This window comes from Candidatus Magasanikbacteria bacterium RIFOXYB2_FULL_38_10 (assembly GCA_001783145.1).
Lineage (GTDB): Bacteria > Patescibacteriota > Patescibacteriia > Magasanikbacterales > UBA10003 > GWC2-40-17.
Genome location: MFQT01000016.1, coordinates 1 through 57,671, shown reverse-complemented (window position 1 = coordinate 57,671; position 57,671 = coordinate 1). Strand labels below are relative to the sequence as shown.

The window sequence follows — 57,671 nt, the reverse complement described above, 5'->3', positions numbered from 1 at the left end:
ACCAGTCAATTGTTTGAGTTCTTCCCAAACACTCATTCAGAACCCCTTACAAGAGTTTATTGATTTTAATTATGCCAAATTATATTTTATAAGTCAAGAAGAGCAATTTGCTGTCAAACGGAAGTTAATTTGTCCCATTAAGAAACATAATTCGGGTTTTTATTTTACTAATCGTTATTTTGGTGATAAAATTGATTTGGTTTTAATTTATTGCAGAGGATTTCTAAAAGAGGATTTTTATAATTTATTCCAAGTGACAGTGTTAGTTATTGGTTTGTTAATATTAAAAGTCGATACTAATCAATAACTTCCCTCCGTCGCTTGAGGCGGTAGTTTGGTTCTTGCAAGAGCCGGTTTTTCCGCATAATTTTTATTTTTATGTCTAAATATATTTTTACATCCGAATCTGTGACAGAAGGGCACCCTGACAAAATTTGCGACCAAGTTTCTGATGCCATTTTGGATTCTTATCTGGAACAAGATCCTAATTCCCGAGTGGCGGTGGAAACTTTTACCACTACCGGTCTGGTAATAATTGCAGGTGAAGTGACCTCCAAGGGTTATGTTGATACCCAAAAAATTACTCGCCAAGTTTTAAATGAAATCGGCTATACGGATTCTAATTATGGGATTGATGCCGAACATGCCGGTGTTTTGTCCGCCATTCATGAACAATCGCCGGATATTGCGCAGGGCGTCACACAAACTATGGCGGAAGATCAGGGAGCAGGGGATCAAGGTTTGATGTTTGGTTATGCCGTTAAGGAAACAGAAGAATTGATGCCTCTACCCATAATTTTGGCGCAAAAATTAGCTCAGCGTTTGACTGAAGTGAGGAAAAAAGGAATTTTAAAATATTTGCGTCCGGACGGTAAGTCGCAAGTGGCGGTGGAATATGTGGATGATAAGCCGATGCGTTTAAGAAATGTGGTGATTGCCGCCCAACATAATGATGACGTTACAACCGAACAATTGCGTCAAGATATTTTAGAACAGGTAATCAAACCGATTTGCGAAAAATATTTGGATGCGGAGACGGAATATTTTATTAATATGACCGGTCGGTTTGTAGTGGGCGGACCCCACGGTGACACCGGACTTACTGGTAGAAAAATAATCGTGGATACTTATGGCGGCATGGGACGGCATGGAGGCGGATGTTTTTCCGGCAAGGATCCTAGTAAGGTGGACCGCTCCGGCGCCTATATGGCGCGTTATACGGCTAAAAATATTGTAGCTGCCGATTTGGCTGATAAGTGCGAAGTGCAGGTTTCTTATGTTATCGGACGCGCTGAACCAACCAGCATTCGCGTGCAAACTTTTGGTACCGGAAAGTTTGGTGATGAAGAATTAGAAAAAGCAGTTGCCAAAGTTTTTGATTTTCGTCCGGGAAAAATTATTGAACATTTGGATTTGCGCCGTCCAATCTATCGCGCCACTTCCGCTTATGGCCACTTTGGCCGCCCGGAATTTCCTTGGGAAAAAATAGACAAAGTGGATGAATTGCAAAAGGCAATTATTCAGTAATTAGCATTTCAAACATCACCCTGTCAGAGAACGGGGTGATGTTTTGTTTAAGTTAAAAATGATTGACATGTACCCTTAAACTTGCTAAGTTTAAAAGGTACTTTGACAACTAAAACAGGAGAAAAAATGTCCAGTCAAACGCCTTTGATTAGGGTCACTGATGTCATGCCCGGGTGCAAAATTTCTCACACTTCGGCTTTTGAAGCCTTGCTTGGTTGTCCTTCGGAAATTGTGAAGGTTTTGGAAATTAAGGGCCTGCAGTTGCCCGACAAGATTTTTTTGCCGGCTCTAATGTATCAATACGGCATTGTGCAAGCCGCCTTGGAATTCCCTATCTTTAAGATGTTGTTTTTCAAGCAGTATTATTTCCAGGGTAAGCGCCCGACTGTTTTTGGCACTGCCGAACAGATTGAACGCCTGCGTAAAATTTTGCGTTTGACTTTGCTTGGCCCTTCGTATGAGGATATGGACAAGTGGGGCATTGATAAAGCCACGCAAGTGGAATTCCGCACAATGTCTGATGCCTTGGCCATCCACAAGAAGGGTACTGACGAAGTAGCGGGCATTGATGACTTGGTGGAATTTGTTTGTTTTGCTGCGGACGGGACACTGGAATACCAGGGCGTGAAGGTTAAAATTCTGGCGCCCAATATTTTTGAGTTCACGAATGGTGAAGAAACTTGGACAGTAGACATTACCATCAACGAACCGCAGAGGCCTCCTTTGCCTATTGTTATGCCGGAATTATTTGCTGATAGGTCTACTTTTGGTGCGATTGCCTTGAGCAAATGCACCACTGGTTTTGATCCTACCGGCTACACCTCGGGCGTGCTGCTCTCGCTCAACGGTATGTTTGCTTTGGTGGATAGTTCGGCTTGGACCAAAGAACACTTGCGTCACCTCGGTATTAACTCACATGAAGTCTTCGTATTCATTGATACCCATATTCACGAGGACCATTGCAACATTTTTGGATTGGTAGTTAATGGCAAGGTTTCCTATGCCATGTCAGATGATCTTGGTTACTGGTGTATTGTTACTAAAATTGCTCTGACTTTGGATCGGCCGGTTGAAGAGGTGAAACATTACATCAGGCAGGTACGAATTGAATTGGGAAAGCCCTTTGATTGGTACGGCGCCAGGTTTGAATTTTGGCGCGCGGTGCACACTGTGCCCACGCTGGGGTTCAGAGTAACCTTGAATGGCCGCTCCATCATTTATAGTGGTGATACGCTTTGGGGTAAAAAACTGACTGCGCTTTTGGAAAAGGGCGCTATTTCCCATGAACTTCACGATTTTATCCAGCACATTCCGGAGATGGGATCGGATTTGACTTTTTTTGACGCCGGTGGCGGACTCATTCACCCTGACATTGAAGAATTGGCCGCTCTGCCACCGCAACTGCGTCGGGTGATTGTACCCACGCACCTTTCCAAAGTACCCCCTAATCTCCAGCACCTGTTCCAAAGTTTAACGCCGGGACAGAGCTGGACTTTTGTAGAAGCCAAAAGCTGGGATGTCAATGCCTTTAGGCAGGTGCAGAACGCTCCAATTTTGGCTGGTCTTTCGCCCATGTGGCTCAATGTTATTTTGCATCAAGGAAGAGTAAGGGAATATCCCATCAATCACAACTTGTTGGAATTGGGCAAAGAAGGCAAGAATTTTTACATCGTTATAGCCGGGACTCTTTCCGTCTTGCAGAAAGATGAAGTAATAGCCCAGCTTTCCACCGGAGACTTTTTTGGTGAAATGTCTATTATGTTTGGCGTCCCTTGCAACGCCTCTGTCAGAACTAACACGCCGGTGCGGTTGTTGGAGATTGGCAAGGAAATCTTTAATCTGCTGATTAAGGATACCAGGATTATGGAAATGCTGATGAAGATTCACCAGTTCCGTCCCATCTTCATGCAGTTCCACCAGTTTAGAGAACTTTCGGTTAGTACACAGAATAAGATTTTTGTTCGTGCTAAGAAGATAATTATTCCAGTTGGAACAAGGATTATTGCCCAAGGGACAGACGCGGATAATATGTATGGCATTATTGAGGGAGAAGCTGAAGTGCTGCATGACGATGGAAGAGGCAACATTCGGCATGTGGCTACTCTTGGTACTAATCAGCTGTTTGGCGAAATCGCCCTGGTTAAGGGCCAAAAAAGAATAGCTGATGTGGTGGCCAAAACCGATCTGGTAGTTTTTTCTTTGGCTAAGGATGATTTTGATCGTTTGCGCGAAGAAGCGCCGATTTTCAGTATGATGCTGATGGTGCTGGCGGAAAGTCGCCTGAAAGAATAAATTTAGTTTTTAACAAAATAAACCGCCCGGTGTAATGCTGGGCGGTGTTTTATTTGGGTGACGTGTCCGTGGAAACTGCTTAATGTTTAAATTGGACTAATAAATTTTAGCGACAGGCTTTAAAAAAAATGTTATAATCATTTTATGACCAGGATTAAAAAAGGATTTACTTTAATTGAAATTTTAGTTTCTATTGCCATTTTTGCCGTTATTCTATCCGGAGTTTATGCGGTGATTATTTATGTTTTTAAAGTCACCTACATTTCTCGCGTGCAAGTTTTGGAAACACAAGTAGCTAATGAAGTTATAGAAACTCTACGTAATTTGCCCTATGAAAGTACCGGAACCATTGGTGGGGTGCCTAATGGGGTGTGGCCGCAAACCACTACCACCTTGCGTAATGGAGCGTCTTTTTTAGTACAAACAACCATCCGTAATATAGATGATCCTTTTGACGGTTTGGCCGGAGGTTCTCCCAATGATACCTCTCCGGCCGACTTTAAATTGGCCGAGGTCCGTGTTTTTTGTTCGTCTTGCACCGGCGGACAGGTAAGGCCTACAATTTTAACCGCTCGAATCTCTCCTAAAAATACGGAAGCCGATTCCCAAAACGGTTCTCTTTTTATTAAAGTTTTTGATGCTTCCGGCCTGCTGGTGCCTGGGGCCACAGTTCATATTACCAATACTTTAGTTAATCCCAATGTTGATCTTACCGATACCACTAACACTAATGGGGAATTAAAAATAATTGACATAGCCACTTCTACCGAGGGGTATTCTGTTGTTGTTTCTAAAAATGGCTACACAACCGATTACACTATTCCCGAAACTGTCAATAATCCTAATCCAGTCAAACCCTTGGCTACCGTGGCTTCACAAACCGTCACTAATCTTTCTTTTTCCATTGATAAAATTTCTACCATCAATTTTTCTGCTATCAATCCGCAATGCAGTGGCCTTTCCAACATTTCTTTCTCCGTCAGTGGCTCCAAGGTGATTGGTGAAAACCCTAATGTTTACCGTTATGATCAAACCGTTTCCACCAATAGTGAGGGAACAAAAGTTTTAGATAATTTGGAATGGGACACTTATAGTTTTAATTTGTCTAACGGAAGTTACGATGTGGCCGGAACCATTCCCACCTTGCCGGTTTTTTTAGTTCCCGATGCTACTCAAAACTTATCTGTAATCTTGCATTCACACACAACCAACTCTTTGCTTTTAACAATTAAAGATAGCGCCACCAAACTTCCTTTAACTAACGCCGCGGTTTCTATTGATAAAGGGACATTTAGCGATTCCTTGGTTACCGGACGCGGTTATTTAAGACAAACAGATTGGTCGGGCGGTTCGGGACAAGAAAACTTTATAGACGAAACAGGCTATTTTTTACAAGATGGAGGAGTGGAAACAAATAGCCCCGCCGGTGATTTGTATTTAAAAAAAATCGGCAATAAATATCAATGGAGCGGCGAATTAATCTCCTCCACCATTGACTTTGGAACAGCCAGCAATTTTACCAATATCATTTGGGAACCCTTAAGTCAGCCAGCTCAAACCGGAGTTGATTCTATTAAATTTCAAATTGCTACGGCCAGTTCCTCGGCGCCAAGTTCTTGGAATTTTTTAGGTCCGGACGGAACCGGAGAAACTTATTATACTGTCAGTGATAGCAATATTTCCGCAGTGCATAATGGTGACAGATTTTTGCGTTATAAAATAAGTTTATCAACCGCTAATCAAAATTTTTCTCCGCAATTATCAGAAGTGTCCATTAGTTATACCTCGGGTTGCACGCCCCCGGGCCAATCTTTTTTTTACGGTTTAGATTCGGGAACTTACAATTTAACGGTAACTCTCCCTGGTTATCAAAACGTAATCACCACGGCCGATGTCAGTGGCCGCTCTCAGGTGGAAGTATTAATGAGCCCGTAATTTTTTATGCTTTTAATTTTTAAAAAATTTTCCGGTTTTACTTTAATAGAAGTTTTGGTTTCTTTAGGCATTTTTATTTTGTTTATTACCGTGGCCGCTTTATTCATTAGCACCATTTTTTCTTCTAATAATATTATTTATAATCAACTGACGGCTCAAAAGGAAGCCAGACGCGTAGCCGCGGATTTTGTTAAAGAATTACGTAACGCCTCAGCCTCCAGCATTGGTTCTTATATGGTGGCCGAAGCCACTCCCACTTCTTTTGCTTTCTATAGTGATATTGATTCTGATAGCTACGCGGAAAAAGTAAGATATTTTGTTTCGGGGTCGCTTTTTAAAAAAGGAGTCATCAAACCCTCGGGCAATCCCTTATCTTATAATGATTCAACAGAAGTAATCACCGGTGTGGTTCATGACTTAACAGCCGACCAGCAACCTTTTTCTTATTTTAATAAAAATTATACCGGTCTTGGTTCCGCTTTATCTTTTCCAATTAATGTTTTAGACGTGCGTATGGTACAAATGAGTCTGGTGATAGATCAAAAGCCCGGACTTTCTCCTTTGCCCATTACTATTAATGCCAAGGCCGAGATAAGAAATTTAAAATATGCCGAGTAAAAAAAAGGGAAATATTTTGCTGATTGCGCTGGTTTTTGGAGCCATGGCCGTCACTGCCATTTTTAATGGTGTGGCTGTTTTCGGAGTGATGGAAAACAGAGCGGCTCATTTTAATCAAAATAATGAGCAGGCCTTTCAAATTGCCGAAGCTGGTGCTGAATATTACCGCTGGCATTTGGCGCACAGTGGTACTGATTATCAGGACGGCACAGGCGGCCCCGGACCCTATGTTCATGATTATCTGGATAAAGATGGCAATATTATTGGCAGATTTAGTTTGGAAATAACCCCGCCGACCACTGGCTCTTCTGTTGTCACTATTGTTTCCACCGGTTATACGTTGGATCAACCTAATACTAAAAGAAAAGTTCAAATCAGAATGGGTCTTCCTTCTTTGGCTGATTTTGCTTTTTTAACCAATTCGGATGTTTGGATTGGTGATAATGAAATTATTCACGGAAAATTACATGCCAACGGTGGTATTAGGTTTGATGGTACGGCTGATGCGCCGATTACCTCGGCTAAACCAACTTATGTTTGTAAACCCATTTTTGGTTCGGGATGCAATAATACCACCAAGCCGGGTATTTGGGGCGCCGGAGGCCCAACTAATTTTTGGCAATTTCCCATACCGGCTTTTGATTTTGATGGCATTACTATAGATTTATCCAATGTCAGGACCGGAGCGCAGAGCGACGGCTTTTATCGTTCTTCTTCCGGAGCCTATGGTTATCATATAAAATTTAAGAGCAACAGTACCTTTGATCTTTATAAAGTGACATCTTTAAAACCAGTTCCTTCTCCAGGTTATGGCAAAGATGTGAATGGTGTGAAACATTATGAATCCTATGATGTTAAAAATGAAACTTTACAAGGTAACTTTGCTAATCCTGCTAACGGTTTAATTTTTATTGAGGATAAGGTTTGGGTGGAGGGGACAGTTAAAGGTCATTTGACTGTGGGTTCAGGCAAGTTTCCCGTTAATCCTAACACTTACACTACTATTGTTATTCCTAATAATATTGTTTATACGGCTAAGGACGGCTCTGATTCCTTAGGTTTAATTGCTCAAAAAGATATTTTAATTCCGCGTTATTCTCCAAATGATTTAGAAATTGATGCCGCAGTAGTGGCACAAAACGGCAGTGCCCAAAGATTTTATTATTCCGGTAATATTCTGAATGATTTAACTATTTACGGCAGTGTTATTTCTAAAGGTATTTGGACTTGGAGTTGGGTGACGCAAGGAGGTTCTGTGGTTTCAGGTTATCGCAATACTTTTACCAATTACGATGCTAATTTAACTTATTCTCCTCCCCCGTCCTTTTTTGTGGGAACCGAATATCATTTAATTTCTTGGAGAGAAATTAAATAGGTTAAGTTGTGTCAATTGCTTTAAAATGATACAATTTAGACACAAGTTTTTGAACAAAATATTCAGTCTTACAAGTAAAATATGAAAAATCATAGAAAAATAACTAAAGCTATTATTCCTGCCGCCGGTTTTGGCACCAGATTTTTACCCGCTACCAAATCCATGCCTAAAGAAATGATGCCAATTGTGGATAAACCGGTGATTCAATATGTGGTAGAAGAAGCCGTGGCCGCCGGCATTAAAGATATTATTATTGTCACGGGTTGGCATAAAAGGGCCATAGAAGATTATTTTGATCATTCTTTTGAATTGGAGAAACGTTTGGAGGAGGCCGGTAAACTAAAAGAGTTAGCAGAAGTGCGTCATATTGCCGAAATGGCTAATTTTGTTTATGTTCGCCAAAAAGGGCCCTATGGCAACGCCACCCCCGTTTATTGTTGTCGCCATTTAATAGATGATGATGAGAATTTTGCCGTAATGTGGGGTGATGAATTTATTTATGCCAATCCGCCGCGTTTAAAACAGATGGTAGATGTTTATGAAAAAAAAGGCGGAGCCATAATTTCTGCGGTGCGGGTGGAGGAAGAAAATTTAAGCCGTTATGGTATTGCCGATGTGGAACCGGTAGAAGACAATATTTTTAAAATAAAAAAGATAGTGGAGAAGCCCAAAGCAGGGGAAGCGCCATCTAATTTGGCCACCCACGGCGCTTATATTTTGCCCGGAGAAATTTTTCCTATTTTACAAGATTTAAAGCCGGGCAAGGGAGGAGAATTGTGGCTCGCCGATGCCATAGAGAAATTGATTCAAAAAGAATTTCCCGTTTATGCTTGTGAGATAAAAAATAGTTACTATTATGATACAGGCAATAAGTTGGAGTATTTAAAGGCTAATTTAGATTTTGCTTTGCGTCGTCCGGAACTGGCCGAAGGAATTAAAGAATATATTAAAAAGATAAAATAATTTTATCTATGAAAAAATTTTTGCCCTTTGCTTTAATCTTTTCTTTTTTAATCACCTCCGGTTTGGGTTGTAAACAAGGTTTAACCGCAGAACAGCAAAATGCCATCAAACCCATTACTTTAAATTATTGGCGTGTTTTGGATGATTCTGATTCTTTTGGTGAAATTATTACTGCTTATCAGGCTTTGCATCCTAATATCGTCATTAATTATCGTAAATTAAGAATAGAAGACTTTGAACAGGAATTGCTTAATGCTTTGGCTGAAGATCGAGGTCCGGATATGTTCTCCATTCAAAATGATTGGCTTAGAAAATATCAAAGCAAAATTTTACCAATGCCCTCTACGGTCAAAGAGGCTTTTCAAAGCATGCAGGGAACACTTAAAAAAGAATTAGTAGTGGATATTAAAACTGTCACCACTCCTTCGGCTAAAAATATTCAAGATAGATATATTGGCGCAGTAGCCGATAATATAATTATTCCCACTTTTGATCCTGCGACTGGCCAAACCAGCAAATTGATTTACGGTCTGCCTTTGTCGGTAGACACTTTAGCTTTGTTTTATAATAAAGAAATGTTAGATCAAGCGGGTATTGCCGAAGCTCCCAAAACTTGGACTGATTTTCAAAAAGATGTCATTGCGATTACTAAGATTGACCAACAGAATAATATCTTAAGAGCCGGAGCGGCTCTGGGCACTAGTCAAAACGTAGACAGAGCGGGGGATATTTTGTCTGTTTTGATGATGCAAAACGGAGTACCAATGACTAGCGACAACGGTTATCCCACTTTTAATCAAACGCCATCCGGTTGGAGCGGATCCGTGCCGCCGGCAGATCAGGCCTTGCAGTTTTATACCGATTTTGCCCAGCCCACTAAGCAGGTTTATACTTGGAACAGCAAGATGCCTAATTCTTTGGATTCTTTTACTCGTGGGCAGGCCGCTTTTTATATAGGTTATGGTTATAATCAAGCTTTTATTAAGGCTCGCGCGCCAAAATTAAATTATAATGTAGTGTCCTTGCCGCAAATCAATCCAGAACGACCGGTTAATTTTGGTTTGTTTTGGGCAGAAACAGTTTCCAAAAAGACTCAAAATGCCAATGAAGCCTGGGATTTTTTACTTTTTGCCAGTGATCCTAAAAATGTGGTAAAATATCTTAATAAAACCGGAAAGATTACCGCTTTGCGTGAACTTATTCCAACTCAAATGCAAAATCCGGATCTAGCGGTTTTTGCGGGTCAACTTTTAACGGCTAAAACTTGGTATAAAGGAAAAGATGCGGCTGTTGCAGATAAATATTTTATTAAAATGATTGATAATATTTTGGATAAAGAGTTTTTAAATGATCCAGCCGCTTACCGCAAAGCCGTGGAGAATGCCGTGGCCGGGGTTAATCAAACAATGTAAATATGGAGGGCAAAATATATAAGGGAATACTGGTTGCTTTTTTAGGGGTAATTATTTTAGCTTTACCTTTTAAGGCTTTGGCACAAACAGGAACCGAGCCGATTGTTTGTGATTTAAAACAATTAAAAGACGATAAGGGAATTCCCCTGTACTCATCCGGCAACCCTTCTTGGTTCTTTCCCGATTGCGTTTATTTTGAGGGAACTTCTAAAGAAAAAACCTGCGGTTGCCGCAATATTAATGTTTTTTTACAGCTTTTGGTTAATGTAGTTAATGTTGCTTTTGAAGTAGTGGGCGGTGTGGCTTTATTATTTTTTATTTATGGCGGGTTTGTAATTTTAACCGCGGCCGGTGGGGAAAGAGTTAAAAAAGGTAAGGAAACCTTGGTGGCGGCGGCTATTGGTTTAGTTATAATTTTTTCTGCCCAGCTTTTGTTAAGTTTTATTTTAGACACCGTAATTAAAGCCGGAGGAAGCACCTCGGTTAGTTTACCTACCGGCAGTATTAACGTGGAAATAAAATAGTAAAATTATGCGGAGATTTTTGGTAAAGGGAATTAAAGTCAATTTAGTTTTGTTTCTTTTGGCCTTAATTTTTAATTTAAGTTTTGTTTCTTTGGCCAAATCCGCAGAAAAAGATTGTTCCGAAAAAGCTCAAGAAGCTAATACGGCTTGTTTAGATAAAGTTTATTCTCAGGCAGCCTCTATTGAAGGTGGCTATCCAGCACAGACAGAAGAAAACAGAAGGAATTGTGAAACTCAATTTATTGAGGCTTTGGGTAATTGTAAAACCGCGGCCGCCTATTCCCCAAGTAATATTGGAACCATTGTCAATCCCTTGTATGGCTTAACTGTACAGGGCCTTATTAGCAATATTATTATGGCCGTGATGGGTTTTTTGGGTACTATTGCCTTTATTCTTTTTGTTTACGCCGGTTTTCTTTGGCTTACTTCTGCGGGGAAATCAGAACAAATTAAAAAAGCCACCCAAACAATGCTTTGGGCCGGCATAGGTTTGATTGTTATTTTTAGCAGTTATTTTATTTTGAATTTTGTTTTTACCGCCTTATCCTCATAAAATATGAAACAGCAGAAAAAAATTAAAAAAATAATTTTGGTCTTGTCCTTAATTTTTATTTTGGGTTTCTCGGCTCAAGTTTGGGCACAGCAAGGCCTTCCTAACCCTTTGGGTCAGCAAGAAATTACCAAACAGAGCGTTTTGACTTTTGCCGGCAAGGTGGCTAAAGGAGCCATTGCCGTTAGTGGTTCCATTGCCCTTTTACTTTTTATTTATGGCGGTTTTTTGTGGTTGACCTCGCAGGGTGAACCTGCTAAAATTAAGAAAGGTAGGGATGTTTTTTTATGGTCGGTAGTGGGTTTAGCTATAATTTTTAGCAGTTATTTTTTAGTGGATTTTTTAATCAGGGGATTGACAACGGGCACCCCCGGTCCTAAATGTTGTGTGATTCAGGATCCTGTTTATCAGTGTTCACAGCTTACCACTACGGCTGATATTAAAGATACTTCCGCTTCCTGCCCAAGAGGTGTTCTGGTTCCGGGACTTTGTAAAGACTTGTCTATTTGTCCGGTAGAATAACTTATAGATAAATAATCAAAATCAAATTTTTAAGAAGGGAGGTGAATCAAATGAACGCAAATAAAATTGTTTCTTTCGGACTCAGCCTGTTTGTTATGGCGCTCTTGGTTTTGCCAGTGGCCGCTTCAGCTCAAGGGCTTATTAATGCCAATGATTTGGGTATTTCTTATGGCACCTATACCGGACTTGGCACCAAAGATGTTCGTCAGACAGTAGCTACAATTATCAAAACAGCCATGGGGCTTCTTGGTATCGTAGCCGTGGTTATTATCTTAATTGGCGGCTTTGAATGGATGACTGCCGGAGGCAATGAAAAAGCTACAGACGAAGCCAAAAAGAGAATTATGTATGGTGTAATTGGTTTGGCTATTATTTTAGCGGCTTACGCTATTGCCAGCTTCGTGGTGAACAGTTTGGTTAATGCAACCACCACTCCATAGTATTTTGAAAATGTTTGAGGGACGGGAAAAAGATTTGGAAATAGGTTTCTAAGGCCTAAGGCTTAAGCGGAAACTTAAGTCTAGATCTTTGGGCTTTTTTAAAGCACCCGTCCCTTAAGAGATTAGAAATTTTGGAAATTGATTGTTGTGAGTTTATCGTTAGGCGTTTCATTGCCAGCTTTTTACACGTTATCTTGAGCCGCAGGCAAAGAATCTGTGTCATATTTAAAACAATTATTTTCCAAAATTTCCAATTATCTCCGAATAAATTATGAAAAAAATTTTTTCTTGGTTAGCGGTAATTTTTTCCTCTTTTGCTTTGGCTCCTTATTGTTTGGCACAATATGGCCTGCAAGAAACGGCTAAGGGAGCCGGTGTTCCTATGGAGGGCACTATTCAGACCAGGGTAGGGCAAATTTTGGGAGCCGGCTTGTCTTTAATAGGCGTGATCTTTTTTGCTTTAATGATTTACGGCGGTTTTTTGTGGATGACTGCCAGAGGCGACACCAAACAAACCGGAGAAGCTAAGGATATCATTATCAATTCTATTATTGGTATTATTATTGTGGCCGCCTCATACGTAATTACTAAATATGTCTTTGCTGTGGCTCAATAAAAGTATGTTTAAAAAAATATTTGTTTTTTCTTTGTCAATTTTATTTTGTTTAACTATCCTAACACCGGCTGTGGCGCAACTTGGTAATTTTAAAAATGCTTTGGAAATTACTAATCAATCGGCTCAAAAAACCGGCTTAAATACGTCTGAAAATTCAACTGTAGAAGCTTATGTCACGCGTTTAACCGGCTACGCCCTGTCTTTAATTGGCATAATCTTTTTTGTTTTAATGATTTACGGCGGTTTTAAGTGGATGCTGGCCAAAGGAGACACTAAAGATGTGGAAACGGCTAAAGATACCATTACTATGGCTATTATTGGTATAATAGTGGTTATTTTAGCTTACGCCATTTCTCAATTTTTAATAACCAGGATTGTAGCCGCTGTAACAACATAATTTTATGTTTAAAAAAGTTTTGTTTTATAGTTTTTTCCTTATTATTTCCGGTTTTTTTATTTTTAGTCAGTTGCAAGCTTTGGCGCAAGATAACCCTACTATAAAAAATGCCGGAACAGAACTTGGAAAACTGGCACCAGCTTACGGCGGAGAACCTAAACAATTAGAAGCTGTTGTGGGGGGTATAATTGAGGCGGCTTTAGTTTTGTTGGGGGTGATATTTTTGATTTTAATGATTTACGGCGGTTTTAAGTGGATGTTAGCCAGGGGTGAATCTAAAGAAGTGGATGAAGCACAGGATATAATTAAAAGATCTATCGTTGGTTTAATAATTGTGGTAGCCGCTTACGCTATTACTTATTTTGTAGTTTTTTATTTAACCGGTGCCAGCGGTATTGAATTTGGGGGGGGGGGGGACAACTCCTGAATAATTTTATGTTTAAATTTTTTAATTTTAAAAATATTAGTTGGGGGGTTTTAATTTTTAGTTTGGTAGCCAACCTATTTTTTTCTTGGAGCAGTTTTTGCTCTGCAGTGGATGGTCCTGGTACTTTATTGCAAAATGTGCAAAGAGAAAGTGGTTATGGACAGGCTAATGAAATGACCTTGTCTGAGATTATAGGATTTGTTATTTATGCGGTTCTGGGTCTTTTGGGTGTAGTTTTTTTAGGTTTGGTGGTTTTTGCCGGATATTTATGGATGACAGCCGGTGGAGAGCCTAAGAAAGTGGAGGATGCCCAAAAATATTTAAAAAATGGAATTATCGGCTTAATTATTGTTTTAGCCGCTGCGGGTATTACCCGTTTTGTTCTGGTCAGAGTTTTGGCAATTTTTTATTTGAATCCCGTTTAATTACAAAATTATGAGAAAAATATTTTTTTTATTTTTTCCTCTTTTTTTAGCCTTAAGCTTTTTTATAAATACTTTTTTTGTAAAAAATGTTTCAGCCGACGAATCAGGAGGGAGCGATAAAGTAATCAATATTATTAATCAACAATTTAGCGCGGCAACCAATGTGGCTGGTTTGAGCACCCAAGACCCGCGACAAACAGTCGCTAATCTGATTAAAGTTTTTTTGGGAATCGTGGGTATAATTTTCTTGGGCTTGATTGTTTACGCCGGTTTTTTATGGATGACCTCTGCCGGAGAGTCTAAAAAAGTAGAAGAGGCTCAGAAATATTTAAAAAACGGCGTCATCGGACTTGTTATTGTCCTCGCCGCTTATGGTATTGTTTTATTAATTACTCTTTTTCTTTTACGCAGTACAACCTATGCTCCGGAAACAGCAGCGTCTGATATTCTTCCTGCGGAAACCCAATCATTTTATAAATAGCGGATTTTAAACAGTGACAGAAAATTTTTAAAACCCACCTTTAAAATTCCCACTTTGCTTTTTCTTTTTTGATCAGGAGTCTCGGTCCAAATGACCGGGATTTCTTTTATTTTAAATCCCGCTCGTTTGGCCCAAAAAAGCATTTCTGTGTCCCAAAACCAAGCCCTGTCTTTTATCTTGGGCAGTATTTTTTCTTTAATTTCGTTGTTTACTCCCTTAAAACCGCAGGCTAAATCGCTTAACTTAAGGTTAAGCATTAAATTAGCTATTTTTAAATAAGTTAAAGAAACAAGATCGCGTAATACGGATCTTTCTACTTGGGAAAGGGGCAAGCGGCGTGAACCAATTATTGCAGGGGCTCCTTTTTTTAATTCCTCTATCATTTTTGGCAAGGCCTCCAAATCTGTGGCTAAATCAGCATCCATAAAAATGTAATAGTCAGCGGAAAAACTTTGCCAACCTTCCTGAATGGCCAAGCCCTTGCCTTTTTGAGGCAGATTAAGGCATTTAATGCGGGTATTGTTTTGAGATATTCTTTTACAAATTAAAGCTGTGGCATCCGTTGAATTGTTATTAACCACCACCATAAACCAGTCGTCTTTTAAACTTTTAGCGCAAAAGTCAGATAATTTTTTAAGACTGGATTCTAAAATAATTTCTTCGTTAAAAACAGGAATTGTAATGTTGATTAAAGACATAATTAAATCAATTGGCAGTTTGGTAAATTTCTACTCCTTTTTGGCTGTAAATTTTTGTTAAATATTTTTTTTGATCCGGTTCATAGATTGAATTGAGCGCCTTTTCATAAGGACCAAAAATTAAGTACTTAATATTCCAATTTTTGAGCATTTCTTTTTTTAAATCGTCTTCTGTGTTGGTTTGAAAAAACCATGCCATCTGTTTCATTTTTTTTCTTGAATCAAGAGTCTCAAAACCATGCCCAATAAAAACAGTTTTATCCGCCATAAAAGCGGCCGCCAGTCCGGTGTAAGTGGAAGATAAAACAATATCATCGTAAGTTCCCTTATTTTTTAACCAGACCAGCGAATCTTTTACTTCATTAGGTAGATAAAATTGCCTTTCCCCGGGATTATAATAGACATTAAATAAAATAAAATAAATAAAAATAAGTGGAAAAATAAATATTAAGAAAAAAGTTAGTCTGTTAAAAATTAAAGCAGATATTTTTTTAAAGGGCGCAAATTTATTTTTAATGAGAAAAATTGAATCCACGGCTAAGATTATAGCTGGAAATTGCCACCCTTCAATCAATCTTCTTTCGAAAGGTAATTTAGAGAGTATTAAAAATGGCACACTGATAAACCAAATATTTAAGAAAATTTTTGCTAAATTATTTTTTTCTTTAAGCAAATTTAAAAAAGCTATTATGGCTAAGGGGATGATTAAGCCAAAGGCTAAAATAATTTTAGTCGGTGAATTAGGAGTGAGCATTAAATTATTAAATAATCTTTGCCCCATCACTTCATCACTGGCAATCATAAAAAAATAATAGGCTACGGCCGGAACAAAAAATAAATTATACAAAATTATTTTTTTAACCGCATCCTTGATTAAATTTTTAGAGTAAATAAGAAAAATTAAACTTACGGGGGCGATTAAAGCTAAATAAAAAGTGTGAAATTGAATTAAAAAAAGCCCAAAGAGACCCGCATAACAAATTTTTTTATAACTGTTTTCTTTCAACCCTTTAATTAAGAAATAAAAAGAGAGTAATAATAAGGTCCAGGAAGCTATAAAATGAGGTGAAAAATAACTGCTTAAAAAAGCATAGGCTTCCGGCCACCAAACTTCCAAAGGTGAGGAAAAATTTTTGTTAAATAAACAAATTAAACCGCCAAATCCGGCGGTAAAAAATAAAAACAAAATTGCTAACCTTATTTTTAATTCTTTTTTGGCATCATTTTCATAAGCTAACAAGGCAAATTTGTAAGCTATTATAACAAAAAGCGGAATTAAAATTATTCTTAAAAAATGAAGAGTAAAAATTGGTCCTAAATGAAAAAAGCTGGCCAGCAATCCGGCCAGTAACCAGAATATATTTAAAAATGGTTTTTGTGTTTCCGATGTGAAGACGTCTTTTAATAAAAAATGACCAGCCTTGACCTGTTCTATATAAGCATAATAAACATGATTGTCGTGGGAGTTAAAGAATCCGTTGCCCAAAAAAGAATAATTGGGAGGGGTCATCAGCCAACCGTAAAGATAGGGGACGGCGGTGATAATAATTAGTAGTCCGGAAATAATAGAGATAAAAATCCATTCTTGACGTTTCATAATTTTTAATTTTATACCATTTTTATTTTAACGTAGAAAAAAAATTTGAGCTTCATCATCCCGGTAAACTAAAGAAAATTTGTCATTTGATTTGATTGCTTTTAACAGCTTTATCTCATTGTTCTTGATTAAAATCCAATTAGCGCTAAAATTTTTTTTAATTTTTTCATCTAATTTATCTTGTATTTGACCATTGCCTATTTGTATCCATTCTTTATACAAATTTTTATCTTTTAAATAAAAAAAGGTAGGATCTAGGCCGCTTAAATAGGTATTTTGTGAATTATGATAAAAGAGCATTGGCCAGTCTGCCCAGCTGGTGTGAAAAACAGTTGTTTTTGGTGGTGTATTTTCTTTAAGCCAAGCGGAAGAATTTTTTAAATAGTTCCAATTATAACGCGAGGTAAATTGTTGGTTTAATTTTAAGCTGTTTAAAGAAAAAAAACCAACCATAATGGCTAAAAAATAAACTAAAAAAGCTTTATTAAGATATTTATTTTTAGTAAGCCAAAAATATAGTGATTCTTTTAAGGAAAAATTTTTGGGCAAAGAAAAATTTATTAAAAAGGCGCAAGCTAAAACACTAAAAGGTACGAAATATTCTATAAAGCGTTGGGATTTTAAAGTTAGGACAAAAAGCAGACCGGCAAAAATAAATAAGCCAATGATTTTGGAAAAAATTTTGTGGAGAGATCTCTCATCCTCTAAATTATTATTTTTTTTTGTCTTAATTTTTATAAAAAATAAAAAAAGAGCCAATATCCCCAGTAAGAATATAAAAATTTCACTGCCCAGAAAATTTAAAATATCCGGGGGATACCATTCCATACCTACGGCTATTTGGTCTTTATAATTAATCAGGCCTATTTGCACCACTTGTTGCCAGTAAAATTGAATATTATGGGGGAAATAAGGATTAATAATAATCCCGGCCAGCAGTCCCAGTAAAATTGCTAAAATGTTACTCCCAATGATTTTTTTATTAATAATTAAATCACCCAGTGTTAGACTAAAAATAAGCCCTAAAAGCATTCCCCAGCCGCCGTAGCACCAAACATAAACAAAAGAAGCTAAAAATAAGGGGATAAAGCGGCGTTGCCAGATAAAATTAAGCGTTAAAAGAAGAATAATTAAAGAAAGGGAGCTAGTTTTGGCCAAATTCATTCTAAAAACAAAAGAAATGGATGTTAAAAGAATGAGAATATAAAAAAGAGGATATTTTATTTGCCATTTTTTTAAGAAAAAATAAAAAATTGCAAAAGCCGTTACAGCCAAAATGATGGCGGCTATTTTAGTGCCTAAAAGGGGTGAAAAAAAGAAAGTGAAAGGTATTAGTAATAAATGATAAATAAATTGATGGTCGGTAAAATTTTGAGTAAAAGGCGCAAATTTAATCCAAGGGAAGTTTTTAATGATTATATCTTTTTGCATTAAAAACCCCATTTTGGCATGATAAAAAGAATCGGGATCGACAAAATGAGGCGATCCTTGAAGCAGGCTAAAATAGACAGCCACGATTAAAAAAAACAGAAGCAGAAGTAAATTTTGCTTTTGCCAAATTTTCATGTTATTTAAAATATCCTTGAATAGATCTTAAGCAAGAAACAATGATGATTCTTTTATTGTTTCTTTTTAAAACATCCGGGTTGGTATTGGTGCAAAAAATTTTTTTCACCCCCAATTGCCAGAGTTTCTGCCATTTTTGCCCAGTGAAAAGTCCGTGGGTTGCAACTATATAAATTTCTTTAGTTCCCATCTGGCGCAATTTTTCCGTCGCTTTAACAAGGGTTTCTCCGGTATCTAAAATATCATCAATCATTATTACTTTTTTAGGCGTCAATCCCGGTGGGGTCGAAACGGTAACTCCATTGGGGGTTCTTATTTTTTTAAACAAAATAAGAGGCAACTTACTGTTTAAAGTTTTTTGTATGGCCAGGCAATTGTCCACTGCTCCGCCATCCGGCGCCACTAAAGCAATTTTTTTCGCTTGTATTTTTTTTAAATCAGAAGTTAATAAATCGGCAAAAGGCAAAGAAATAAGCGGCAGAGCAAAAAGTTTCTTATCTAATTCGCTGTGGGTGTCAATCGTTACAATCTCATCAATCCCCGAGGCTTTCATCATCTTGCCTAGCCAAGCAAAACCTAAACTTTTATCTTCTTCATTTTTGTCATGGCGGCTGTAGCCTAAATAGGGGATTAGGGCGGTTATTGAAGTGGCTCCTTCTTTTTTAAGAGTATGGGCCAAAAGAAGAAAGGACATGATGTTAGTGTCTGGCGGTGCGGTGGTGCCTAGAATTACACATTTTTTGCCTTTAATTTTGGTTTTTAAAATAATTTGCATCTCTCCGTTGGCAAAACGTCTTGTTTCAAATTTTCCTTTTTTAAAAACAGAATTTTTAAATAAGGATTTAGCTAAATAATCGTAAATGGGAAAAGAAAACAAAATCATATCTTGTTATTTTAATAATTTGATAACCTCCGCATCTTCAACTTGTACCTATATTATAGCGCTTTTTACAAACAAAAACACCCCTTTTAGGGGGTTGTTTCTGGTGGGGTGACTAGAGGGAGTTGGACCCTCACTAGCAGTGCCACAAACTGCTGTGCTACCGCTACACCATAGTCACCGTGGGTAGCGCTATTATATCGGCTTAAAGGCTTTTTGTCCAGAGAAGGTTTTTACCAGCCAATTGGTGGCTTTTTCCGGTGCGGGTTCTAAAGCCGGAGAAAGAGGAATGTTGTGTCTGTCACAAGCCGCTTTAATGATCTTGTGGATCATCTCCTCGTAAGTATAGCCAGCCGTTCTGGCGGCTAGGGGGAAGCGGGAGTTCTCTTTAGGATCGGGAATAATGCCGGGAATTTGATTAATTTCTAAAACATGCGGGCAACCCTCGCTGTCCATGCGCACGTCAATGCGGCACCAATCTAAAATATCCAAAGCTTGCTTCGTTCTTAAACAAAGTTTTTTAATTTGTAGGAACTTTTTATAATCAAGTTGGGCCGGACAGGAAATGGTTTGGATTTGGCTTTCCGGATTATCAATTATCCATTTTACTTCGTAAGAATCCATAGGCGCCAAATTATTGGGCAAATGATCAAATAAAATTTCTACAGGTGGTAAAACTTCCACCGGATCATTGCCAATCAAGGAAACAGTAAATTCTCGTCCGTTTAAAAATTCTTCCACCAAAGCCGGTTGATTAAATTTTTCTATAAGTTCGCCAATTTTTTTATATAATTCCATTTGATTGTTCACTAAACAATCATTGGTAATGCCTTTGGAAGAACCTTCGGAAACAGGCTTAACAATTAAAGGAAAACGCATTTTGCGAGAAAGTTTCTCATTAGGATTGTAAAACATTTGGAAGCGGGGGGTGGTTATTTGATGATAGGCTAAAACTTTTTTGGTGTAAGCCTTGTTTAAACACAGTGCTTGCGTTAAGGGCTTGGAACCAACATAGGGAATATTCAAATTCTCAAGCATGGCGGGAATTTGAGCTTCTCTGTCATGGTTCTGCAAGCCCTCGGCAACATTAAAAACCAAATCCAACTTGTTTTTTAGGTTTTTTAATTTAAGATAAGCCTCTTCATTAGCTTCAATTCGGTATACTTCATGGCCTAATTTTCTTAAAGAATGGGCAATCCCGTTAATAGTCACCGGCTCGTCAAATTCAGCCTCGGCTACGGCTTGTTCGTCGGCAAGGCAAGGTTTTTTATGGCGAACATTGTAGACAAATGCCAAGTTTAATTTTTTTGTTTCCATTTTAGTTTAAACCCTGGAAAAGGTTTGAGTTTTGCGCTTAATTGCGCTTTGGATAATGTGATTAAATACTTCTTTAGTGCTAAGTCCTCGTTTTTCCGCCGCGAGGTACAAACTTACTCCTTCATCTAAATAAGGCAGACAGTTGATTTCTAAGAAATAAATTTTTCCATCCGGTGTTAAGCGAAAATCCATTCTACCTAAATCGCGGCAGTTTATTCCTTTAATTATTTTTTGGGATATTTCTTTAATTTGTTGTTGCAATTTTTCATCTAAATTAGCGATTTGTATATTTACACTATCATAAAAATTATTTTTCATTTCGTAATCATAGATTTGATAGCGTATCTTTTTGGAAAATTCCGGATCTATAACATATTCTACCACATCTAATATGGGATCCTCAAGGTTTTCTAGGAAAGGAATGGTGATATCTTTGCCAAAAATATATTCTTCAATTAAAATTCCATCCGGATATTTTTGTAACATCTCCGGTAAACGTTTTTGCAATGTTTCTAAATTTTCTATAACGCTGTCTTGGGTGATTCCTTTAGAAGATCCTTCGTAATTTGGCTTGGCGATGATGGGAAAATGTAAATGATTTAAGCTGGGTAAAAGACCAGGGTAAACCATTTCTGCCCGGGGTGTTGGTACGCCCTGCTTAGCTACTATTTCTTTGGTTAGATTTTTATCTAAACTTAAAGCTAGTGTAAAGGGATCTGAGCCGGTGTAAATAAGTCCTAATTCTTCAAAGATACCCGGCCAAAAAGATTCGCGATATTTCCCTTTGGTGCCTTCACTGGTGTTAAAAATTAAATCCGGCTGATAATTTTGCAAATCCTTAATTACTTCAGTCAGCGGACGGGTCAATTCTATGAATTTAACTTCGTGGCCCAGGTCTTTTAAATTCCGGGACATAAAATCAATTGTTTCCAAAGAATCAAATTCCGCCTGATCCTCGGTTTCCCGGGTTCTTAAATTGGATGTAATGGCAATTTTCATATAATTTAGCGCAGATGATGCAACTCTTGTTTATAGATATTAAGTATCTTTTCCCTGTATTCCTCTGGAATCATTTCCGCGGAATGAATGCCAAAAAATTTATGGCGTAGTTTTTTTTCTTTTCTTAAGGCTTCGCTTAAGAAGTGTTTTTTAAATTCATTGATTAAATATCCCTTGCCGCCCCGGCGCATGGCCATTAAAAAAGCCAGTAATTGTTCATCGTGAGCGTTGGGTACAACTTCTGAGACCACATCCATTTTTTTATTAAAGAGTACAAAATGTCGACGATATTTTTTTTCAAACATGTTAGCTTTTAAGCCTAAATTGCGCGGATCGTAGCCCAAAGCCTGGCCATAAAGATAAGTCCAGGCACAGGTAATACAGTTGCAACAGCCTTTTTCCGTAGTTATTTTTTGGGAGGTGCAAGACATTAAATATTTGAACAAATAAGGGTAGCGATGGTTAATTATCTGCATTTCAGCCAAATTAAAGAGCGGTTTTATAATACTTATTACTTTGATATTGCCCTCGGTTAAAAGGTTGAGATACTTATTCTGTCCGCGCATGTAAGTGGTGGATTGATCGCTGGAAAGGTAGGTTTTAAAATTTTCTCCGTCAATAAAATAATCATCAAGATTTTTTTCATTACCAAACATAATATATTTGGCGCGGTAATGATAGGCTACAGGAATCAACTGCAACGCAAAAGCCAACATGGCATTGGTGGCGGCTAAATCTTCATTAATATTTTTTAAATTTTTTTTATCGTAAATGTCATCGCTATTGTCTTCTACAAATAAGATTTCTTTTTTTTGGTCTTCACCGAAATTTTTCATTATTTGGTGCTTAAGCACGGCTTCTTGGGGATTCCAAGTGGCCATGTCATTAATAAAAACTAATTTGGGGTCCAAGCCAATTTCTTTGCATAAGGCATAAGAAAGTAAAGAGTCTTTGCCAAAAGACATGGATAAAATAATGTTATCTTTAAGCGGCGATTTAATGGGTACGACACGATTAAAATCATTTTTTTTGGTAAATTTTATTTCCGTTTGGTTAAAAGTTTTGATTTGTTCCGAAACTTTTATTTTTTTATCGTAATTTATATAAGGCAAGTCTTGTCTTACTCCTTGCTCCACAAAATTTTTGATAATTGGTTTGGGGTAATTATAGCTAATTTTAGGGAAATATAAACCTAACTGGCGTGTTCGATTAAAAGCAAAGTTAGCTATTAAATTTTGACGGGAAATTACATCTTGGTTGTCAAAAAAATTTTTAGGATAAGTAATTTTAGCAGTAAAAAAATCTTTTGCTTTTACTATAAAGCTGTTATCTTTTTGTTTAATTGTTATTTTTAATTGTTTGTTTTTCATTTTAAAAAAAAATCAACTTCGCACCGCGTCATCCTTGGTCGGTCTTCAGGAAACCAAAATAAAAAAGTCAATTTTAAAAATTGACCGTTATCAAAAAGGTAAGTTGTTTGTTTTGCGGATTAGAATTTGTGATCTGCTTCCTCCGGTAGCGATCAATAATGTCTCTTTTCATTTTTTTTCGTCAATCCACTATAAATTTTATCGCAGAGTTTTCCACAAGTCAAGTAAGTTTTGCTAATTTTTTGAAAAATTTTTTAAAAAGACAAAAAAAGCCCATAAATTAATGAGCTTTTTTTCTTGACTCCGCAAGGAATCGAACCTTGATCTAGGGATTAGAAGTCCCTCGTTCTATCCATTGAACTACGGAGCCATAATTTTTATCCTCTTTTTTTGCCATGAAAGGCTTTGTAAACGTCTCTTAAGCCTTTATCTGTAATGTGGGTATAAATTTGGGTGGTGGTGATGGAAGAGTGACCCAGCATGGCCTGCACGCTTCTAATATCCGCTCCATTGTGCAGTAAATCAGTGGCAAAACTGTGGCGCAAGACATGGGGCGTAATTTTTTTGGTAATACCGGCGGCACGGGCGTATCCTTCTATCATCCTTTGAATGCTACGGGGAGTTAAGCCATTGGCCATTATTTTATCATTTTTTCCAAGTTTAATCAAGACCCCGCCGGCTCGTTCTCTCCCTTCCTGCTTTTCCCTGCCCTTTTCCGCCCTGTCCAGCGGCACAAAAATAAAAGGACTCATATCCTGCCGGCTGTCCAAATATTTTTTAAGCCAGTATTTAGCCTGATTATTTAAAAATACCACGCGTATCTTTCCACCCTTGCCGCGAACGGAGAACTCTTCTTTGTTTAGGTTGATGTCGTCTTTTTTAAGATTAGCTAATTCGGAGACGCGGAGTCCTGTGCTAAAAAGCATTTCTAAAAGAGCTTTATCTCGCAATTTAATAAGTTCTCCGCTTTTCCCCGCTGTCTTTTTTTGCAGGGGCGCCTCTAAAAATCTATCCAAATCACCGCCCTCTAAAAAAGAAATTTGACGCTCCGGCATTTTAGCTAATTCTATTTTTTCCGGAGCCAAAGTTTTAATGTCGCGTTTGGAAAGGTATTTTAAAAAGGAACGCAGAGCAATTAAATGATAGTTTTGAGTGGAGGTTTTGATTTCTCTGCCGGCAGTGGCTTCTTTTTGGCGATGTAGCCAAAGTCTAAATTGACGTACCACTTCTAAGGTAATATCGGCCGGATTTTTTATATCGGTTTGGTTTATAAAACGTTGCAAATAAAATTCATAGTTGTGCACGGTTTTAGGTGAACGATTTTTTTCGATTTCCAAGTATTCTAGGAATTGTCGCAAGGCATCGGCAATATTCATATGCTAATATTATACGACACTTGAAGCTTTTTGGCAATAAAAAATACCTTGGAATCTCCAAAGTGGTTTTTAAAATTATTACCTTAAAGATTAAATGGTGTTTCGTCATCCGGACTGCTATTGTAATTCACTGTTATTTCTTCATTAGCGGGGATATTTTTTACTGCAAAATAAGTAATAGTCTGTTTTTTAAGATCAAATTTGTAATTGGCGTTGGAATGGTAAGAATGGTTGTAAAGCAAGCCAAAACCTAAAGGCAAAGATCCTTCTTTAAATCCTTTTCCCCAGCAATAATAGTATTTGTCCAAACGAGTTTTTTCTATAAACTTTAATTCTTTTTTAGATAGGGGAATCACTGGACATACTTCTATTATTGTCCCTTTTGTAATTTTGTTTTTAGAAAATACTCCCCGTCCCTTGTCCTTTACTTTTTTGTAATACAAATTCATAATGATTATTCAATTTTTTAAGCTTCCATAATTTAAAAACGGGGCTTTAGAACGCTCCGTTTTTAAATTGGTTTATACTAAAGTCACGCTGGCTACTTTGTCATTAGTTTCTTTAAAGCGCATTAATCTGACGCCTTGGGTAGCGCGTCCGGAAACAGACACTGTACCAAATGGTAATCTGATAATTTGTCCTTTGTTAGACATAATCATCAAGTCCCTTTCATCTTTGGCATTTACCACGTAAGCGCCAATAATTTTGCCTGTTTTTTTGGTCACTTTAGCGGTTTTGATACCTGAGCCGCCACGTCCTTGAAGGCGATATTGGGCGAGAGGTGTGCGTTTCCCCAGACCCTCTTCGGAAATAATGAATAATTGAAAAGACTTGGCTAAATTAGGATCAACTATATCCATGCCGATAATTTTATCACTGCCTTTTAATCTGATACCGCGGACGCCGGAAGCATTGCGACCCATGGCGCGAATTAGTTTTTCTTTAAAACGGATGGATTGTCCGCCAGAGGTGATGAGCATTATTTCATCAGAGCCGGTAGAGGGTTTGACCCACATTAAAGTATCGCTACCTTTTAATTTTAAAGCGATTAGGCCCGAGCGGCGCACATTGGAAAAATCTTTAATGTCCACTTTTTTGGTGACACCTTCTTTGGTTACCATTACTAAATACTTAAAGTCTCCCAAATCGGTTAAAGATAACACAGCGGAAATCTTTTCGTCAGGAGCCAATTGTAAAAAGTTCACAATGGCCTGGCCTTTGGCAGTTCTGGATCCCTGTGGCACCTCATAGGCTTTTAATTGAAAGACACGGCCTTTGGTGGTGAAAAATAATAAATCCGCGTGGGTGGTGGTGGAGAATAAATGTTCCACCACGTCTTCTTCTTTGGTGGTGACACCAATCACACCCTTGCCACCGCGATGCTGAGTCTTAAAGGTATCGGGCGGTAAGCGTTTAATGTAGCCATCTTGCGTAATCATGACAATGGTGTCTTCATTAGGGATTAAATCTTCACTGGAAAATTCTTTTACCCCGTGAGCGACAATTTGCGTGCGGCGTTCATCGCCAAATTTTTCTTTGATTTCTAAAATTTCTTTTTTAACAATTTCTTGAATTTTTTTAGTGGAGGCCAAAATGGCTTGCAATTCTTTTATCAAGGCCAATTTTTCTTTTAATTCATCTTCCACTTTTTGCCTTTCTAGGTTGGCCAGTTGTTGTAATTTCATTTCCAAAATGGCATTGGCCTGAATTTCCGTTAATTTAAATTTGACCATCAAATTAATGCGGGCCGCATCTTTGTCTTTGGAGCTTTTAATGGTTTTGATGATAGCATCAATATTGTCCAAAGCAATTTTTAAACCCTTCAAAATATGAGCGCGCTCTTCGGCTTTTTTTAAATAAAATTCAGTGCGGCGGCGGACTACATTTTTGCGATGCTTGATGTACTCCTCCAAAATTGTTTTTAAATTTAAGATGCGCGGTTGAATGCCATCCACCAAAGCCAGCATATTAAAATTGAAAGTGTCTTGTAGTTGAGTTTGATTAAAAAGCTGATTCAAAATCTTTTTGGGGTAGGAATCTTTTTTAAGTTCTATTACCACGCGCACGCCTTCTTTGTTGGATTCATCGCGCAAATCTTTAATGCCTTCTAATTTTTTTTCGTGCACCAATTCGGCAATTCTTTCTACTAAGGTGGCCTTGTTGACTTGATAGGGGATTTCGGTGACAATAATTTTAAATTGACCGGCTTTGTCTTCTACAATTTCTGTTTTGGCGCGCATTACTACGCGACCGCGGCCTGTGGCGTAGGCCTGAGCAATTTCTTTTTTATCATAAATAATACCACCGGTAGGAAAGTCCGGGCCTTTGACAAATTCCGTCAACTCTTCTATTTCGGCATCAGGATGATCTATTAAATGAATGATGCCATCGCATAATTCGGTTAAGTTATGGGGTGGAATATTGGTGGCCATACCTACGGCAATACCCATGGAGCCGTTTAATAACAAGTTGGGAAGTTTAGCCGGTAAAACTTGTGGTTCTTGGTGCGTGCCGTCGTAGTTGGCGGAAAAATCCACTGTTTCGGATTCAATATCCAAAAGTAATTCTTCGGCAATTTTGGCTAATTTGGCTTCGGTATAACGATAAGCGGCAGCCGAGTCTCCATCCATAGAGCCAAAATTACCCTGCCCATGCACCAAAGGATAACGCAAGGAAAAATCTTGGGCCATACGCACCATGGAATCATAAACCGCCATGTCGCCGTGGGGGTGATACAAACTTAAAACATTACCCACGATGGTGGCGGACTTACGGAATTTAGAACCGGCGCGTAATCCAGATTCCCACATGGCGTACAAAATACGGCGATGCACCGGTTTTAAACCGTCGCGCACATCCGGTAGGGCGCGGGCGATAATAACACTCATGGCATAATTTAAGTATGATTCCTGTACTTCATTTATAATTGGCTGAATAACAATTTTGCCTATGTTTGCTAAAGGATCAATATCCGGTAATTTTTCTTGTTTTGAGAAGGCTTTGATTCTCGGCATAATTATTTTATTTTTTTTCTATTTTATTTTTTAATTCTTTAATTTGTTCTGAGGTAAGCGTTGGTAAAGTGGCGGCGGGGGCAGTGGTGGAATTTTTAACTGTAGAAGAAGCTGTTCTCATTTCTGTTAAAATTGAACCCGCCGCTTTTTTTAAATTATTTAAATCACTGGTGGAATCTTGTAAAAGATTTTCTAATCCGTTTTGGTTATTTTGAAAAATATCCGTGGCCATACTTTTTCCCAATGCCGATATCTGTAATTGACCAGACAGAGTATGGACCCAAAAAAATAAAATAGCTAACATTACTATACCTGTGCCTGCCCATAGCCAAATATTTCTTTGCCGATTAAAATTATTTGTTGAATTTAAATTGACCAAATTTTTTTTTAAAGATTTGTTTTTTTCTTTTTCTAATTTTTCTTTAGAAATAGATTGATAAAACATATTTTAGGGCTAATCGCCGAGACGCAAAAATTAACCCTTGCTTAATAGAACTAATTTAGTTTCTTCTTGTGGCAAATCTCTTTTGTTAACTTTTAGTTTGGGTAACCATTCAACATCTTTTTGTCCCATGAGTTTGGCAAATTTATCTGCGTTATCAAAGGGCAAATTTTGTCCGGGCGAATTAAAAGAATGAGGAATTACTAGGCGTGGTTCAATTTGGCCTATTAAATCATTGGCTTCATCGGCTGACAAAACAGTTTTGCCACCGATGGGAAGCAAGGCAATATCAACCACACCTAATTTTTCTATAAGCTCATCGGTGAGTTTTCCTTTAAAAGTGCCCAAAAAAGTTAAGGACATCAGTTCTGTTTCAAAATGATAAATGAGTTGAGGCTCCTCTTTGTCTACTTTGGGCAGGGGGATGGCATAAATCATTACGCCTTGAATTTCATATTCGCCCGGAGTGGAAATAACAAAAGGTTCGCCCGATAGGGTGATAGTGTTTTCTGCACCATTTGTTAAAAGCACAATGTCGCTTTTTAAATTGCGCGGTAAATCAGCTTTGGGTAGATTATAGGGGTTGATGAGAATAGAGACCTCTTCTTTAAGGGGAGTTTTGGTTTCTATTTTAAAGGCAGAATTACCAAGCCAGGAAATATGCATAGTTTTTAAGATTTCAAGATATTAAAATGTACATATATTATACTAAATTTAGGCTGGGGGTGCAAGTGGGTAAGGTTACGGGGGATTGCCTAAATCTTGACTGCCTACGTATATACTGCTATACTGTATTTAACTTAATTAAACCCCGAGAAATGGGGGCTGAAATTATCAAAAAATGGCTAAACTAAGGAGATGGTTGCCGCAATTTTACTTGCTTAGCACCAATTCCCGCCAAGATAATTTTCGGCTAATTCTTTCTTTTAGAAAGAGTTGAGAAACTCTTTTTATTATCCCAAGGCCTCAGACTGAAGGATAAAATAGTTTTATGACTACCTTAAAAGAAGAAATTAAAGGAGTGATGGAGGACAAGAAAAATAATAATTTTAAGCAACTTATTGCCGACGCGCAATTTACCAAAGTGCCTAAAATTAGTGACTTAGTTAAGGGCGAAGTGCTTTCCGTAAGCCGTTCTTTGGTGCGCATTAATTTTCCGGGTTTTAGAACCGGTGTGGTGCGCGGTGAAGAATTGTATGAGTCTCCTGATTTTGTTAATTTAAAACCTGGCGATGAAGTGGAAGCCACTATTTTGTCATTGGAAAATGAAAATGGCGAGATGGAGCTTTCCTTTAAAGAAGCAGGTTCCCGCAAATCTTGGGAAGCTTTGGCCGGTTTGTTAAAAGAAGGCAAAATCGTGCAAGTTAAAATTAAAGATGCTAACCGCGGTGGTTTAATGGTGGGCTTGGATTCCGTTTCCGGCTTTTTGCCTGTCTCGCAATTAAATCCGGAACATTATCCACGCGTAGCCGGCGGTGATAAAAACAGAATTTTGGAAAGATTAAAATCTTACATTGGTCAAATGTTTTCCGTGAAAGTTTTAGACATCAATGAAAAAGAAAATAAATTGATTGTTTCCGAAAAGGCGGCTTGGGAAGAAGAAAAACGCAGCATGCTCAGCTCTTATAAAGTAGGGGATATTGTAGAAGGCACCATCACCGCGTTAACCGACTTCGGCGCTTTTGTAAAATTTGATGAAGTGGAAGGCCTTATTCATATTTCCGAAATCGCTTGGCAAAGATTAGATCATCCTAAAGACATCTTAAAAGTGGGTGAAAAAATCAAAGCTGAAATCATTCAAATTGAAGGAGCCAAAATTTTCTTATCAATGAAAAAATTAACTCAAGATCCTTGGGAAGGCATTAAAGAACGCTACGGTTTGGGCCAGCAAGTTAAAGGTAAGGTTTTAAAAGTTAATCCTTTTGGCTTGTTTGTGGAATTAGATAAAGATATTCAAGGTTTGGCGCACGTTTCCAGCTTGGGAGAATTAAATCCCAAAGAAGGGGATTTGTTGGATTTTGAAATCATCTCTATTGAACCGGCTAAACATCGCTTGGGTTTAAAATTGTTTGGACAGGAGGAACCTCATCAAAAGAAAGAAGAAAAAAATTAGTCTTTCTTTAACTAACTAATTTTGACCGCCCGGAGGTTTAAAATTTGTTAATCTAAAATTAAAACTATGTCACCATTTGTTAAAAACCTGCTTTTATTTGTTGGCGTGTTGGTGGTTTTATCTTTGGTTTTTGGCGGTTTTAGCGCCAACAAAACCAAAGTGGATCAAGTTAGCTTGGATAAAATCATCGCCGAGTTGCAAACTCAAGACATTAAAAAAATAGAAGTGGAGGGCGATGTTTTGCGCGCCACTTTAAAGAATGATACGGTACAAGAGGCTAAAAAAGAAGCCGGTGATACCTTAAGCAGTTTGGTTAAAAACTACAATGTTGATCAGGCCAAATTAAAAGATGTGCAAGTCTCCATTAAAAATGATCACGGTTGGGCCTTTTGGATCAGCAACTTGCTCCCTTTTGTTTTACCCTTTTTGCTTTTGGGCGTTTTGTTGTATTTTATGACGCGCCAAGTGCAAGGGGTTAATTCTCGGGCTATGGGTTTTGGCCAATCCACTGCCAGAGAAACCGGCAAAGATGATAAAAACAAAAAAACTTTTAAAGATGTGGCTGGAGCGCGCGAAGCCAAAGAAGAACTGCAAGAAGTGGTGGAATTTTTAATCACTCCTAAAAGATTTGCCGAGATGGGTGCTAAGATCCCCAAGGGAGTTTTATTGATGGGTGCTCCTGGTACCGGCAAAACTTTGTTAGCTAAAGCTGTGGCCGGAGAAGCCAATGTGCCGTTCTTGCACATGTCCGGTTCGGAATTTGTGGAAATGTTTGTGGGTGTAGGCGCCTCCCGCGTGCGCGATTTGTTCAAGCGCGCCAAGAAAGAAGCCCCAGCCATTGTTTTCATTGATGAGATTGACGCTGTGGGACGTCGCCGTGGAGCAGGGCTGGGTGGTTCGCATGATGAAAGAGAACAAACTTTAAATCAAATTTTGGTAGAAATGGATGGTTTTGAACCCAATTTGGGTGTTATCGTGATTGCGGCCACCAACAGACCGGATGTTTTAGATCCAGCCCTGTTGCGTCCGGGTCGTTTTGACCGTCGCGTAATAATTGACATGCCGGATATTCAAGACAGAGAAGAAATTTTGTTTGTTCACGCCAAAGGTAAGCCGCTGGCTAAAAATGTTTCTTTGCGTAAAATTGCCGAGCGTACTCCAGGCTTTTCCGGAGCGGATTTGGCTAATCTTTTAAATGAGGCGGCTATTTTAGCAGTGCGCCGCGGTAAAAAACAAGTAGGCGAAGAAGAAATTTTAGAGAGCATAGAAAAAGTAATTTTGGGCCCGGAGAAAAAGTCTCGCGTGATGACAGAAAAAGATAAGACAATGACTGCTTATCACGAAGCCGGACATGCCGTGGTAGCCAATTTTTTGCCAGGCTGTGATCCTGTGCGCAAGGTTTCTATTGTCGGTCGGGGATTAGCCGGGGGCTATACTTTATCTATGCCGGAAAAAGATGTACATTATCAAACTTTGTCCAAAATGAAAGATAATTTATCTATGATGCTTGGCGGATTTATGGCAGAAAAAATTATTTATGGTGAGGACCAGCTTTCTACCGGACCTTCTAGTGATTTAAAAAAAGTCACACAGTCAGTCACTTCTATGGTAATGCGTTTTGGCATGAGTGACAAATTAGGACCCAGAATGTTTGCTGATAATGAAGAATTGATTTTTTTGGCTCAAGAAATTCATGAGAAGAAAAGTTATAGTGAAAAGACAGCTGAGCTAATTGACGCGGAGATTTCTAGAATTTTGGAAGAGGCTAAAAACAAAGCCGGGGAAATAATTGGCCGATATCGTGTACAGATGGACAAATTGGTTAAAGTGCTGTTAGAAAAAGAAGTGGTGGAACAAGAAGAGTTTAAAGAGATAATGAAGGGGTAAAAAAAATTTTAAATTAAAAAGCGCTTCTTATTTAAGGAGCGTTTTTTAATTTAAAGATGCTTAGGCATGTTTGTTAGACCCAAATTTTAAAATTTGGTATAATAACATTAAGTTAAATTAACTTAATTATTTTTTGTTTATCTTAGTTCTTTATGTCTACCAAACATTCTTCTCTTTATCGTCAAATTATCAGTCAGGCTTGGAAAATTTCCTGGCATCATAAAATGATGTGGGTTTTTGGTATTTTTAGTGCCTTTATCGCCACTGGCGGCGCTTTAGAAATTTTTAGCCGCAATGTTCAAATGATTTTCACTCCCCATTTGCCATTTTTTTGGCGAGCAGAAATGCACTTTGTTGGTGGTTGGTCAAAAATTCCTTTGTTAATAATGTTGTTTCTTCTTTGCTTGGGCTTGGCTGTTTTTTTTGTTCTGATGATTGTTCGTTCTTTTGCCACTTTAATTTTGGCTACGGATAAATATGAAGGTAAAAAAATGGATTTGGGAAAAATTTGGCAGCAAACTAATAAAAATTTTTGGTTGGTTTTTTGGCCTTTGCTAGTCTTAAAAATCATTGTGGGGTTGGCCATTTTATTAAGTATTTTTCCTCTGTGGCTTATTTGGAGCGGCTACAATTCCAATATCTGGCCTTGGATTTATCCCATTCTCTTTATTTTGGGGGTAGTTATTACCATCATTGCTTCACTTTTAATGGTTCTGGCCGGGGCTTATGCCACTATTAAGAAGTATCCTTTGTTAAAATCTTTAAAGATGGCTTGGTTTCTTTTTATAAAAAATTGGTTAACCAGTTTAGAAATGGCCGTGGTGATTTTTTTGCTTAATTTTTTATTTGGTATTTTAACGATTTTTGGTTTGTTTATTATTGCTATTCCTACTTTTCTTTTTGTTTTTTTTGGTTTATTAATCCTTTTTCCTGTTTTAACCAACGTGGCTTTTTTCTTAGGAACCTTATTTTCTATCCTCTTAATTTTATGGTTGGCCGGATTTTTAGGGACCTTCCATACCGTGGCTTGGACTTTGCTTTTTAAACGAATGGAAGAAGGAACGGCCACAGCCAAATTACATCGTTTAGCTAATCAATTATTTCGTCGTTAGTTTTTATTTATGCCTAAAGTGTCTTTAAAATTAGCCTCTGATGAATCGGCCGCCAAATTGGCCGGCAAGATGCATGATATTGTCATTAAAGAAAAAGAGACCGAGGCGGAAAAATTGGCGGGGTCTTTGGGCGCGCCTTATATTAATCTTTTTCGTTTTCCAATTACAGCGGAAGCCATTAGTTTAATTCCCGAGATTGAAGCGCAAAAAAAGAAGGTCGTGTGTTTTTTGTTTACCGGATCGGAAATTAGGTTGGGCGCCATCAATCCACAAAAAGAAGAAGCCAAAGAACTTTTGCATGTTCTGGAAGAAAGGCATCACAGCCGCGGCGTTATTTATTTAATTTCGGAAAACAGCTTTAAAGAAGCGGTTAAATTTTATTCCGCTCTGCCTGTTATTAAACCAATCACCAAAGATGTTAGTATCACGGAACAAGATTTGGAACGTTTAGGCTCCAGCATCAATTCTTTAATAGAGTTTAAAAAACAATTGGCCAATCTTGATAATGTGACAGACTCGGTTACTCTGTTGGTGGCGGCTGCTTTAAAATTGGAGGCTTCGGATGTTCACGTGGAATCTGAAGAAGAGGGTGCGGTGGTACGCTATCGTTTGGACGGAATTTTGCAAGAAGCAGGGTTAATTTCTAAAGAATTATGGTCACGGATAATTTCCAGGATCAAACTTTTGGCGGGATTGAAAATTAATATTATTGATACCCCGCAAGACGGCCGTTATACCATTGTTTTGAAAAACGCAAAAGTTGATGTTCGTGTTTCTACTTTGCCTACGGTTTTTGGGGAATCAGTGGTAATGCGCATTTTAAAATCAGTGTCAGCTTTAAGTTTTGAAGAGTTGGGTTTACAAGACACCCTTCTGGGGGCTTTAAAAAAACAAATAGAAAGACCTTCGGGTATGGTAATTACAACCGGCCCCACTGGATCCGGTAAAACTACCACTTTGTATGCCATTTTACAGCAATTAAATAAACCGGGAGTAAAAATTATTACTTTAGAAGATCCTGTGGAATATAAAATGCCGGGGGTTAATCAAAGCCAAATTGATGCCAGCCGTGAATATACTTTTGTCAAAGGTTTGCGTTCCTTGTTGCGTCAAGATCCGGATATTGTCATGGTAGGTGAAATTAGAGATTTAGAAACAGCGGAAACGGCTATTCAAGCGGCTTTGACCGGGCATTTTATGCTTTCTACCATCCATACCAATAATGCCGCTGGAGCTGTGCCCAGGTTTTTATCTATGGGCGTTAAACCCTTTTTGCTGGCGCCAGCTTTAAATGCGGTCATGGGTCAACGCTTGGTGCGTCGTTTGTGCAATGTTTGTAAAAAAGAAATTTCTCTTGAGGAAATGTCTTTAAAGAAAGCTAGAGAAACTTTACAAAAATTACCAGCGGAATTTTTAACCAAGCATCAAATCATTTTAGATAATTTAAAATTTTATGGTCCTGTTGGTTGCGAAGCATGTAATGGCTTGGGTTATAAAGGACGTATTGGTATCTATGAACTTTTAGAAATGAACAAAGAAATTGAGGCTTTAATTTTAAAAAATGATGTTTCCGGTTATGCTATGGAAGAGGTGGCTATTAAGAATGGTATGATCACTATGGCTCAAGACGGTTTGCTAAAAGCTTTACAAGGCATCACTTCGGTTGAAGAAGTTTTTAGAGTGGTGGAATAGTTTTTTTATTTCGCCCTCAATTTGCGCTGTTTAACCAATTTATCTACAAAATTTGTTATTAAAATTTAAAAATTTAATTTTTTATGCCTCCACGCAAAACTATCACGGCTCGGCCGCGTAAGAAAAAAATAATTTCAGAGCCGTTAATTAATGTGCCTCCGGAATTAGAAGAGGAGTTTTTTTCTAAGGCGCCAATAATAATTCCGCAGGATTTTAATCCTTCGCCGCGTTTTTATCGCACTATTGCTTTAACCTTTTTGGGTGTGGCGTTGGTTTTAATTTTGGGAGTTTTGTATTTTACCCTGGGCAAGGCGGAAATTTCTTTATCTTTAAAACCTAAAAATGTTAAAGCGGATTTCCTTTTAGGCGTAGTACCACAAAATCCCGGCCCCAATCAAATTAATGGAATGGTTTTGCAGAAAAATATAAAAAATGAGAAGTTTGTTGCCGTGACTGACGAGGGCGAAGGAACCCCCAGTCAGGCTACTGGCAGAGTGACAATTTACAACCAGACTAATCAAGATAGAACCTTGATAGCTACCACCAGATTGTTATCTCCAAATAATATTTTGTTTAGAATGAAAAAAACTTTAGTAATACCGGCGCGGGGACAGGCAGAATCAGATGTTTATTCTGATAAAGTTGGCGTGGAAAACGAAATTGGACCGACTGAATTTACTATTCCCGGGTTGTCGACGGAATTGCAAAAAGTAATTTTTGCGGAGAACAAAGAAAAAATGACCGGTGGCTTAAAATTTATAAAAACAATCACTGATGATGACATAAAAACAGCCGGTGAAACTTTAATTAAAGAATTGGCCGTTCAGGCGCAGGATGAATTAAAGCAAACAAGCACATCCACTGTCAATTTTGATAATGCGGTTTGGCAGGTTTCCTCGCAATCTTACAAAAGCGCGGCCAAATTAGGCGAAGCCGCCGATAGTTTTAAAATAGCCGGAGAAGTTGTGGTGATTGGAGTATTTTACAATAGTCAGAGTTTGAATAAAATTTTATCAGAACAATTGCGGGCGGCTTTAAGTGAGAATGAAGTAGTGGTTGGCAAACCGGATTTGCCGGTGATTAGTTTAAATAAGTTTGATCTTAAAGCAAGAACAGCCGAATTAAAAGTAGCTCAAGATGCTCTGGCTCAAGTTAGTTACTTGGAAGATGTGATAGATAAAAGTAAAATTTTGGGTCAGAAAAAGTCCATAGTAGAAGAATATTTGCGTTCTTTGCCCTGGATAGAAAAGGCCGTGGTTAAATTATCACCGGCTTGGATTTTGTCCGTACCTAAAGAAATGAGTCGTGTAAAAATTAAGATAGATCAGTAGAAAAAGTCCTCCGTTAATACGGAGGTCTTTTTTTTTGTTAAGCAGTAAGTCTTAGGGGCGGAGGGGGTTGATTTTTTAGTCATTTTTAGTAGAATATAAGTTATTATGAAGTTTTATCTTATCACTTACGGCTGTCAGATGAATAAGAGCGATTCAGAAAGAATTGCCGGTTTTTTGTGTGATTTAGGCTGGGAAAAAGTTGAAAGGCCGGAAGAGTCTGATTTGATTATTTTGAATTCTTGCAGTGTAAGGCAAAGTGCGGAAGACAGGGTAATCGGCGAGGTAAAAAATTTGGCAGAACTTAAAAAAAATAATCCTCGTTTGGTAATAGCAGTTACCGGTTGTCTGCCCGGCAGAGATAAGAATAATAAATTACGTCAAAATTTCCCCGGGGCTGATTTATTTTTTCCCATTATTGATATAGTTAATCTTCCTCAGATGCTGCAAAATTTGGGTGTGTATTTGTCGGTTTCCAACTCCGCGTTGGATTATTTGGATTTTACGCCGCAATATACCAATAATTTTCAGGCATTTATTCCAATCCAAACCGGTTGTAATAATTTTTGCGCTTATTGCGTGGTGCCTTATAGCCGTGGCCGGGAACGTAATCGGCCGGTAAAAAAAATTTTGCAGGAAGTGAAAAAATTAGCAGACAAGGGTTTTTTGGAAATTATTTTGCTTGGCCAAACAGTTAACAACTATCAAGCTCCTGATGAGGAAAATTTTTCTAAAGTCAACCCTTTTAAAAATCATTTTGCCGCTCTTTTGTGGGAACTTAATCAAATAGGCGGTCTTAAGTGGATTCATTTCACGGCCGCTGATCCACAATATATGAATGATGAAATAATTGCCGCTTTAAATTTGTCTAAGCAAGTTAATTATTTGCATCTGCCGGTGCAAGCGGGAAGTGATAAAATTTTATCCCAAATGAATCGTCATTATAGTAAGGAAAAATATTTAGAAATAGTCGCTAAAATAAAAAAAACCCGTCCTGGTATAGCGCTGGGCACGGATATCATTATTGGTTTTCCCGGTGAAAGCGCGGAAGATTTTTTAGAAACAGTTGATTTGTATAAACAAGCCGATTTTGATATTTCCTATAATGCCAAGTATAGTCCGCGTTCCGGCACCCCGGCTTTTAAAATGTCAGACGATGTCAGCCGCGAAGAAAAAGAGCGTCGGTGGTGGGTTTTGCAGAATTTAATGGAGGAAATAGTTTTGCGCAAGAATCAAATTTTTAAAGATAAAGAAATAGAGGTATTGGTAGAAAAATGTGAAAATGGCTTATGTAGCGGTCATACTTACGAAATGAAGTTTGCCCAGCTTAAAGGTGGGGAGAGTTTGGTGGGAAAAATTGTTAAAATGAAAGTAGAACAAGCGGGAATGTGGGTTTTACGTGGGGAAATTGTTTAATGAATTTATGTTTAAAAAATTACCTAAAATAATTGCTGTAGTGGGACCGACCGCCTCGGGAAAAACCGCTCTGGGAATTTTTTTGGCGCAAAAATTTAAAGGTGAAATAATTTCTGTTGATTCAAGGCAAATTTATAAGGGTATGGATATTGGTACTGCCAAAGTGGAAGGAAAAAAAAATGTTGATGGAAATGGTCGGGAATGTTTTGACGTGGAAGGCGTGCGACATTATGGCATTGATTTAATAGAGCCTGATAAAATTTATTCCGTCGCCGAATTTAAAGAATATGCCCTTCAAGTAATGGCGGAAATTATACAACGGGGAAATTTACCAATTTTGGTTGGAGGTACCGGTTTTTATCTTAAAGCGATTGTAGAAAATTTAAAAATTCCCCGGCTGGCTCCCAATTTAGATTTGCGTCAAAGTTTAGAAAAAAAAGATTTAGCCGAATTAGTAAAGGAACTTAAAAAAATAGATCCGGTTTCGTCAGAAAAAATAGATTTAAAAAATAAACGCCGTGTTGTCAGGGCTTTAGAAGTGGCTAATTTTACCGGACAATCTTTTGCCGGCAATTGGCGAAAAGGAGAAAAATTGTTTGAAACTTTAGAACTCGGCATTACTCAGACACGCGAGGTTTTATATCAAAGAATTGACGAACGCGTAGAAGAACAAATTAAGAATGGTTTGGTAGAAGAAACTCAAAAATTAATTTCTAAATGGTACAAATGGAGTCTACCTTCTATGTCTGGAATCGGTTATAAAGAAATAGGAATGTTTTTGCGGGGAGAGATTAGTTTGGAAAGGGCCAAGGAATTTATAAAATTTAGAACACATGATTATGCCAGGCGTCAAATCACTTGGTTTAAAAGTATTACGGAAATTAAATGGATTGAAAATGTAGAAGAGGCAGAAGATTTAACTAAAGTTTTTTTAGCTCAATAATTTATGCTTTTTTCGCTTTATTTTTTGGCGATTTTAGGGTCGGTATTTTTTTTAATCGCCATATTTTATTTTATTATTGTTCCTTTTAGCAGTTTAATAAACGATTTAACACGTCGTAATACAGCCCCTTACGTTTCTTCGCGTCGCCGGGCCATTAAGATGATGATTAAAATGGCTGATATTAAAGCAGGAGAAACGGTTTACGACTTGGGTTGCGGAGATGGTCGTTTGGTTTTTGAAGCTTCTAAAATTAAGGGAAGTAAATGCGTGGGTATAGAAGTTAATCCCTGTGTTTTTCTTTTGGCCTGGGTTAAAGGAAAAACCCTGGGCTCTTCTGCTGTTATAAAAAAAGAAGATTTATTTGCAATGGATTTATCACAAGCCGATGTAATTTTCACTTATTTGCTACCCAGAATGATGTGGGAATTAGAAGATAAAATAATTAAAGAGGCTGGGAAAAACGTTAGAATAATTGCCAATTCTTTTGAATTTAAAAAACTCAAATGCTTAAAAGAAGAAAGAGATGGTAAGATCGTGGTAAGGGAATATAGTTTTTCTAGAATCGGAGTGTAAAATCGGAGGGGGTTGACATTATTGAGGATACGTGGTAATCTTCACTGTTGTCTGGGGTTAATTTTTTTTGTGCTTCATTGATAAAAAAAGGTTCTTTCACAAAGGAGAGTAAATCATGAAAGTTCTTAAGGTTTATTTTTGTGCCATTGCTTATTCGCCGGATTACCCGCATGGCGATTTAAAGCATAGTCTTTTTTTTGAGTCAGACCCTTTGAAGAAGATTTATTTAGCCTTGACCCGTTTGCTAAATAAGGCTCTTCAGTCTGGTGGAGATTTGTCTAACGTGCAAGTGGAATTAGACAACAGCATCGTCCATAGTTTGAATTACTGGGTCGCCTTTGTTGGGGTGCCTCAAGATCCATACTATAACCAGTCTTATTTGCGAGAGTGGTTTGCCAAGGTCCAGCAGCCCAATTGGTTGGAGAAAAAGTCTCGCGAGATGTTCCATCGTCCCAAGGTAATTTATGAATTTGCCGTGCGTGTGGAAAGAGATCAACAGAAGTTGGTGATCAATTTTTATCCTAAGGGTAAGAAAAATCCCTTTGATTACGATTTCCAAGTCAACTAACAGCTTCTTAACTTAGCTTTAAACATCCCGCAGTGGTTTAACCGCGCGGGATTTTTCTTTTTTGTTTTTGAAATTGAATGGCAAAACGATGAGTTTCGTCGCGGACTTTTATAAGTAGATCTTTGTTTTGCAAAGCCCATTTAATAATTTCCTCACTGTTCTTAGCCGCTGCAAAATGAAATTCATTTTTTTTACGAGCCTTACCTTTAGCAATACCCACCAGTGGCAAATTTATTTTTTCTTCATTTAATATCTGTTTAGCCGCGTTCACTTGCGGTTTGCCACCGTCAACCAAAATTAAATCTGGTAAAGGCCACTCCCAATGATTAAGACGGCGTTTTAAAATTTCTTTTAAACAATCTACGTCGTTTTGTCCAGTAACTGTTTTGATATTAAATTTTTTATATTCTGATTTAATTGCACCGAGTTCATTAAAGACAACTAAACTGCCAACTTTGCCAGTGGTGCCCAAGTTAGAGATGTCATATCCTTCAATAAGGACTGATTTTTTTTGAGTCGCTTCTTTTTCTTTGACAAAATCTTTATTCAAAAGTGCGATGTCTTGGATTTTTTGTAAATTCCAAATCTGATCGCGCAAGCGGCTGGCTTCTTCAAAGTTGTTTTCTTTAGCCGCCAATTTCATTGCGCTCGTCAATTTTTTCAGCAAACTTTTTTTTTGGCCTTTAAGAAAAAGCACTAAGGGCGCAATGACTTTATGTGAATAATCTTTAGTTGTAATTTCTCCGGTGCAAACGCCTAAACACAAACCAATTTGATAATTAAAACACGGCCGTTTTTGGTTTGGCTTACAAGTGGAAAAGAAAAATATTTTTTGTAAAATTTTTAAAGTGGCCCGGGTATTCAAATTGGGATAGGGCCCAAAGAGATATTTATATTTTGATTCCGCCACTTTGGCACCCTGTTTTATTTCATGTTCACGCACAGCCAAAAGTTTGGGAAATTTCTCACGAGTGATAACAAGATAATTCCAGCTTTTATCATCGCGCCAGTCAATATTATATTTGGGACGGTATTTTTTAATGTAATTACCTTCTAAAATAATGGCTTCTAAAACAGAATCAGTGGTGATCCATTTGATATTGATGACTTCGTGGATCATTATTTCAATTGGCCTGGGATTTTGAGGGCCAGCAAAATAACTGCGCACGCGATTTTTCAAGGAAGTGGCTTTACCAACATAAATCAACTCTTTTTGGGAATTATAAAAGAGGTAGATGCCGGGGGAGTTAGGAATATTTTTAAGATTGATCATAAATGATGTTTTATCTAGTGGCTTAAATTATTTTTAAAAAACACGCTTCAAGAGATTGAAAATTAGGATTTTTTACTTCGGAAAAATTACGTGGTTGCCCGTTTGCCTTTTTGCCTTCAGCAAAAAGTTTTCCGACCACTATTTTTCCTCAAAAAAATCTCTAATTTTCTGATCTTTTTCCGCTATAGTTTTTTACAAATAATTTAAACCACTCTTACTACCATTTTTTATTTTAGCATCCTCTTTAAATATTTTCCCGTATAACTGCCAACTTGTCTAGCCACTTCTTCCGGAGTACCCTCTGCCACCACCTCGCCGCCGCCATCGCCGCCTTCCGGGCCCAAATCAATAATCCAATCGGCGCATTTGATTACATCCAAATTGTGTTCAATCACCATTATGGTATTGCCTTGATTAACTAATCGTTCCAAGACTTCCAGTAATTTTCTCACATCATCATAATGCAAGCCGGTGGTGGGCTCATCTAATAAGTATAGAGTTTTTGTAGTTCCGTGTTTGGCTAATTCGCGTGATAATTTGATACGTTGGGCCTCGCCGCCAGAAAGGGTGGTGGCTGATTGTCCAAGCGTTAGATAATCCAAACCCACCTCATTAAGAATTTTGAGCTTGTCATAAATGAACGGAATATCTTTAAAAAAATCTTCAGCTTCGGCAATGGTCATGTTTAGAATATCAGAGATGTTTTTGCTTTTGTAGTGCACTTGCAAAGTTTCCTGGTTAAATCTTTTGCCTTTGCAAACGTCGCAAACAATCTGCACGCTGGGCAAAAAATGCATTTCAATTTCTAGCACGCCTTTGCCTTCGCAATTCTCACAGCGTCCGCCCAGGCCCCTGTGGCTGCCTTCCTCGGACGGTGTGGCCGGCACATTAAAACTAAAACGGCTAGGTTTAAAACCGCGGATTCTGGCTTCTTCTGTGGCGGCAAAAATTTCTCTGATGTGATCAAAAGCCTTGGTGTAGGTAGCGGGGTTGCTTCTAGAGGTTCTGCCAATGGGCGATTGATCAATAACAATTACGCGGTCAAGATATTCTGTGCCGCTCACGCTGGAAATATTTTTGGGTAAAGCTAAACGATTCAAACGGCTTTCCACGGTTGGAAGTAAAATATCATGCATCAAAGTTGATTTACCCGATCCAGATACTCCAGTTAAGGCCACAAAACGGCGCAAAGGTATTTCTACATTGATATTTTTTAAATTATGTTCTTTGGCACCTTTTATTTTTATTCTGGGTTGGCTTTTGTCAACACTGCGGCGTTGTGTTGGCCGCGGTATTTTTAACTCGCCGCGCAAATATTTGCCGGTTAAGGATTTGGCTGGATCGCCGATAATTTGACATGAAGATTTTTCTTTTGTTGTTTTGCTGTTCGCCAGTAAATTTTCCAAGGGGCCGGAAAAAATTATTTCCCCGCCGTGTTTGCCGGCTCCGGGACCGATGTCTGTTATCCAATCGCTTTCTAAAATTGTATCTTCATCATGTTCCACCACGATAATACTGTTGCCACTATCACAAATTTTACGCAAAGTGGAAACTAATTGAGCATTGTCTTTTTGATGCAACCCAATTGTTGGTTCATCCAAAACATAAAGTGCACCGACAAGTTTAGTGCCCACTTGTGAAGCCAAGCGAATGCGTTGCGCCTCTCCACCGGAAAGAGTACCAGCCTTGCGATTTAAAGTTAGATAATGCAAACCCACGTCAAACATAAATCCCAGGCGGTTTTGAATTTCCTTTAAAATTGCTCCGGCAATTTCTTCCTCCGTAGTATTTAATTTTTTGGCTAAATCTTCAAAGAAGTTTCGGGCTTCACTAACGTTTAAAGTTGTTATTTCCCAAATATTTTTACCGCCAACTTTAACATTAAGCGCGTTGGGGTTTAATCTTTTGCCTTGGCAAACCGGACAAACATTATCACTCCATAAAGATTCTGTGCCAAGTCCCGTACAGGCTTCACAATATCCATAAGGACTGTTAAATGAGAAAAGACGGGGCTCAATTTCTGGGAAACTGTAACCATCGTTGGGGCAAGAATATTCGGTACTAAAAATTTGTTCGCTTTTATCGGGAAAAATTACGGCGGCAATGCCGTTAGATAATTCCACAGCATTGGCAATCGCTTCGGCCAGACGCTCTTTGGAGCTCAAATCTTTCACTTTGTATTTTCCTAATTCCGATTGCGCTGTCTTAAATTTTTCCGCCATGGGAATTTTATCCACGACAATTTCAATTGTGTGTTTGGCATTTTTATCCAAAATTATTTGATTACGCAAACTTTTGATTTTGCCATCCACCCGCGCTTCCAAATATCCGGAGTTATAAATATCATAAAGCATTTGATAATATTCACCCTTGCGACCGCGCACTACTGGAGAAAGAATAGAGAGTTCTAACGGATCTTTGGCCGTGTTGGCTTTTTTGATCTCATCTATTTTTTTAAAAATATGTTCTTTGATTTCATCAGTGGTCATCTTTTCTATTTTTCCGCCGCAGATTGGACAATGTGGATCTCCAATACGCGCAAAAAGAACACGCAGATAATCATAGATTTCCGTGATAGTGGCTACGATGGAGCGGGGATTGGCGCTGTGAGCCTTTTGATCAATGGAGATAGCAGGGGAAAGACCCTCAATTTCATCAACATCTGGTTTTTGCATGCCGCCCAAAAACTGCCGCGCATAGGCGGATAGGGATTCTATGTAGCGGCGCTGACCTTCGGCAAAGATGGTGTCAAATGCGAGTGAGGATTTGCCCGAGCCGGACAAACCAGTAAAGACCACCATTTTGTTGCGGGGAATTTCTAAACTGATATTTTTTAAATTGTGTTCGCGTGCGCCTTTGATAATGATTTTGTCTTGCATAAAATTGGTTAAATATTGATTGTATAAGCCCAAAATTCCCCCGCAAAATTTTGCTAGGGGGTAGTAGATAAGTTAGGTTTGTTGTTACTGTAACATTTTTGGGCTGAAAAGTCAAGATGGGCGATGAGTGGTGAGGGCGTAAAAATAAGCGCTGCCACGGCGCTTGAAATTGCGTCGTTCGCCCCAAATGGAAGCACGCTTCCGCTTGTGGGCTCACTAGCAATTATAAAAAAGCCCACAGCGTTAGCCATGGGCGAGTTAGGAACAGGTTGTTCTAGGAAACGGTCAGCCAGGCATGACCAGGGATCCTGGCCAGGGTGTCGAACATCTCCTTTACGAAGGTGGCGAGTTCTTTCATGGTCCGGGACTTGCGGTAGCGGGGGAAGGATATCCCCTTGATGTCGCCATCGCCCGACCTCTCCTGCCGTAGCTTGAAGTGCTGCTTGAGGAACTCGTAGCCTTCCTCCGCTGTCAGCATATCGCCGGTGTAGTTGATCCGATATTGTCCATCAGGAGACCGGAACTGGACAACTCGAGCCGAGATGCCCCGAGTTCCCAAGATTTGCTCCCACCCCCATGCCTTGACCACACCGACTTCCACTACTTTGTCGTTGATGTGGTTGGGGCTGCTGTTGAAGACGAGATCGCCGTTATTCATTAGTCCCTCCGTTTTTGAACGATTTTTTCGCGACTTGGGTATGGTACCACTAGGGCACAGGGAACTACTTGTCTTGGCCGGGGCAACTCACGTTGCTGTTGTTGATGGAATCGCACCACCCCTCGAAGCTGTTGGGGTCGTGGTGATTCGTCTCCTGGGTGGAATTGTTGGCCGGCTCAGTGTCCGCGCCCTCATTAATGATGGCGGCTGTTCCCGCCAGTACTACCAGAGCCGCTAATCCCCACAACCGGATCTTTAATGAAAGACTCATTTTTCCCTCCATCTTTTCCCACTTTAACCCGTGGAAATTGGGTATAGCACTTGCCTTGGGATTTCTCCCTATTTCTACCTTATCTTAAAGATTTTTAAGGCACAAATAGGGAGAAATCAGCTTTAAAATAACAAATTTAACCTTAAAGTATAGCACATTTTGGGCTTTTTGTCAATAGCCTTGACAGAATCCTAAAAAAGTATAAAATTAAGGTAGCTTTAGAGGGAGAAGAAAATGATTTTTGAACAGAAGAAGATGGATGCAGACACGATCCAGACAAGGCTCTTTGAAATTATGCCCATGCTGGCACGGGCTTTAATCCTGAACGACAAATTGTATCAGGATAAGAAAGACCCTTACCGCCAAGCTTTTGCCCTGAACCCTGATGATCCTCGCATGCACGAAACCAATTGGCATGAGTGGGGAGTCATCACCCACAGTAAAAAGATTGATAATGCTAGAGGATATACTGGTCAATTTATTGGTCCTGTTTTTTCTCCGGCTGGGATGAGATTGGGCGCGGAGTTGGTCGGCCACTTTAATAAGTGGGAACTGTGTCTGGTTATTGCACCGGCTCTGCATGATTTAGGAAAGTTCACCCGGCGGGAGTTCCAGGGAATGAAACCGGACGGAATACGGCCAAATTTCCGTTTCAAGGGACATGAAATTGCCTCTGGCGAAATCGTCTTGAAAATGAAGCATTTTCTGACTGGTTTTGGGCTGACTTATGAGCAGGTGGAATATTTGGCCCGCGTCTGCGCCTTACACTTTAAGTTGGGCGAAGTGCGAACCACTGCTAAGGGACTTTCAAATGGTTTTTCCTTTGACTTTGTGGATAGTGAAGAGGCAAGGGTAATGCTCGAGGCTGTAATTCAGGAATCTCCTGACATGGCTGATGAGATTGGCGCCTTCTTTGTTGTGGATAGCTTGGCCAAGACAAGCGTTAGTACTGCCGCTTGGGCCAAATCGACAAAAGAACTGGAAGAATTGAAGCCTAGAATATTGGGACACCTGCGGGATAATAATCTTTCGGTGGAAATTTATACCCCGGCCGCCATGAGTCTGGCTGTGGAAATGGCCTTGGCGCGGCGATACTTTGAGGTTTTGAACGGCCTCAAGTAAGTTAGTCTAACAACAACTCCGATCAGCAATGATCAGAGTTTTTTTATTATCAATTTTGTAGCGTTTATTTATTTTTTAGCCTTTTGCGCGGTCGCATTTATTTTTTTAAGTTCACTTATTTCATCGCGCAAAATAGCAGCTAATTCAAATTCCAATTCCGCCGACGCCTCGCGCATCAGCTTTTCTTTTTCTTTGATGATTTCCGTCACCGGTCGGCCGTCTCCTAAAATATCCAACTTGGTGGTTTCTGATAACGTGCGTCTTTTAGGGACTTTGGCTTTGGCGGTGATGCCAAATTCTTCCAAAATGTTGCGGATGGTTTTTTCAATTGTTTTAGGTGTGATACCATGATTTTTATTATAAGCGATCTGAATCTCGCGGCGTCTTTCTGTTTCTCCAACTGCTATTTTAATGGATTCAGTGATTTGGTCGGCGTAAATAACAACTTGGCCGTTGACATTTCTGGCGGCGCGACCAATGGTTTGAATTAAACTGGTGCGGCTGCGCAAAAATCCTTCTTTGTCCGCGTCTAAAATGGCCACGAGTGTAACTTCTGGCAAATCCAATCCTTCGCGAAGCAAATTCACACCCACAATCACATCAATCTCACCTTTGCGCAAGGCGGTAATAATTTCAATGCGTTCCAAAGTATCAATACCACTATGCAAATATTTTACTTTAATTTTTTTCTTTAGCAGATAATCGGATAAATCTTCTGCCATTTTTTTAGTGAGTGTGGTGACCAAAACCCTTTCTTTTTTGGCAATGCGTTCGTCAATTCTAATCAGTAAATCTTCAATTTGTGATTTTTCTTTTCCTTTTCCAGTAATTCGGCTGATGATTATTTCCGGATCAATTAAACCAGTGGGGCGGACAATTTGTTCCACCACTTGCTCACTATTTTGGATTTCAAATTCGGCTGGCGTGGCGGAGACATAAATTACTTGCTCAATCTTTTGGTTGAACTCATCAGAGGTTAGGGGCCGATTATCACGTGCAGAGGGGAGGCGAAAGCCATGCTCTACCAAAATATCTTTGCGGGCTTTGTCTCCACTATACATGGCGCGGATTTGCGGAACTGTCACGTGGGATTCATCGAGCACAGTTAAAAATTTTCCAGTACCTTCTTTAAAATAGTCCAGTAACGTAAAAGGTGGCTCGCCGGTAGCGCGATCCTCAAAATGACGAGAATAGTTTTCTATGCCATTGCAATAACCTATATTTTTAATGAGTTCCAAATCGTAATTAACGCGGCGTTTTAGGCGCTCGTATTCTAAAATTTTTCCTTGTTTTTGAAATAGTTGCAACTGCTGTTCCAGTTCTTGGCGGATACTTTTAAAAGCCATTTCTCGCGACTCGGGGCTGGCTACATAATGCCGAGCAGGGAAAAACCAAGCATCGGGCAGTTCTCTTTTTATTTGGCGAGTAAGTGGGTCAACCAGTTCAATCAAATTTATTTTTTCGCCAATTTCAAAACGATAGATCATTTCTTCATTCACCGGCATAATTTCAAAAACCTGTCCGGTTAGGCGGAAAGAGCCGCGTTTCAATTCACTATTAGTGCGGGTGAATTGCATTTCAATAAGTTGTTCTAGCATTTCGCGTCGGCTAAGTTTTTGGCCGCGTCTTAAATGCAAAACAATTTTTTCATATTCTTTGGGTGAGCCCAAGCCATAAATGGCGGAAACAGAAGCGACGATAATAACATCACGGCGGGAGAGTAGTGCTTGGGTGCAGGCATGGCGCAAGCGATCAATTTCTTGATTGATCATCGCTTCTTTTTCTATGTAGGTATCGGAAGAGGGAAGGTAGGCCTCTGGTTGGTAGTAATCATAATAGGAAACAAAGTATTCCACGGCGTTATCCGGAAAAATTTCACGAAATTCATTACAGAGCTGGGCGGCCAAAGTTTTGTTGTGGGCAATTACAAGAGTGGGCAACCCTGTTTTGGCAATTACATTGGCAACGGTAAAGGTTTTGCCAGAGCCGGTGACGCCAAGCAAGGTCTGCGCGGAGTATCCTTTTTGCAACCCTTGGGATAATTTTTCAATGGCTTGAGGTTGGTCTCCAGCTGGCTTAATTTTGACTTTAATCTTAAATTGGGGCATAGATAAGTGCAGTTTAGCGCAGTTTTGGCTTAAAGGCAAGGTTGAGGTGTTCCTCGGTTGCTGTTTTTTTAATACCAAAAAAGACAGAAAGTAATCTGTCTTTTTATGTCCCTACTCATTTATTTCAACTTTTCTTCCAGCATTTCCTTCGCGGTCTGCGGATCAACTTGTCCTTGTGTTTCCTTCATCACTTTGCCTATCAGAAATTGTATTACGGCCACTTTTCCGTTTTTGTATTGCTCTACTTGATCCGGATTCATTTTTATTACATTATCCACTGCTTTACTAATTAAATCATCATCTTTTACTTGTCCTAATTTATTCTCTTCCATAATTATGGAAGGGTCGCCGCCGGCTTCTAACATTTTGGCCAGTAATAATTGGGCGTTGGCGCTGTTAATTTTATTGGTATAAATTAAACTGATAAACTCGGCAAAATTTTCCGGGGTAATTTTTAAAATTTTAATATCAATTTTGTTTTCCGCCATCAGCCCCATTAATTTAGAAGTGAGCCAGCCGCCAACTAGTTTTCCTAACCGGGCGCGATTTTTGTCCATAATTTCGTCCTCCGTTCCTTCCATCTCCGGCAGGGAAGTAAGCCATTCCCAAGCTTCACTAAAAACATTTTCTGTAAATTCCGCCCACTCCGGTTCGGAAGTTAAGATGCGGGCATCGGATTTGGAAAGTCCGTATTCTTCTACAAAACGATTTCTGGTTTGCGCTGGCAATTCTGGCAAATTAGCTTGAGCCCTCTCGGCAATTTTGGTCAAATCAAAAGCAGGAATATCTGGTTCAGGTAGATAACGATAATCTTCGGCACCTTCTTTAACACGTTGTTCTTCGGTAATTTGTTTGGCATCGTTCCAGCCGCGGGTGGTTAATTTTTCCGGAATATCTCCTTTATCCCATAACTCACTTTGTCTTTTTATTTCGTATTCAATGGCCCTTTCCACGGCTTTAAAAGAATTTAAATTTTTGATTTCTGTCTTGGGATAAAATTTAGTGTCGCCTTCCGGTCGTAGAGAAACGTTCACATCACAGCGCAGATGTCCTTTTTCCATATCCGCATCGGAAATATGTAAAAATCTGGCAATGGTTTGCAATTCCTGCAAAAAAGTTTTGGCCTCGGCGCTGGAAGAAATATCCGGCTCGGTCACAATTTCTACCAACGGAGTGCCGGCGCGATTAAAATCCACCAAAGTATCGCCACTCAAGTGTATATTTTTAGCCGCGTCCTCTTCCATGTGCATTCTGATCAGCCTAATCTTTTTTTTATTTTTTAAAGGCTTGGATTTTTTTTCTGTCCCGTGTATTTCCTCCTCTACTAATTTATCCAGCGCTTCCTCTCCTTCTTTAGTTTCTATTTCCACAAAACCTTTTTCGCCAACAGGCAAATCGTATTGGGAGATTTGATAGCCCTTGGGTAAATCGGGATAAAAATAGTGCTTGCGATCAAACTTACTGATTTTATTAATTTGACAATTTAAAGCCAGAGCGGTTTTTACCGCCCACTCGGCCGCTTGTTGATTAGGAACCGGGAGCGTGCCGGGCTGCCCTGTACAAATAGGACAAATGGTGGTGTTGGGCTCTAAATATTCTCCGCGATTATCGCAAGAGCAGAACATTTTGGATTTAGTTTTTAATTGAAGGTGAATTTCTAGTCCTATTACCGGCTGATACATAATTAGTTTAGATTAGCCGGGATTGATTCCGGGGCGGGGGAATTATCTTTCAAATCTTTAAACATTATAGTCATGAGGCCGATATTTAAAGGTAGGACCAAGATAGCTGTCACGCTTTGCAGGGCGTTTAGCCACCAGGGCATAGTAGAAAAGACAGAAGAAAATTGATTAAATTGAGTGATCAATCCAATGATTAAAGTGGGAATGGCGATGATTACAAAGATGATCAACCCATAAAAAAACCCAGTGACAACCAGACGCCACACTATTGCCCAAAATTTTCCTTGCACCAGTTCTTTGCTTCTTTGCAAGGCGCTATAACCGCGCTTGCCTTCAACAGCAAAGATGTAAAGGGAAAATAAATACCAGATGGTAAAAATTAAGCCGGGAATCACTAAAAGAATTGTGCCGGCCATGATGATAAGACCCATTAAAATAGAAATCCATAAAAATGGCGCGGTGTCCCTCCAGCTTTCCGTGTAAAGGATTTTTTCATTAAGAGGTTCTTTAGTTAAGCTGGCACTGGTTAATCTGATTAAGACAATTTGCGTCCAAAGTCCAATGATAAAACTTAAAGCTGACAACAAAAGATAAATTGGAAAACTGTAATTAACGTATTTAAGATTCGTTAAAGTGTCAAAAATATTAAGTATGATTAAAAGCACCGCTGGAATTAAAAGCCAGCCAAGAATTTTTAGGAAAGTTTTGCAGTTAACTTTAAAGATATTAAGCGCTTCTTTAAAAATACTAAGAGCGGGCAAAAGTTGGCGATCAAATCCAAGCATGAATAAAAAACCCACATCCACAAAAAGACTGGACCAAAAATGAGCGGTGTTGGGTAAATTTATTTTTTTGCCATACCAGTAGTTGATGTAGATTCTTAAGGCCAACCAAACAATAAAGATTATGATGTAGGCTTTAAGGTTTTGTCTTAAAGAAGCCGGCATTAAAATAACCGGTACAATAATACTAAGGAGGCCTAAAACATAAAAAAGAGCGTATTTGTTTCTTAAATTCATAAAATTAATTAACTTAATTTTTCTTTAATTAGATCCCAAATTTTTTCATGGATTTTATCCGGAGGCAAAATATTTTCATTCTCCACGCATTCTATCAAATGAAAATCAGGAAAAGAGGTCGAGATCTCCAAATAAGTTTTTTCCGCATTTTTTAAGTGTTCTATATCCGCTTCGTGTAAATCTCTTTTTTTGGTATTACCTAAATATTCGCGGGCCGCTTTTTTATCTACCAATTCTTGAGCGATTGAGGCGGTGACATGTAAAATTATGTTAAGATCCGGCCTGGGTATCCCAAAGATATTATACTCCAGATCATCGTTCCACTCAAAGAATTTTTTTCTTTCCTCATTATCTTTAATCTTGCCCCCTTGATGTCCCATGTTGGAGGAGACATAACGGTTGGCAATAACAATTTTGTTTTCTTGCAGCCAATTTCTTATTTTAGGAGCGGCGGCAAATCTATCCACGGCATAAAGAACCGAGGCGCGATGCGGTCCCACCTCTTCGGCCGTGCCATACAATCCATTAAGGTATTCTTCAATGGCCGCGGCGGATTTTTGTCCGTACTGCGGAAAACTAATTATTTCCACCGGGTAATTTTCTTTTTTTAGACGGTTAATCAGCAGTTCTGCTTGCAAACTTTTGCCACTGCCATCAATGCCATCTATCATGATAAACATACTTTAGTCCATTTTTGGTTTATAAGAATACTCCGGCTTGAACATGGTAGAGGCCCAAGAAGAGGATCCTTCGCTCATATCAACCTTAATATACTTGGCTAAGAGGGGATGTACTTGGTTTAATTTTTCCCAACAAGCCTGGGCAATGCGGCGATAAGAAATGTGTCCCTTTTTGCCGCTTCTAAGGGAAATAAAATGGTGTAATTCCCGCAAATTCCAAGTAAAAAGTGTGCGTTTTCTAAAAGCCAAAGGCACTACATACTGTGCTTCTTTGGGGAAAATCGGATAAATTTTTTGATAAAGATCCACGGCGCGATTCATTACTTCTTTAAATTTGTCTTGCAAGCCGGCCTCTACAATTTCTTCCGGAGTTTCATAACCATGTACAATGGTGACATCCTGGTTGGTTTGCGTATTCATGCGGTGGCGTTGAATGTCGCGAAAAGCGCCATAATCCATTAAAATGTCAAAAGTATAATAGATGTGTTCCAGTTCACGCAAAGGAGCATCAAAAGCCGCTCGATTTTTTAAAGCTTCATCAATTACTTTTTCTTTAGCTTCTTGGGGCATCTTTTTTACCTCACTTAAGATTTGTTTGTAAGGAAGATTGGAACCGCGATAAAGGAGTGTGGTAATTAATTTGTCTTCCGCCTCTTCATCGTATCGTACAATTTCTACAGGGTTAACAGGTGCGCTGTCGGTTGGCAAAAAATTGATGGAGAGATTGGTTAAATTAGTTGGAGTTTGTTTAAGGTATTCATTGGCATTGGCGAATTTTATCAAAGTGGGGGTTATTTCTAGGGCTGTTTTTTTCATTTGTTCTCCAATAGTACGCATTTCTTCCAAGGGATGAGACAAAAGTTTAACAATGGCGTGTTCAAATGCGCGAGCGTTGGCGGTCATACCTAGATTAGTTAGGGTAGCGGTGGGCAAAAGGTAGCGAATATTATCACAAATACGCGCTTTGGTAATGACATTATAAATTTTTTCCGGTTCTTCCTCTGCGCGCGGATATTTTTTGGTAATGAACTCTTTCACAGGCTCATTCATCTCTGTGTAAGTATCAAAAATATAATCCATGGTTTTTTGATATTCCTCAGCCAAGGATGAATTTAGAATATTTTGCGGTTTGTAGTATTTGGTTTTATCAAAAACTTGATAGCGAGTGGATTTTTCCGTGTAAGAGGCTAAACGATTGTCTTCTATTGCTTTGGTGGCCAAAATGGAAACGTTTTCTATGGCCATATGCAAGGTGGCGTGTTCCGCTACACTGGAATGTCCATAGCCCACCACCCATTTTTCATGAAAATCAGCGGATTTGGCATCGGTTAATTCCGCGGCGATATCGGCAAAAGATTCTGGCGAACGAGAACATTTGGCAAAGGCCACAGCTACCACTTCTGGTTTTAAATAATCCAAGCTGTAAACAGAAAGTTCATTAGATTTTTTTTCCTCCTGTGGTCCTTTTTCGGCCATAATTATGGGTAAAATTAAGAATTTTTGTTTAGATATTGTAGCATAGACAGAGTGGTTTTACAAATAAAAAAACCAACCCGGTTGGGGGTTGGATAGTATTACAAAATTTGAATTTTTTTGATCATTTTTTACTTTTTTAAAAAAAGATTAAGACGGATTTAATTTTGCGTTAACAACCCCAAGATATTTTTAAATTGCTCCTTTTTAATTTTTACTCCTATATTTTTAATATTGTGTGTATCTGAGCCAAAAGTTAAAACCAGATTATTTTTTTGCGCCAGCTTTTGAAAAAAAGGCTGCGCCTCTAAGCGATTATGTGGATTTTCTAAACCCCACAATCCTACTTGTTTTAATTTTTTGATAAAATACTCAGCGCGCTGTTGATTAGTTAAATCCAAATCCGGATGGGCCAATGCCGCCACCCCCCCGGCTGATGAGATAAGTTTAATCGCCTTAATACTATCCAATTTTTTCTTAGGCACATAACCGAATTGTCCCGGTTGATCCAAAAATCCGCCAATGAAATCGGAAAGATTGCCTTGAAAATTAAAAACCCTTTTTAGTATTTTTTGGTTAGAGGTGCCTTGCAAAATAGCACGTCCTAATTGCGGTTTGCCTACATTAGGTTGACTAAGCAGGTTTTGAATTGTTTTTTTGTCAAAATAAATGCCGATTTTTTGAAAACGAGCAATTATTTTACGGGCGCGTTCTATTCTTTTGTGTTGCTGTTGTTTTAAAATTTGTAAAAGCTGTTTAAAAAAACGATTAAAATTGTATCCCACAATATGCAACTCCTGTCCTTCCAATTCCGTGCTCAATTCAATTCCTACGATGGCCGGTATTTTATTTTTTCGGCACAATTTTAAAAATAAAGAAAGTCCGGCCACTGTATCATGATCGGTTAAGGCCAATAATTTAAGGCGTCTTTTCCCGGCTTTTTCCACCAATTCTTCCACTTTCATTAGCCCGTCGGAAAAAGTGGTGTGAGTATGCAAATCAATTAACATATTACGTATATTTGGCAACCAAATCATCTAATTGCCGGTGTAGGTTTTCCCAATTGCCATTGTTGTCTATTTTTTCTTTGGCTTGTGTGATTACATTTAGGATGGAAAGTTCGGTAGAACGCTGATGGTCGGCTAAAAATTCTTCATAAGTTTTTTTAGTGTCATCGGCATTTTCTCCACGTTTGATCAAACGTTCATATCTGATTTTAGGGTCAGCAAAAATTTCCACTAAAACAAAATTAGGAAGTTGGCCTAAATAGCTGATGTCAGCCAGACGTCGGACGCCTTCTATGACAATAATTTTCCGTTCGTCTTTTTCCGCATCCTGACCAATGGTTTTGGCCATTACATCTTCGCCATAAGCGTCGCGGATGAATTCCGAAAGTCTAATTAAATTATCACGAGTTTGTTTTACATAAATGCGATTTAAAATGTCGCGCAACATAGTGGAAAAACGGTAAGTGGCGGCACCGTGTTTTTCCTCTAAATATTTAGCCGCCGTGCCTTTGCCGCTGGCGATAAGTCCTGTGAATCCTAAAATTACTTTTTTATTAACATCCATATTATTAAAATCATTCTTTTATTTTTTCTGGCTGCGGAACTCGCCTTTCCGACTGCGTCGGAAAACGGCCCGAGTATCTTTTATTAAACTTGCATCTCCCGGCATTGGGCCTGGTTCAAACAGTCCTCGCTGGCGAAAAAACAAAAGAATGCTTTTTACTCTAATAATTTTTTATCTCTTGCCCTCCATTTTAACGTTACCCTCTTTGGCTTTTACTTCGGTAGCTTCTTCCTTAAACAGTTCTCTTAATTCGGTCAGCCAATTTTTGTTTTCTTGATGCCGGTCAACATCAATGCTGGCATTTTTTAAGTAATCAATTACTTCCGGATTGCGGTAGACTTTATCATAGACAACTCTTTTGATTCCGGCCGCCACCAAATATTTAGCACAGTGAATACAAGGGGAATAGAGGGTGTAAAGGGTGGTTCCTTCGGTAGAGGCGCCTTGCAAGCGCGCTACTTGTAAAATAGCGTTATGTTCGGCATGAATGGTTCTAACACAGTGGCCATCTTCTAGTAAATGACCCACTTCATCGCAGGTGGGCAGGCCTGGGGGAGCGCCATTGTAGCCTGTGGCAATAATTCTTTTATCTTTCACTAAAACAGAGCCGGTGTGCAACCTGTCACAATTAGCCCGGGTGGCGGTAATTCTGGCCATGGCCATAAAGTATTCATCCCAAGAAGGGCGGACAAAATTTGTTGGCGTCATAATTTAAAAAACCCAAAAAATAATTAATAAAAAGCGGGGGATTGTCCCCGCTCTTTATTATAGCTTTTATTAATTGGCCTGTAAACAGTTAAACAACTTGAATTTTTACAGCCGGACCCATGGTGGATGTTAAAATGGAATTTTTAATATAAGTGCCTTTGGAAGAAGCCGGCTTGATTTTTTTAATTACGTCTAAAACCGCTTGCAAGTTGGCTAAAATTTTGTCGGTAGGAAAAGAAACTTTGCCTACTGCCACGTGAATGTTGCCGCCATCATCATTTTTAAAAGCCAATTTGCCTTTTTTTAATTCTTCTATAATTTTCTTAATATTAGGTCCCACTGTTTCTGTTTTAGGGTTAGGCATTAAACCTTTAGGTCCTAAAATTTTAGCCACTTTGGCCAGTTTGGGCATCATCGAAGGGGTAGCCACGGCTACATCAAAATTAATTTTTTGGGTTTTGGCGATTTCTTCAATCATTTCTTCCGCGCCAACCAAATCGGCTCCGGCAGCTTTGGCTTCGTCCTCTTTGCCGGCTTCCACAAAGGCCGCGACAATTTTGGATTTACCAAAAGAGTTAGGCAACACAATGGTGCCGCGAATCTGTTCTTCGCCTTTTTTAGGATCAATACCCAGACGTAAATGTACCTCTAAAGTGGCATCAAATTTTGTACCGGAAGTTTTTTTCACCAGCTCAATAGCCTCTTCTAAAGAATAAGCTTTTTTTCTTTCCACTTGGGATTTTAATTTAAGATATTTTTTGCTGCGCATATTTGCGTTTGTGGTTTTAATGAAATTTTTTCAAAATTTCTCCCACGTTAATTATTTTTAGTTTTCTTTTTCTTCTTTATCTTTTTTAGACAATCTCCAGTGAAAGAAAAATAAAGGAAGGGCCACTAAAAGCATAGAAAAAGATCTAACTGCCTCTGATTGTTTTTGAATTACATATCTTTCCTCTTGATCCTTTTTAAATCTTTCTCTGTCTTCGGCTGTGGAAGTGACGTTGGTTTTGGAATCAATTGCTATCGGGTAAGATTCGTAAAATTCCGCACGATCAGCTTTGGTGAAAATCCAAGTTTTTAATCCCAGGTTTATTAAACTGGAAGAGGCAATTATAATCATGACCAGGGTGATTAAGGAAACGGCGTAAAGATAAATGGTGCGGATGAGTTGAGATTTAGAGGACATAGTTTTTGGTTTAAGATATAAAAGATTCTGTGGCCTGTGATTTTAAGAATAATATTAGATAATTTAAACCACTGTAAGTCCCATTTGCTTGGCTGTGCCTTCTACCATGCTCATAGCTGATTCCACTGTGGTGCAGTTTAAATCAGGCAATTTTTTTTCGGCGATTTCTTTAACTTGCGCCTTGGTGACTTTGCCTACTTTTTCTTGCAAGGGTTTGCCAGAACCTTTAGTAATACCGGCAGCTTTTTTTAATAATTCGGCCACAGGAGGAGTTTTGGTGATAAAGGTGTAGCTTCTGTCTTCAAAAACGGTAATTTCTACCGGGGTAATTTCACCCATTTTTTCCTTAGTGGCGGCATTAAATTTTTGGCAGAATTCGGCAATGTTTAAACCGTGTTGACCCAAAGCCGGACCGATTGGCGGCGCTGGATTGGCCTGCCCCGCGGGAATTTGCAATTTGATAATTGTCTTTATTTTTTTAGCCATATGATTGATTTAAATTATTGTTTATTCGGCAAAAACACTGGAAACAGTTTCTTTTTTCTTGTCGGTTTCTGTTTTAACTGCTGAAGCGGTTGAAGCGCCCAAGGCTTTGCCGTCTTTGATTGCTTCCGCCACCAATTTAACAATCATTTCAATGGAATGAGTGGCATCGTCATTAGCCGGAATGACATAATCAATTTTTTCCGGATTGATATTGGTATCACAAATGGCCACTATTTTAGTGCCAATTTTTAAAGCTTCTTCAAAAGCGGTTTTTTCTGTTTTTAAGTCAACAATAAAAATAATGTCGGGTTTTCTTTCCATTTTTTCCACGCTGGAAAGATATCTATCCATTTTATCCAATTCTTTCATTAAACGGATTTGTTCTTTTTTGGTGTATTTGGTTATTTCGCCGGTTTCTTTCAGACCTTTTAATTTTTTGTATTTTTTAAACAAAGTTTGATGGATTTCATCAAAGTTGGTTAAAAGGCCTCCTATCCAACCTTCGGTGATATAAGGAACGCCGGCCTCTTCCGCATACTTTTTAATGATTGGTTTGGCCTGTTCTTTGGTGCTGACAATTAAAAAAGTGCGATTTTGGGCCGCGGCATTTTTAAGATATTCCAAAGCTTCAGCCAATTTGGCTTGGGTTTTTTCCAAATCAAAAATGTGCACTTTATTTCTTTGGGTAAAAATAAAAGGCGCCATTTTGGGGTGCCACTTGTTAGACTGGTGGCCAAAATGAACACCAGCTTTAAGCATATCTAAAATTGAGGGTATCTGATAGGACATAAATTATCTCCTTTTATCGTCTTTGTTTTTAGGCAAAGTACGGAACCGCTTGTCCCGTTCCTTTTGGGCCCCTAAATGAAAGGGGAGGAGCAAAAGGAAAGAAGCTGGGAAAGCTGTGATTATTTAAGTTAAATTAACGTGAGATTAGTATAGCAGAGGGGGCGGGCAGATGTCAAGAGGGGAGGATTTTAAGCAAAATAAGGCCTCTCTCTTGACATTTTCTTTAAAATATGATAAAACTATCTGTCTTGTTCTTTTCACAAACAAAGGAGCAGAAGATGGCTAAGAATCTCCCTAAGCTGCCCTTTGGCAGTATGCCCTTTAGTGTGACGGTGGATTACAACCAGAGCAAAGAGCAGATGCTTGTGGA

The 57,671-nt window shown here is 38.7% G+C and carries 56 protein-coding genes and 2 tRNA genes (1 of these 58 running past the window's edge); 27 read left to right on the top strand and 31 right to left on the bottom strand.

The genetic code is table 11. The annotated features are described in order from the left end of the window. On the bottom strand, positions 1-36 hold the beginning of the coding sequence (locus tag A2294_01080) for a hypothetical protein (protein OGH85348.1). It extends 309 nt beyond the left edge of the window; 36 of the gene's 345 nt are visible here — the first part of the coding sequence; the start codon lies at positions 34-36; the stop codon falls past the left edge of the window. Between A2294_01080 and A2294_01075 the strand changes: the two genes are divergently transcribed. From A2294_01075 to A2294_00995, 17 genes are all read left to right on the top strand, one after another. Further along, on the top strand, positions 14-307 hold the full coding sequence (locus A2294_01075) for a hypothetical protein (protein OGH85347.1): 294 nt from the start codon (positions 14-16) through the stop codon (positions 305-307). The two genes, A2294_01080 and A2294_01075, sit on opposite strands and share 23 nt — an antisense overlap. Before the next feature lie 71 nt (positions 308-378). After that, on the top strand, positions 379-1,527 hold the full coding sequence (locus A2294_01070) for a methionine adenosyltransferase (GenBank protein OGH85346.1): 1,149 nt from the start codon (positions 379-381) through the stop codon (positions 1,525-1,527). Positions 1,528-1,608: 81 nt separating this feature from the next. Continuing rightward, positions 1,609-3,819, top strand: a complete 2,211-nt coding sequence (locus tag A2294_01065; GenBank protein ID OGH85345.1) for a hypothetical protein — start codon at positions 1,609-1,611, stop codon at positions 3,817-3,819. A gap of 144 nt (positions 3,820-3,963) precedes the next feature. Beyond that, complete coding sequence (locus A2294_01060) at positions 3,964-5,754, top strand: hypothetical protein (GenBank protein OGH85344.1); 1,791 nt, start codon at positions 3,964-3,966, stop codon at positions 5,752-5,754. Between the two features lie 6 nt (positions 5,755-5,760). Next, positions 5,761-6,372, top strand: a complete 612-nt coding sequence (locus A2294_01055; protein OGH85343.1) for a hypothetical protein — start codon at positions 5,761-5,763, stop codon at positions 6,370-6,372. Next, a complete protein-coding gene (locus A2294_01050) occupies positions 6,362-7,747 on the top strand; it encodes a hypothetical protein (GenBank protein ID OGH85342.1) in 1,386 nt (461 codons plus the stop codon). Before A2294_01055 ends, A2294_01050 begins: the two co-directional genes overlap by 11 nt. An 81-nt stretch (positions 7,748-7,828) precedes the next feature. Further along, complete coding sequence (locus A2294_01045) at positions 7,829-8,710, top strand: UTP--glucose-1-phosphate uridylyltransferase (GenBank protein ID OGH85341.1); 882 nt, start codon at positions 7,829-7,831, stop codon at positions 8,708-8,710. An 8-nt stretch (positions 8,711-8,718) separates the two neighbouring features. Continuing rightward, entirely contained in the window at positions 8,719-10,122 is a 1,404-nt protein-coding gene (locus tag A2294_01040; GenBank protein ID OGH85340.1) for a hypothetical protein, read from the top strand. Positions 10,123-10,124: 2 nt separating this feature from the next. Beyond that, a complete protein-coding gene (locus tag A2294_01035) occupies positions 10,125-10,646 on the top strand; it encodes a hypothetical protein (GenBank protein ID OGH85339.1) in 522 nt (173 codons plus the stop codon). A gap of 7 nt (positions 10,647-10,653) precedes the next feature. Continuing rightward, positions 10,654-11,199, top strand: a complete 546-nt coding sequence (locus A2294_01030) for a hypothetical protein (GenBank protein OGH85338.1) — start codon at positions 10,654-10,656, stop codon at positions 11,197-11,199. Between the two features lie 3 nt (positions 11,200-11,202). After that, complete coding sequence (locus A2294_01025) at positions 11,203-11,718, top strand: hypothetical protein (protein OGH85337.1); 516 nt, start codon at positions 11,203-11,205, stop codon at positions 11,716-11,718. Positions 11,719-11,768: 50 nt separating this feature from the next. After that, a complete protein-coding gene (locus tag A2294_01020; GenBank protein OGH85336.1) occupies positions 11,769-12,158 on the top strand; it encodes a hypothetical protein in 390 nt (129 codons plus the stop codon). 271 nt (positions 12,159-12,429) lie between these two features. Then, positions 12,430-12,774: a hypothetical protein gene (locus A2294_01015; GenBank protein ID OGH85335.1), complete on the top strand. Its 345-nt coding sequence runs from the start codon at positions 12,430-12,432 to the stop codon at positions 12,772-12,774. 4 nt (positions 12,775-12,778) lie between these two features. Beyond that, positions 12,779-13,171: a hypothetical protein gene (locus A2294_01010; protein ID OGH85334.1), complete on the top strand. Its 393-nt coding sequence runs from the start codon at positions 12,779-12,781 to the stop codon at positions 13,169-13,171. 4 nt (positions 13,172-13,175) lie between these two features. Continuing rightward, positions 13,176-13,598 carry a hypothetical protein gene (locus A2294_01005; protein OGH85333.1) on the top strand — a complete coding sequence of 141 codons (423 nt, stop codon included), beginning with the start codon at positions 13,176-13,178 and terminating at the stop codon, positions 13,596-13,598. Positions 13,599-13,606: 8 nt separating this feature from the next. Further along, positions 13,607-14,023 carry a hypothetical protein gene (locus tag A2294_01000; GenBank protein OGH85332.1) on the top strand — a complete coding sequence of 139 codons (417 nt, stop codon included), beginning with the start codon at positions 13,607-13,609 and terminating at the stop codon, positions 14,021-14,023. A gap of 10 nt (positions 14,024-14,033) precedes the next feature. Then, positions 14,034-14,504 carry a hypothetical protein gene (locus A2294_00995; GenBank protein ID OGH85331.1) on the top strand — a complete coding sequence of 157 codons (471 nt, stop codon included), beginning with the start codon at positions 14,034-14,036 and terminating at the stop codon, positions 14,502-14,504. On the opposite strand, the gene A2294_00990 is transcribed toward A2294_00995, so the two are convergent. The 14 genes from A2294_00990 to A2294_00925 all read right to left on the bottom strand — a co-directional run bounded on the left by A2294_00990 (position 14,495) and on the right by A2294_00925 (position 28,429). Then, positions 14,495-15,202 carry a hypothetical protein gene (locus A2294_00990; protein OGH85330.1) on the bottom strand — a complete coding sequence of 236 codons (708 nt, stop codon included), beginning with the start codon at positions 15,200-15,202 and terminating at the stop codon, positions 14,495-14,497. The genes A2294_00995 and A2294_00990 overlap by 10 nt on opposite strands. A gap of 7 nt (positions 15,203-15,209) precedes the next feature. Further along, the gene (locus A2294_00985) at positions 15,210-16,799 is read right to left on the bottom strand and encodes a hypothetical protein (protein ID OGH85329.1); all 1,590 of its coding nucleotides are present in this window, start codon (positions 16,797-16,799) and stop codon (positions 15,210-15,212) included. Between the two features lie 27 nt (positions 16,800-16,826). Beyond that, the gene (locus A2294_00980) at positions 16,827-18,365 is read right to left on the bottom strand and encodes a hypothetical protein (protein OGH85328.1); all 1,539 of its coding nucleotides are present in this window, start codon (positions 18,363-18,365) and stop codon (positions 16,827-16,829) included. A 1-nt stretch (position 18,366) separates the two neighbouring features. After that, a complete protein-coding gene (locus tag A2294_00975) occupies positions 18,367-19,248 on the bottom strand; it encodes a hypothetical protein (GenBank protein ID OGH85327.1) in 882 nt (293 codons plus the stop codon). A gap of 104 nt (positions 19,249-19,352) precedes the next feature. Further along, positions 19,353-19,426 (bottom strand) — tRNA-His (locus A2294_00970). Between the two features lie 14 nt (positions 19,427-19,440). Continuing rightward, positions 19,441-20,562, bottom strand: coding sequence for a hypothetical protein (locus A2294_00965; protein OGH85326.1), 1,122 nt, complete (start codon positions 20,560-20,562; stop codon positions 19,441-19,443). A gap of 6 nt (positions 20,563-20,568) precedes the next feature. Beyond that, positions 20,569-21,561 (bottom strand): hypothetical protein, encoded by a 993-nt coding sequence (locus A2294_00960; protein ID OGH85325.1) that lies wholly within the window; start codon positions 21,559-21,561, stop codon positions 20,569-20,571. A 5-nt stretch (positions 21,562-21,566) separates the two neighbouring features. After that, entirely contained in the window at positions 21,567-22,931 is a 1,365-nt protein-coding gene (locus tag A2294_00955; GenBank protein OGH85324.1) for a hypothetical protein, read from the bottom strand. A 298-nt stretch (positions 22,932-23,229) separates the two neighbouring features. Then, positions 23,230-23,301 (bottom strand) — tRNA-Arg (locus A2294_00950). A gap of 7 nt (positions 23,302-23,308) precedes the next feature. Beyond that, entirely contained in the window at positions 23,309-24,307 is a 999-nt protein-coding gene (locus tag A2294_00945; protein OGH85323.1) for a hypothetical protein, read from the bottom strand. Positions 24,308-24,390: 83 nt separating this feature from the next. Beyond that, positions 24,391-24,756, bottom strand: coding sequence for a hypothetical protein (locus tag A2294_00940; GenBank protein ID OGH85322.1), 366 nt, complete (start codon positions 24,754-24,756; stop codon positions 24,391-24,393). Positions 24,757-24,828: 72 nt separating this feature from the next. Continuing rightward, positions 24,829-27,321, bottom strand: coding sequence for a DNA gyrase subunit A (locus tag A2294_00935; protein ID OGH85321.1), 2,493 nt, complete (start codon positions 27,319-27,321; stop codon positions 24,829-24,831). Positions 27,322-27,328: 7 nt separating this feature from the next. Further along, complete coding sequence (locus tag A2294_00930; GenBank protein ID OGH85320.1) at positions 27,329-27,766, bottom strand: hypothetical protein; 438 nt, start codon at positions 27,764-27,766, stop codon at positions 27,329-27,331. Between the two features lie 30 nt (positions 27,767-27,796). Further along, positions 27,797-28,429 carry a hypothetical protein gene (locus tag A2294_00925; protein OGH85319.1) on the bottom strand — a complete coding sequence of 211 codons (633 nt, stop codon included), beginning with the start codon at positions 28,427-28,429 and terminating at the stop codon, positions 27,797-27,799. Between the two features lie 325 nt (positions 28,430-28,754). Here A2294_00925 and A2294_00920 point away from each other — a divergent pair, with 325 nt between their 5' ends. The 9 genes from A2294_00920 to A2294_00880 all read left to right on the top strand — a co-directional run bounded on the left by A2294_00920 (position 28,755) and on the right by A2294_00880 (position 39,395). After that, entirely contained in the window at positions 28,755-29,876 is a 1,122-nt protein-coding gene (locus A2294_00920) for a hypothetical protein (GenBank protein OGH85318.1), read from the top strand. A gap of 66 nt (positions 29,877-29,942) precedes the next feature. Next, the gene (locus tag A2294_00915; GenBank protein ID OGH85317.1) at positions 29,943-31,763 is read left to right on the top strand and encodes a cell division protein FtsH; all 1,821 of its coding nucleotides are present in this window, start codon (positions 29,943-29,945) and stop codon (positions 31,761-31,763) included. A gap of 152 nt (positions 31,764-31,915) precedes the next feature. Further along, a complete protein-coding gene (locus A2294_00910) occupies positions 31,916-32,875 on the top strand; it encodes a hypothetical protein (GenBank protein ID OGH85316.1) in 960 nt (319 codons plus the stop codon). A gap of 387 nt (positions 32,876-33,262) precedes the next feature. Then, complete coding sequence (locus A2294_00905; GenBank protein OGH85411.1) at positions 33,263-34,567, top strand: hypothetical protein; 1,305 nt, start codon at positions 33,263-33,265, stop codon at positions 34,565-34,567. A gap of 83 nt (positions 34,568-34,650) precedes the next feature. Then, positions 34,651-35,898 (top strand): hypothetical protein, encoded by a 1,248-nt coding sequence (locus A2294_00900; protein OGH85315.1) that lies wholly within the window; start codon positions 34,651-34,653, stop codon positions 35,896-35,898. Positions 35,899-36,003: 105 nt separating this feature from the next. Continuing rightward, positions 36,004-37,311: a tRNA (N6-isopentenyl adenosine(37)-C2)-methylthiotransferase MiaB gene (locus A2294_00895; protein ID OGH85314.1), complete on the top strand. Its 1,308-nt coding sequence runs from the start codon at positions 36,004-36,006 to the stop codon at positions 37,309-37,311. 7 nt (positions 37,312-37,318) lie between these two features. Next, positions 37,319-38,254, top strand: coding sequence for a tRNA (adenosine(37)-N6)-dimethylallyltransferase MiaA (locus tag A2294_00890; protein OGH85313.1), 936 nt, complete (start codon positions 37,319-37,321; stop codon positions 38,252-38,254). 3 nt (positions 38,255-38,257) lie between these two features. Then, positions 38,258-38,827, top strand: coding sequence for a hypothetical protein (locus A2294_00885; protein OGH85312.1), 570 nt, complete (start codon positions 38,258-38,260; stop codon positions 38,825-38,827). 115 nt (positions 38,828-38,942) lie between these two features. Next, positions 38,943-39,395, top strand: coding sequence for a hypothetical protein (locus tag A2294_00880; GenBank protein OGH85311.1), 453 nt, complete (start codon positions 38,943-38,945; stop codon positions 39,393-39,395). Positions 39,396-39,432: 37 nt separating this feature from the next. On the opposite strand, the gene A2294_00875 is transcribed toward A2294_00880, so the two are convergent. The 4 genes from A2294_00875 to A2294_00860 form a co-directional block, all read right to left on the bottom strand. After that, positions 39,433-40,668: a hypothetical protein gene (locus tag A2294_00875; protein ID OGH85310.1), complete on the bottom strand. Its 1,236-nt coding sequence runs from the start codon at positions 40,666-40,668 to the stop codon at positions 39,433-39,435. A gap of 227 nt (positions 40,669-40,895) precedes the next feature. Then, the gene (locus A2294_00870) at positions 40,896-43,547 is read right to left on the bottom strand and encodes an excinuclease ABC subunit A (protein ID OGH85309.1); all 2,652 of its coding nucleotides are present in this window, start codon (positions 43,545-43,547) and stop codon (positions 40,896-40,898) included. A 274-nt stretch (positions 43,548-43,821) separates the two neighbouring features. Beyond that, positions 43,822-44,205: a hypothetical protein gene (locus tag A2294_00865; GenBank protein ID OGH85308.1), complete on the bottom strand. Its 384-nt coding sequence runs from the start codon at positions 44,203-44,205 to the stop codon at positions 43,822-43,824. Positions 44,206-44,269: 64 nt separating this feature from the next. Next, on the bottom strand, positions 44,270-44,488 hold the full coding sequence (locus A2294_00860; GenBank protein OGH85307.1) for a hypothetical protein: 219 nt from the start codon (positions 44,486-44,488) through the stop codon (positions 44,270-44,272). A 222-nt stretch (positions 44,489-44,710) separates the two neighbouring features. Here A2294_00860 and A2294_00855 point away from each other — a divergent pair, with 222 nt between their 5' ends. Next, on the top strand, positions 44,711-45,598 hold the full coding sequence (locus A2294_00855) for a hypothetical protein (protein OGH85306.1): 888 nt from the start codon (positions 44,711-44,713) through the stop codon (positions 45,596-45,598). Between the two features lie 68 nt (positions 45,599-45,666). Here the strand turns inward: A2294_00855 and A2294_00850 are convergent, their stop codons facing one another. The 12 genes from A2294_00850 to A2294_00795 all read right to left on the bottom strand — a co-directional run bounded on the left by A2294_00850 (position 45,667) and on the right by A2294_00795 (position 57,301). Next, positions 45,667-47,706 carry an excinuclease ABC subunit B gene (locus A2294_00850; GenBank protein OGH85305.1) on the bottom strand — a complete coding sequence of 680 codons (2,040 nt, stop codon included), beginning with the start codon at positions 47,704-47,706 and terminating at the stop codon, positions 45,667-45,669. 119 nt (positions 47,707-47,825) lie between these two features. Continuing rightward, positions 47,826-49,388, bottom strand: coding sequence for a glutaminyl-tRNA synthase (glutamine-hydrolyzing) subunit B (locus A2294_00845; protein ID OGH85304.1), 1,563 nt, complete (start codon positions 49,386-49,388; stop codon positions 47,826-47,828). Positions 49,389-49,390: 2 nt separating this feature from the next. Next, entirely contained in the window at positions 49,391-50,407 is a 1,017-nt protein-coding gene (locus A2294_00840; GenBank protein ID OGH85303.1) for a hypothetical protein, read from the bottom strand. Between the two features lie 8 nt (positions 50,408-50,415). After that, the gene (locus A2294_00835; protein OGH85302.1) at positions 50,416-51,087 is read right to left on the bottom strand and encodes a hypothetical protein; all 672 of its coding nucleotides are present in this window, start codon (positions 51,085-51,087) and stop codon (positions 50,416-50,418) included. A 3-nt stretch (positions 51,088-51,090) separates the two neighbouring features. Then, positions 51,091-52,563 carry a hypothetical protein gene (locus A2294_00830; protein OGH85301.1) on the bottom strand — a complete coding sequence of 491 codons (1,473 nt, stop codon included), beginning with the start codon at positions 52,561-52,563 and terminating at the stop codon, positions 51,091-51,093. Positions 52,564-52,721: 158 nt separating this feature from the next. Next, the gene (locus A2294_00825) at positions 52,722-53,570 is read right to left on the bottom strand and encodes a hypothetical protein (protein OGH85300.1); all 849 of its coding nucleotides are present in this window, start codon (positions 53,568-53,570) and stop codon (positions 52,722-52,724) included. Position 53,571: 1 nt separating this feature from the next. After that, the gene (locus A2294_00820) at positions 53,572-54,132 is read right to left on the bottom strand and encodes a hypothetical protein (GenBank protein ID OGH85299.1); all 561 of its coding nucleotides are present in this window, start codon (positions 54,130-54,132) and stop codon (positions 53,572-53,574) included. A gap of 171 nt (positions 54,133-54,303) precedes the next feature. Next, positions 54,304-54,840: a hypothetical protein gene (locus A2294_00815; GenBank protein ID OGH85298.1), complete on the bottom strand. Its 537-nt coding sequence runs from the start codon at positions 54,838-54,840 to the stop codon at positions 54,304-54,306. An 88-nt stretch (positions 54,841-54,928) separates the two neighbouring features. Then, positions 54,929-55,609, bottom strand: coding sequence for a 50S ribosomal protein L1 (locus tag A2294_00810; protein OGH85297.1), 681 nt, complete (start codon positions 55,607-55,609; stop codon positions 54,929-54,931). A 57-nt stretch (positions 55,610-55,666) separates the two neighbouring features. Then, complete coding sequence (locus A2294_00805; GenBank protein OGH85296.1) at positions 55,667-56,026, bottom strand: hypothetical protein; 360 nt, start codon at positions 56,024-56,026, stop codon at positions 55,667-55,669. Between the two features lie 63 nt (positions 56,027-56,089). Next, positions 56,090-56,512 (bottom strand): 50S ribosomal protein L11, encoded by a 423-nt coding sequence (locus A2294_00800; GenBank protein ID OGH85295.1) that lies wholly within the window; start codon positions 56,510-56,512, stop codon positions 56,090-56,092. Between the two features lie 21 nt (positions 56,513-56,533). Beyond that, entirely contained in the window at positions 56,534-57,301 is a 768-nt protein-coding gene (locus tag A2294_00795; protein OGH85294.1) for a 30S ribosomal protein S2, read from the bottom strand. Positions 57,302-57,671 lie beyond the last annotated feature (370 nt).

Coding starts and splice junctions, on each gene's coding strand:
- A2294_01070 (OGH85346.1), top strand. CDS start 379: ATGTCTAAATATATTTTTACATCCGAATCTGTGACAGAAGGGCACCCT.
- A2294_01060 (OGH85344.1), top strand. CDS start 3,964: ATGACCAGGATTAAAAAAGGATTTACTTTAATTGAAATTTTAGTTTCT.
- A2294_01055 (OGH85343.1), top strand. CDS start 5,761: ATGCTTTTAATTTTTAAAAAATTTTCCGGTTTTACTTTAATAGAAGTT.
- A2294_01050 (OGH85342.1), top strand. CDS start 6,362: ATGCCGAGTAAAAAAAAGGGAAATATTTTGCTGATTGCGCTGGTTTTT.
- A2294_01045 (OGH85341.1), top strand. CDS start 7,829: ATGAAAAATCATAGAAAAATAACTAAAGCTATTATTCCTGCCGCCGGT.
- A2294_01040 (OGH85340.1), top strand. CDS start 8,719: ATGAAAAAATTTTTGCCCTTTGCTTTAATCTTTTCTTTTTTAATCACC.
- A2294_01035 (OGH85339.1), top strand. CDS start 10,125: ATGGAGGGCAAAATATATAAGGGAATACTGGTTGCTTTTTTAGGGGTA.
- A2294_01030 (OGH85338.1), top strand. CDS start 10,654: ATGCGGAGATTTTTGGTAAAGGGAATTAAAGTCAATTTAGTTTTGTTT.
- A2294_01025 (OGH85337.1), top strand. CDS start 11,203: ATGAAACAGCAGAAAAAAATTAAAAAAATAATTTTGGTCTTGTCCTTA.
- A2294_01020 (OGH85336.1), top strand. CDS start 11,769: ATGAACGCAAATAAAATTGTTTCTTTCGGACTCAGCCTGTTTGTTATG.
- A2294_01015 (OGH85335.1), top strand. CDS start 12,430: ATGAAAAAAATTTTTTCTTGGTTAGCGGTAATTTTTTCCTCTTTTGCT.
- A2294_01010 (OGH85334.1), top strand. CDS start 12,779: ATGTTTAAAAAAATATTTGTTTTTTCTTTGTCAATTTTATTTTGTTTA.
- A2294_01005 (OGH85333.1), top strand. CDS start 13,176: ATGTTTAAAAAAGTTTTGTTTTATAGTTTTTTCCTTATTATTTCCGGT.
- A2294_01000 (OGH85332.1), top strand. CDS start 13,607: ATGTTTAAATTTTTTAATTTTAAAAATATTAGTTGGGGGGTTTTAATT.
- A2294_00995 (OGH85331.1), top strand. CDS start 14,034: ATGAGAAAAATATTTTTTTTATTTTTTCCTCTTTTTTTAGCCTTAAGC.
- A2294_00990 (OGH85330.1), bottom strand. CDS start 15,202: ATGTCTTTAATCAACATTACAATTCCTGTTTTTAACGAAGAAATTATT.
- A2294_00985 (OGH85329.1), bottom strand. CDS start 16,799: ATGAAACGTCAAGAATGGATTTTTATCTCTATTATTTCCGGACTACTA.
- A2294_00980 (OGH85328.1), bottom strand. CDS start 18,365: ATGAAAATTTGGCAAAAGCAAAATTTACTTCTGCTTCTGTTTTTTTTA.
- A2294_00975 (OGH85327.1), bottom strand. CDS start 19,248: ATGATTTTGTTTTCTTTTCCCATTTACGATTATTTAGCTAAATCCTTA.
- A2294_00965 (OGH85326.1), bottom strand. CDS start 20,562: ATGGAAACAAAAAAATTAAACTTGGCATTTGTCTACAATGTTCGCCAT.
- A2294_00960 (OGH85325.1), bottom strand. CDS start 21,561: ATGAAAATTGCCATTACATCCAATTTAAGAACCCGGGAAACCGAGGAT.
- A2294_00955 (OGH85324.1), bottom strand. CDS start 22,931: ATGAAAAACAAACAATTAAAAATAACAATTAAACAAAAAGATAACAGC.
- A2294_00945 (OGH85323.1), bottom strand. CDS start 24,307: ATGAATATTGCCGATGCCTTGCGACAATTCCTAGAATACTTGGAAATC.
- A2294_00940 (OGH85322.1), bottom strand. CDS start 24,756: ATGAATTTGTATTACAAAAAAGTAAAGGACAAGGGACGGGGAGTATTT.
- A2294_00935 (OGH85321.1), bottom strand. CDS start 27,321: ATGCCGAGAATCAAAGCCTTCTCAAAACAAGAAAAATTACCGGATATT.
- A2294_00930 (OGH85320.1), bottom strand. CDS start 27,766: ATGTTTTATCAATCTATTTCTAAAGAAAAATTAGAAAAAGAAAAAAAC.
- A2294_00925 (OGH85319.1), bottom strand. CDS start 28,429: ATGCATATTTCCTGGCTTGGTAATTCTGCCTTTAAAATAGAAACCAAA.
- A2294_00920 (OGH85318.1), top strand. CDS start 28,755: ATGACTACCTTAAAAGAAGAAATTAAAGGAGTGATGGAGGACAAGAAA.
- A2294_00915 (OGH85317.1), top strand. CDS start 29,943: ATGTCACCATTTGTTAAAAACCTGCTTTTATTTGTTGGCGTGTTGGTG.
- A2294_00910 (OGH85316.1), top strand. CDS start 31,916: ATGTCTACCAAACATTCTTCTCTTTATCGTCAAATTATCAGTCAGGCT.
- A2294_00900 (OGH85315.1), top strand. CDS start 34,651: ATGCCTCCACGCAAAACTATCACGGCTCGGCCGCGTAAGAAAAAAATA.
- A2294_00895 (OGH85314.1), top strand. CDS start 36,004: ATGAAGTTTTATCTTATCACTTACGGCTGTCAGATGAATAAGAGCGAT.
- A2294_00890 (OGH85313.1), top strand. CDS start 37,319: ATGTTTAAAAAATTACCTAAAATAATTGCTGTAGTGGGACCGACCGCC.
- A2294_00885 (OGH85312.1), top strand. CDS start 38,258: ATGCTTTTTTCGCTTTATTTTTTGGCGATTTTAGGGTCGGTATTTTTT.
- A2294_00880 (OGH85311.1), top strand. CDS start 38,943: ATGAAAGTTCTTAAGGTTTATTTTTGTGCCATTGCTTATTCGCCGGAT.
- A2294_00875 (OGH85310.1), bottom strand. CDS start 40,668: ATGATCAATCTTAAAAATATTCCTAACTCCCCCGGCATCTACCTCTTT.
- A2294_00870 (OGH85309.1), bottom strand. CDS start 43,547: ATGCAAGACAAAATCATTATCAAAGGCGCACGCGAACACAATTTAAAA.
- A2294_00865 (OGH85308.1), bottom strand. CDS start 44,205: ATGAATAACGGCGATCTCGTCTTCAACAGCAGCCCCAACCACATCAAC.
- A2294_00860 (OGH85307.1), bottom strand. CDS start 44,488: ATGGAGGGAAAAATGAGTCTTTCATTAAAGATCCGGTTGTGGGGATTA.
- A2294_00855 (OGH85306.1), top strand. CDS start 44,711: ATGATTTTTGAACAGAAGAAGATGGATGCAGACACGATCCAGACAAGG.
- A2294_00850 (OGH85305.1), bottom strand. CDS start 47,706: ATGCCCCAATTTAAGATTAAAGTCAAAATTAAGCCAGCTGGAGACCAA.
- A2294_00845 (OGH85304.1), bottom strand. CDS start 49,388: ATGTATCAGCCGGTAATAGGACTAGAAATTCACCTTCAATTAAAAACT.
- A2294_00840 (OGH85303.1), bottom strand. CDS start 50,407: ATGAATTTAAGAAACAAATACGCTCTTTTTTATGTTTTAGGCCTCCTT.
- A2294_00835 (OGH85302.1), bottom strand. CDS start 51,087: ATGTTTATCATGATAGATGGCATTGATGGCAGTGGCAAAAGTTTGCAA.
- A2294_00830 (OGH85301.1), bottom strand. CDS start 52,563: ATGGCCGAAAAAGGACCACAGGAGGAAAAAAAATCTAATGAACTTTCT.
- A2294_00825 (OGH85300.1), bottom strand. CDS start 53,570: ATGTTAATTGATTTGCATACTCACACCACTTTTTCCGACGGGCTAATG.
- A2294_00820 (OGH85299.1), bottom strand. CDS start 54,132: ATGGATGTTAATAAAAAAGTAATTTTAGGATTCACAGGACTTATCGCC.
- A2294_00815 (OGH85298.1), bottom strand. CDS start 54,840: ATGACGCCAACAAATTTTGTCCGCCCTTCTTGGGATGAATACTTTATG.
- A2294_00810 (OGH85297.1), bottom strand. CDS start 55,609: ATGCGCAGCAAAAAATATCTTAAATTAAAATCCCAAGTGGAAAGAAAA.
- A2294_00805 (OGH85296.1), bottom strand. CDS start 56,026: ATGTCCTCTAAATCTCAACTCATCCGCACCATTTATCTTTACGCCGTT.
- A2294_00800 (OGH85295.1), bottom strand. CDS start 56,512: ATGGCTAAAAAAATAAAGACAATTATCAAATTGCAAATTCCCGCGGGG.
- A2294_00795 (OGH85294.1), bottom strand. CDS start 57,301: ATGTCCTATCAGATACCCTCAATTTTAGATATGCTTAAAGCTGGTGTT.